At 40.1% G+C, this 57,671-nt stretch carries 51 protein-coding genes, 1 rRNA gene, 3 pseudogenes and 2 riboswitches (1 of these 57 running past the window's edge); of the genes and pseudogenes, 9 read left to right on the top strand and 46 right to left on the bottom strand.

Annotated features, from left to right (window positions below):
- The 8 genes from JOD03_RS09840 to JOD03_RS09875 all read right to left on the bottom strand — a co-directional run.
- Nucleotides 1-83, bottom strand: a 16S ribosomal RNA gene (locus tag JOD03_RS09840); the annotation flags it as partial.
- Between the two features lie 409 nt (nucleotides 84-492).
- A complete protein-coding gene (locus JOD03_RS09845) occupies nucleotides 493-1,824 on the bottom strand; it encodes an NCS2 family permease (RefSeq protein ID WP_204590663.1) in 1,332 nt (443 codons plus the stop codon).
- A 99-nt stretch (nucleotides 1,825-1,923) separates the two neighbouring features.
- Nucleotides 1,924-2,025: riboswitch (purine riboswitch) on the bottom strand.
- A gap of 77 nt (nucleotides 2,026-2,102) precedes the next feature.
- Complete coding sequence (guaA, locus tag JOD03_RS09850) at nucleotides 2,103-3,656, bottom strand: glutamine-hydrolyzing GMP synthase (protein WP_204590664.1); 1,554 nt, start codon at nucleotides 3,654-3,656, stop codon at nucleotides 2,103-2,105.
- Between the two features lie 142 nt (nucleotides 3,657-3,798).
- Nucleotides 3,799-3,900: riboswitch (purine riboswitch) on the bottom strand.
- Nucleotides 3,901-3,932: 32 nt separating this feature from the next.
- Entirely contained in the window at nucleotides 3,933-6,101 is a 2,169-nt protein-coding gene (locus JOD03_RS09855) for a transglutaminase domain-containing protein (RefSeq protein WP_204590665.1), read from the bottom strand.
- Nucleotides 6,098-7,279 (bottom strand): DUF58 domain-containing protein, encoded by a 1,182-nt coding sequence (locus tag JOD03_RS09860; RefSeq protein WP_204590666.1) that lies wholly within the window; start codon nucleotides 7,277-7,279, stop codon nucleotides 6,098-6,100. Before JOD03_RS09860 ends, JOD03_RS09855 begins: the two co-directional genes overlap by 4 nt.
- Entirely contained in the window at nucleotides 7,276-8,226 is a 951-nt protein-coding gene (locus JOD03_RS09865; protein WP_204590667.1) for an AAA family ATPase, read from the bottom strand. The genes JOD03_RS09860 and JOD03_RS09865 overlap by 4 nt, the downstream gene beginning before the upstream one ends.
- A gap of 122 nt (nucleotides 8,227-8,348) precedes the next feature.
- Nucleotides 8,349-9,173: an ammonia-dependent NAD(+) synthetase gene (nadE, locus tag JOD03_RS09870; RefSeq protein ID WP_204590668.1), complete on the bottom strand. Its 825-nt coding sequence runs from the start codon at nucleotides 9,171-9,173 to the stop codon at nucleotides 8,349-8,351.
- Nucleotides 9,170-10,651 carry a nicotinate phosphoribosyltransferase gene (locus tag JOD03_RS09875; protein ID WP_204590670.1) on the bottom strand — a complete coding sequence of 494 codons (1,482 nt, stop codon included), beginning with the start codon at nucleotides 10,649-10,651 and terminating at the stop codon, nucleotides 9,170-9,172. Before JOD03_RS09875 ends, nadE begins: the two co-directional genes overlap by 4 nt.
- A 317-nt stretch (nucleotides 10,652-10,968) precedes the next feature.
- Between JOD03_RS09875 and JOD03_RS09885 the strand changes: the two are divergent.
- A pseudogene (locus tag JOD03_RS09885) lies at nucleotides 10,969-11,603 on the top strand (gamma-glutamyl-gamma-aminobutyrate hydrolase family protein).
- Entirely contained in the window at nucleotides 11,590-12,492 is a 903-nt protein-coding gene (locus JOD03_RS09890) for a dipeptidase (RefSeq protein ID WP_204590676.1), read from the top strand. The pseudogene JOD03_RS09885 and the gene JOD03_RS09890 overlap by 14 nt, the downstream one beginning before the upstream one ends.
- 283 nt (nucleotides 12,493-12,775) lie before the next feature.
- Here the strand turns inward: JOD03_RS09890 and JOD03_RS09895 are convergent, their stop codons facing one another.
- The 17 genes and pseudogenes from JOD03_RS09895 to JOD03_RS09975 form a co-directional block, all read right to left on the bottom strand.
- Nucleotides 12,776-14,059, bottom strand: a complete 1,284-nt coding sequence (locus tag JOD03_RS09895) for an aminotransferase class I/II-fold pyridoxal phosphate-dependent enzyme (protein ID WP_204590678.1) — start codon at nucleotides 14,057-14,059, stop codon at nucleotides 12,776-12,778.
- 39 nt (nucleotides 14,060-14,098) lie between these two features.
- Nucleotides 14,099-14,865 (bottom strand): annotated as a pseudogene (locus tag JOD03_RS09900) (exodeoxyribonuclease III).
- Nucleotides 14,866-15,016: 151 nt separating this feature from the next.
- On the bottom strand, nucleotides 15,017-15,844 hold the full coding sequence (locus tag JOD03_RS09905) for a GNAT family N-acetyltransferase (RefSeq protein ID WP_204590680.1): 828 nt from the start codon (nucleotides 15,842-15,844) through the stop codon (nucleotides 15,017-15,019).
- A 76-nt stretch (nucleotides 15,845-15,920) separates the two neighbouring features.
- Nucleotides 15,921-17,339 (bottom strand): serine hydrolase domain-containing protein, encoded by a 1,419-nt coding sequence (locus tag JOD03_RS09910; protein ID WP_204590681.1) that lies wholly within the window; start codon nucleotides 17,337-17,339, stop codon nucleotides 15,921-15,923.
- Nucleotides 17,340-17,394: 55 nt separating this feature from the next.
- Nucleotides 17,395-18,249, bottom strand: coding sequence for a MurR/RpiR family transcriptional regulator (locus JOD03_RS09915; RefSeq protein ID WP_204590683.1), 855 nt, complete (start codon nucleotides 18,247-18,249; stop codon nucleotides 17,395-17,397).
- 31 nt (nucleotides 18,250-18,280) lie between these two features.
- The gene (locus tag JOD03_RS09920) at nucleotides 18,281-19,264 is read right to left on the bottom strand and encodes an ABC transporter ATP-binding protein (protein ID WP_204590685.1); all 984 of its coding nucleotides are present in this window, start codon (nucleotides 19,262-19,264) and stop codon (nucleotides 18,281-18,283) included.
- Complete coding sequence (locus tag JOD03_RS09925; protein ID WP_204590687.1) at nucleotides 19,261-20,292, bottom strand: ABC transporter ATP-binding protein; 1,032 nt, start codon at nucleotides 20,290-20,292, stop codon at nucleotides 19,261-19,263. Before JOD03_RS09925 ends, JOD03_RS09920 begins: the two co-directional genes overlap by 4 nt.
- Before the next feature lie 14 nt (nucleotides 20,293-20,306).
- A complete protein-coding gene (locus JOD03_RS09930) occupies nucleotides 20,307-21,206 on the bottom strand; it encodes an ABC transporter permease (protein WP_204590689.1) in 900 nt (299 codons plus the stop codon).
- A gap of 16 nt (nucleotides 21,207-21,222) precedes the next feature.
- Nucleotides 21,223-22,143 (bottom strand): ABC transporter permease subunit, encoded by a 921-nt coding sequence (locus tag JOD03_RS09935; RefSeq protein WP_204590691.1) that lies wholly within the window; start codon nucleotides 22,141-22,143, stop codon nucleotides 21,223-21,225.
- A 66-nt stretch (nucleotides 22,144-22,209) separates the two neighbouring features.
- Nucleotides 22,210-23,817 (bottom strand): ABC transporter substrate-binding protein, encoded by a 1,608-nt coding sequence (locus JOD03_RS09940; RefSeq protein ID WP_239584932.1) that lies wholly within the window; start codon nucleotides 23,815-23,817, stop codon nucleotides 22,210-22,212.
- Nucleotides 23,818-23,836: 19 nt separating this feature from the next.
- Nucleotides 23,837-25,306, bottom strand: coding sequence for a M81 family metallopeptidase (locus tag JOD03_RS09945; protein ID WP_204590693.1), 1,470 nt, complete (start codon nucleotides 25,304-25,306; stop codon nucleotides 23,837-23,839).
- A complete protein-coding gene (gene menC / locus JOD03_RS09950) occupies nucleotides 25,303-26,445 on the bottom strand; it encodes an o-succinylbenzoate synthase (RefSeq protein ID WP_204590695.1) in 1,143 nt (380 codons plus the stop codon). Before menC ends, JOD03_RS09945 begins: the two co-directional genes overlap by 4 nt.
- A gap of 494 nt (nucleotides 26,446-26,939) precedes the next feature.
- Entirely contained in the window at nucleotides 26,940-27,833 is an 894-nt protein-coding gene (locus JOD03_RS09955) for a serine hydrolase (protein ID WP_204590697.1), read from the bottom strand.
- A 15-nt stretch (nucleotides 27,834-27,848) separates the two neighbouring features.
- Entirely contained in the window at nucleotides 27,849-29,936 is a 2,088-nt protein-coding gene (locus JOD03_RS09960) for a S9 family peptidase (RefSeq protein ID WP_204590699.1), read from the bottom strand.
- Nucleotides 29,937-29,988: 52 nt separating this feature from the next.
- Nucleotides 29,989-31,160 (bottom strand): annotated as a pseudogene (locus JOD03_RS09965) (amidohydrolase).
- 87 nt (nucleotides 31,161-31,247) lie between these two features.
- Nucleotides 31,248-32,015, bottom strand: a complete 768-nt coding sequence (locus JOD03_RS09970; protein WP_204590701.1) for an exodeoxyribonuclease III — start codon at nucleotides 32,013-32,015, stop codon at nucleotides 31,248-31,250.
- A gap of 71 nt (nucleotides 32,016-32,086) precedes the next feature.
- Complete coding sequence (locus JOD03_RS09975) at nucleotides 32,087-32,944, bottom strand: dimethylarginine dimethylaminohydrolase family protein (RefSeq protein WP_204590703.1); 858 nt, start codon at nucleotides 32,942-32,944, stop codon at nucleotides 32,087-32,089.
- 144 nt (nucleotides 32,945-33,088) lie between these two features.
- On the opposite strand from JOD03_RS09975, the gene JOD03_RS09980 reads away from it, so the two are divergent.
- Nucleotides 33,089-33,820 carry a YqcI/YcgG family protein gene (locus JOD03_RS09980; RefSeq protein WP_204590705.1) on the top strand — a complete coding sequence of 244 codons (732 nt, stop codon included), beginning with the start codon at nucleotides 33,089-33,091 and terminating at the stop codon, nucleotides 33,818-33,820.
- Nucleotides 33,821-34,226: 406 nt separating this feature from the next.
- Here the strand turns inward: JOD03_RS09980 and JOD03_RS09985 are convergent, their stop codons facing one another.
- From JOD03_RS09985 to JOD03_RS10035, 11 genes are all read right to left on the bottom strand, one after another.
- A complete protein-coding gene (locus JOD03_RS09985) occupies nucleotides 34,227-35,360 on the bottom strand; it encodes an ABC transporter ATP-binding protein (protein WP_420837250.1) in 1,134 nt (377 codons plus the stop codon).
- Between the two features lie 76 nt (nucleotides 35,361-35,436).
- Nucleotides 35,437-36,738, bottom strand: coding sequence for an ABC transporter substrate-binding protein (locus JOD03_RS09990; protein WP_204590706.1), 1,302 nt, complete (start codon nucleotides 36,736-36,738; stop codon nucleotides 35,437-35,439).
- Nucleotides 36,739-36,819: 81 nt separating this feature from the next.
- Entirely contained in the window at nucleotides 36,820-37,650 is an 831-nt protein-coding gene (locus tag JOD03_RS09995; protein ID WP_204590708.1) for a carbohydrate ABC transporter permease, read from the bottom strand.
- Between the two features lie 13 nt (nucleotides 37,651-37,663).
- Nucleotides 37,664-38,596 (bottom strand): carbohydrate ABC transporter permease, encoded by a 933-nt coding sequence (locus JOD03_RS10000; RefSeq protein WP_204590710.1) that lies wholly within the window; start codon nucleotides 38,594-38,596, stop codon nucleotides 37,664-37,666.
- The gene (locus JOD03_RS10005; RefSeq protein WP_204590712.1) at nucleotides 38,593-39,903 is read right to left on the bottom strand and encodes an alkaline phosphatase family protein; all 1,311 of its coding nucleotides are present in this window, start codon (nucleotides 39,901-39,903) and stop codon (nucleotides 38,593-38,595) included. The genes JOD03_RS10000 and JOD03_RS10005 overlap by 4 nt, the downstream gene beginning before the upstream one ends.
- Nucleotides 39,900-40,727, bottom strand: coding sequence for an HAD-IIA family hydrolase (locus JOD03_RS10010; RefSeq protein WP_204590714.1), 828 nt, complete (start codon nucleotides 40,725-40,727; stop codon nucleotides 39,900-39,902). The genes JOD03_RS10005 and JOD03_RS10010 overlap by 4 nt, the downstream gene beginning before the upstream one ends.
- Nucleotides 40,728-40,789: 62 nt before the next feature.
- A complete protein-coding gene (locus tag JOD03_RS10015; protein WP_204590716.1) occupies nucleotides 40,790-40,972 on the bottom strand; it encodes a hypothetical protein in 183 nt (60 codons plus the stop codon).
- Nucleotides 40,973-41,007: 35 nt separating this feature from the next.
- Nucleotides 41,008-41,667 carry a glycerol-3-phosphate responsive antiterminator gene (locus JOD03_RS10020; protein WP_275580382.1) on the bottom strand — a complete coding sequence of 220 codons (660 nt, stop codon included), beginning with the start codon at nucleotides 41,665-41,667 and terminating at the stop codon, nucleotides 41,008-41,010.
- Between the two features lie 1,152 nt (nucleotides 41,668-42,819).
- Nucleotides 42,820-43,917, bottom strand: a complete 1,098-nt coding sequence (locus JOD03_RS10025; RefSeq protein WP_204590718.1) for a phospholipase D-like domain-containing protein — start codon at nucleotides 43,915-43,917, stop codon at nucleotides 42,820-42,822.
- Nucleotides 43,918-44,001: 84 nt separating this feature from the next.
- A complete protein-coding gene (locus JOD03_RS10030; RefSeq protein WP_204590719.1) occupies nucleotides 44,002-44,355 on the bottom strand; it encodes a hypothetical protein in 354 nt (117 codons plus the stop codon).
- A 51-nt stretch (nucleotides 44,356-44,406) separates the two neighbouring features.
- Nucleotides 44,407-44,613 carry a helix-turn-helix transcriptional regulator gene (locus tag JOD03_RS10035; protein WP_204590720.1) on the bottom strand — a complete coding sequence of 69 codons (207 nt, stop codon included), beginning with the start codon at nucleotides 44,611-44,613 and terminating at the stop codon, nucleotides 44,407-44,409.
- Between the two features lie 166 nt (nucleotides 44,614-44,779).
- Between JOD03_RS10035 and JOD03_RS10040 the strand changes: the two genes are divergently transcribed.
- The 4 genes from JOD03_RS10040 to JOD03_RS10055 all read left to right on the top strand — a co-directional run bounded on the left by JOD03_RS10040 (nucleotide 44,780) and on the right by JOD03_RS10055 (nucleotide 47,401).
- Nucleotides 44,780-45,124: a helix-turn-helix domain-containing protein gene (locus JOD03_RS10040; RefSeq protein ID WP_204590721.1), complete on the top strand. Its 345-nt coding sequence runs from the start codon at nucleotides 44,780-44,782 to the stop codon at nucleotides 45,122-45,124.
- A 68-nt stretch (nucleotides 45,125-45,192) separates the two neighbouring features.
- Entirely contained in the window at nucleotides 45,193-45,831 is a 639-nt protein-coding gene (locus JOD03_RS10045) for an ImmA/IrrE family metallo-endopeptidase (protein ID WP_204590723.1), read from the top strand.
- A complete protein-coding gene (locus JOD03_RS10050; RefSeq protein ID WP_204590725.1) occupies nucleotides 45,806-46,183 on the top strand; it encodes a hypothetical protein in 378 nt (125 codons plus the stop codon). Before JOD03_RS10045 ends, JOD03_RS10050 begins: the two co-directional genes overlap by 26 nt.
- Nucleotides 46,184-46,201: 18 nt before the next feature.
- Nucleotides 46,202-47,401, top strand: a complete 1,200-nt coding sequence (locus JOD03_RS10055; RefSeq protein WP_204590727.1) for a tyrosine-type recombinase/integrase — start codon at nucleotides 46,202-46,204, stop codon at nucleotides 47,399-47,401.
- Nucleotides 47,402-47,487: 86 nt separating this feature from the next.
- Here JOD03_RS10055 and groL read toward each other — a convergent pair whose 3' ends face one another.
- Both groL and groES read right to left on the bottom strand, forming a co-directional pair.
- Nucleotides 47,488-49,122, bottom strand: coding sequence for a chaperonin GroEL (groL, locus tag JOD03_RS10060; protein WP_204590729.1), 1,635 nt, complete (start codon nucleotides 49,120-49,122; stop codon nucleotides 47,488-47,490).
- Between the two features lie 18 nt (nucleotides 49,123-49,140).
- Nucleotides 49,141-49,425: a co-chaperone GroES gene (gene groES / locus JOD03_RS10065; protein ID WP_204590731.1), complete on the bottom strand. Its 285-nt coding sequence runs from the start codon at nucleotides 49,423-49,425 to the stop codon at nucleotides 49,141-49,143.
- Nucleotides 49,426-49,607: 182 nt separating this feature from the next.
- On the opposite strand from groES, the gene JOD03_RS10070 reads away from it, so the two are divergent.
- The gene (locus JOD03_RS10070; protein ID WP_204590733.1) at nucleotides 49,608-50,348 is read left to right on the top strand and encodes a CPBP family intramembrane glutamic endopeptidase; all 741 of its coding nucleotides are present in this window, start codon (nucleotides 49,608-49,610) and stop codon (nucleotides 50,346-50,348) included.
- Between the two features lie 25 nt (nucleotides 50,349-50,373).
- Here the strand turns inward: JOD03_RS10070 and tatC are convergent, their stop codons facing one another.
- From tatC to JOD03_RS10085, 3 genes are all read right to left on the bottom strand, one after another.
- Complete coding sequence (tatC, locus tag JOD03_RS10075; protein WP_204590735.1) at nucleotides 50,374-51,141, bottom strand: twin-arginine translocase subunit TatC; 768 nt, start codon at nucleotides 51,139-51,141, stop codon at nucleotides 50,374-50,376.
- Nucleotides 51,142-51,162: 21 nt separating this feature from the next.
- On the bottom strand, nucleotides 51,163-51,357 hold the full coding sequence (locus tag JOD03_RS10080) for a twin-arginine translocase TatA/TatE family subunit (protein WP_204590738.1): 195 nt from the start codon (nucleotides 51,355-51,357) through the stop codon (nucleotides 51,163-51,165).
- 93 nt (nucleotides 51,358-51,450) lie between these two features.
- Nucleotides 51,451-52,086, bottom strand: coding sequence for a redox-sensing transcriptional repressor Rex (locus JOD03_RS10085; protein WP_204590740.1), 636 nt, complete (start codon nucleotides 52,084-52,086; stop codon nucleotides 51,451-51,453).
- A gap of 119 nt (nucleotides 52,087-52,205) precedes the next feature.
- On the opposite strand from JOD03_RS10085, the gene JOD03_RS10090 reads away from it, so the two are divergent.
- Nucleotides 52,206-54,137 carry an ABC-F family ATP-binding cassette domain-containing protein gene (locus JOD03_RS10090; protein ID WP_204590742.1) on the top strand — a complete coding sequence of 644 codons (1,932 nt, stop codon included), beginning with the start codon at nucleotides 52,206-52,208 and terminating at the stop codon, nucleotides 54,135-54,137.
- Between the two features lie 336 nt (nucleotides 54,138-54,473).
- On the opposite strand, the gene tsaD is transcribed toward JOD03_RS10090, so the two are convergent.
- The 5 genes in view from tsaD to JOD03_RS10115 are tightly spaced (at most 60 nt apart) and all read right to left on the bottom strand, a layout consistent with a single transcriptional unit that may run on beyond the window.
- Complete coding sequence (gene tsaD, locus JOD03_RS10095; RefSeq protein WP_204590744.1) at nucleotides 54,474-55,490, bottom strand: tRNA (adenosine(37)-N6)-threonylcarbamoyltransferase complex transferase subunit TsaD; 1,017 nt, start codon at nucleotides 55,488-55,490, stop codon at nucleotides 54,474-54,476.
- Complete coding sequence (rimI, locus tag JOD03_RS10100; RefSeq protein WP_204590746.1) at nucleotides 55,487-55,942, bottom strand: ribosomal protein S18-alanine N-acetyltransferase; 456 nt, start codon at nucleotides 55,940-55,942, stop codon at nucleotides 55,487-55,489. Before rimI ends, tsaD begins: the two co-directional genes overlap by 4 nt.
- The gene (gene tsaB, locus JOD03_RS10105) at nucleotides 55,935-56,609 is read right to left on the bottom strand and encodes a tRNA (adenosine(37)-N6)-threonylcarbamoyltransferase complex dimerization subunit type 1 TsaB (protein WP_204590748.1); all 675 of its coding nucleotides are present in this window, start codon (nucleotides 56,607-56,609) and stop codon (nucleotides 55,935-55,937) included. The genes rimI and tsaB overlap by 8 nt, the downstream gene beginning before the upstream one ends.
- Nucleotides 56,590-57,054, bottom strand: a complete 465-nt coding sequence (gene tsaE, locus JOD03_RS10110) for a tRNA (adenosine(37)-N6)-threonylcarbamoyltransferase complex ATPase subunit type 1 TsaE (protein ID WP_239584933.1) — start codon at nucleotides 57,052-57,054, stop codon at nucleotides 56,590-56,592. Before tsaE ends, tsaB begins: the two co-directional genes overlap by 20 nt.
- 60 nt (nucleotides 57,055-57,114) lie before the next feature.
- Nucleotides 57,115-57,671, bottom strand: the 3' portion of a protein-coding gene (locus JOD03_RS10115; RefSeq protein ID WP_204590750.1) for an SGNH/GDSL hydrolase family protein. Its footprint extends 61 nt past the window's final position; 557 of the gene's 618 nt are visible here — the last part of the coding sequence; its start codon lies beyond the right edge, outside the window; the stop codon is at nucleotides 57,115-57,117.

Here is a 57,671-nt window from a genome sequence, read left to right on the forward strand (position 1 = left end):
AGCTCCTCCTTCATCCGCTCGACTTGCATGTATTAGGCACGCCGCCAGCGTTCGTCCTGAGCCAGGATCAAACTCTCCATAAAAGAGAACTTAATAGAAGCTCATTTTGTTGCTGGCATCATAATGATGTCCATTTTTGAACGTCCATCACATCCCGTTAAAGGATGCGACTTGGTTCGTGTTTGCGTCACGCACACCCAACGGGGGTCGGGGCGGTGACGCTCTATCTTGACGTCTTGCATGTTCAGTTTTCAATGTTCATATGTCGTGTTGAGACAACTTTTATATAGTAACAAAACATTCAATGTGTTGTCAACTATTTATTTATTCTCTCTTGGCGACCTTTATATCTTAGCATCCTTTGCAATAGCCAGTCAACTAAAATTCAGTAGAAATATAATAACATTTTATTCTTAAAAATACAAGTGTATTTTTAAGTAATACAAACAAAAAAATCCTCATCAATAAATGATGAGGAATTGGAGTTTCTTCTTATAAGAATATAAAGTAAGCCAAGAAAATGAAAAATAGGCCATACATAATCGGATGAATCTCTTTCGCTCTTCCTGCAACTAACATTGTAATTGGATAGAAGATAAATCCGATTGCGATTCCTGTAGCAATCGAGTATGTCAGTGGCATCATCAAGATTACGAAAAATGCTGGTACTGCGACTTCGAATTTTGACCAGTCGATCTTACCAATTGAACTTACCATCAATACCCCTACAATAATTAAAGCAGGAGCTGTCACACTTGCCGTAATGACACTCAGTAATGGGTAAAAGAATAAAGATAGTAAAAATAATACTCCTGTTACGACGGCTGCAAAACCTGAACGTGCCCCTGCTGCTACACCTGCACTTGATTCTACATAGGAAGTAGTTGTCGATGTTCCAACGATTGCTCCTGCTGTCGTGGCAATCGCATCTGATAATAGAGCTTTACTCGCACGTGGAAGCTTTTCGTCTTTCATAAGACCTGCTTGGTTTGCGACAGAGATTAGAGTTCCTGCTGTGTCAAAGAAATCAACGAATAAGAATGTTAAAACAACGATTAAGAATTGAACTGTCAGTAGTGAAGCTGGATCATTAAAAATTGGTTCAAACGCAACACCGAATGTTGAGCTGACACTTGGCACTTCGCCGATAATTCCTGATGGCATAGGAACTAATGAAAATACCATTCCTACGATTGCTGTAATAGCCAATCCGTAGAATATTCCGCCCTTGATTCCCTTTACCATCATGATGACTGTGATCACAAGTCCAAAGATTGTGAGTAAGACATTCGGGTCTGTGAAATCTCCAAGGCCTAATAACACAGCGTCGTTATTTACAATAATTTGAGCGTTTTGAAGGCCAATAAATGTAATGAAAAGTCCAATCCCTGCTCCCACAGCATATTTTAATTCACTTGGGATCGAGTTGATAATGACTTCACGAATTCCAGTTAAAGATAAGATAATAAAGATAATACCAGAAAATAGAACACCTGTTAAAGCAACTTGCCAAGGGATTTCCATTGTTAAGATAACGGTATAAGCGAAAAATGCATTAAGTCCCATACCTGGTGCCAGTGCAATCGGGTATTTAGCAAGAATCCCCATGACGAGTGATCCGATTGCTGCTGCTAATGCAGTTGCAGTAAAGACTGCCCCTTTATCCATATACATAAAGTCTGGTAGACCTGGTACTGTTTCTAGAGAGAGCGTGATTGGATTGACGATTAAAATATACGCCATTGCTAAGAAAGTAGTGAGTCCACCGATGATTTCTCTTCGGTAGTTGGTGCCTAATTCTTCAAAACGAAAATACTTCTTCATAATTTCCTCCTGATTTCTGTCGCGAATAGCCTTGTCTACAGAAAAAGGGAGTATACGAATTCGCATACTCCCTCAATAAGCAAAACAAACCGACAAAAGTGGGAGTGCTGTGCTCATCGTAGTCAGATCATTTACGGTGATCCGGTAGAGACGTTCGGGCCTTATTCCCAAATATATACGACGACATGATTCAATTTTATAATCTTAGGATAACATTTCAGTTTTTCTCCGTCAACAGAAAAACCGAACATTATTTATATTTATTCCACGAAAGTTCGTTATTCCCACTCAATCGTTGCTGGTGGCTTAGAAGTAATGTCATAGACAACACGGTTGATGTGGTTTACTTCATTGACCAGACGAACAGAGATTTTCTCTAAAATATCCCACGGGATACGTGCCCAGTCAGATGTCATACCGTCAATTGACGTTACGGCACGAATTCCGATTGTGTAATCATATGTGCGTGCATCACCCATTACGCCTACACTGCGGATATCAGGTAGCACTGTGAAGTACTGCCAGATGTCACGGTCAAGACCAGCTTTTGCAATTTCCTCACGAAGGATTGCATCGGATTCACGAACGATTTCTAGTTTTTCTTCTGTCACTTCTCCAAGCACACGAATCGCAAGACCCGGACCTGGGAAAGGCTGACGCCAAACTAAACTTTCAGGAAGACCAAGCTCTGCTCCTAATGCACGTACTTCATCTTTAAAGAGTGTGTTTAATGGCTCGATCAATTCAAACTTCATGTTTTCAGGAAGGCCACCAACATTGTGGTGTGATTTGATTGTTTGAGCAGTAGCCGTACCACTTTCGATAATATCCGTGTAAAGTGTCCCTTGTGCGAGGAAGTCCATGTCTGAAAGCTTCGCTGCTTCGTCGTCAAATACATAAATAAATTCATTTCCGATGATTTTACGTTTCTTTTCAGGATCTGAAACACCTGCAAGTTTTGACATAAAGCGCTCACGAGCATCGATTTTGATGACGTTCATATTGAAGCCGTCAGCGAAAATTTTCATTACCTCATCTGCTTCATTTTTACGAAGAAGATTGTGGTCAACGAACATACATGTCAATTGATCGCCGATTGCTTTATGGATCAGTACCGCAACTACTGATGAGTCAACGCCACCTGATAGTGCGCAAAGTACTTTTTTATCGCCGACTTGCTCACGGATTTTCTCGACTTCAAGCTCGATGAAACTTTCCATCGACCAGTCCCCTTTTGCTCCACAAACTTTGAACACGAAGTTCTCGATTAACTGGTTTCCATAAATCGAATGACGAACTTCTGGGTGGAATTGGACAGCATAAAGATTTTTTTCAACGTTCGCCATCGCTGCCACTTCACATGAAGGACTTGTTGCGATGACTTCGAATCCTGGAGGTGCAACTGTTACATGGTCACCATGGCTCATCCATACAACTTGTGAATCTGGTAAAGAATCAAATAGATGTGTAGGGTTTTGAACAGCGATGTCTGCTTTTCCGTATTCACGTTGCATTGCGCGCTCCACTGTTCCACCGTAATAATGTGCCATCAATTGCATACCATAGCAAATACCTAGGATTGGAATATCAAGTTCGTAGATTGCTGGATCGACGTGGAATGCATTCACGTCATACACAGAGTTCGGACCACCTGAGAAGATGATTCCGACAGCGTTCATCTTTTTGATGTCTTCTGCTGTAATTGTATGGGGATGTAATTCACTGTATACGCCAAATTCACGAATGCGACGCGTGATCAATTGATTGTACTGGCTACCAAAGTCGAGTACGACGATTTTTTCTTGTTCCTGTAATAAAGGAGCAGCTGTCATGTGTTTGTCCACCTCATTGATTAGTATCACAGGTTCTGTCATGAAAAAAACGCATAGATGCCTTGATCTATGCGTCTGGTGTGGTCTACTGAAGTCCATCTAAAATGAACAACTAAAAGGACGAATAACGCCCCTGCATGTGCATGACGAAATCCGTCCTCATAGTCAAGTCATTTCCGGTGACTTGGTAGAGACATCCATACCAGATTAATGGACATATACGAGGCCTGTGTAGTTATTGAATTGTACCTAGTGTACAGCCTTCGTAGGGCAAAATCAACTGCTTAGGCGATTGATTAAATATTCCCAACTTTCCCGCAAGTGCTCCGGTTTTTCTGGTGTCCCTTTTCCGTATAAATGGCGCTCGTAATGGGTAGTCAAATTACGCATGTGCCCTTCGCCAAAATAGTTGTCGATCTGGGCGGCGTAGCGCGTCAGTGTATGCCCTGGTTCTTTCGGTAATCCATACAGCGCCAAATAACGAAGCAGTCGCGTATATAATTTTTCAAATTCTTCTGCTGATTGATCTGAAGCCAAATAGCGGCGCAGCCAGAATTTCGGCAACCATTTCAAACGGAACTTATAAAGTAAGCTTCCGATGACACCGAGTAAACCGAATAAACCGAGCAGTCGCCATTTGTTGGCATCGAGCCATTCAACAGCAGGTTCTAATGAGAAGTTCGATTGCTGTGTCGTCTGTTGATCTGGTGTTTCTTGCTGTTGTTGCTCTTGTTGTTCAATTTCTTGTTGCTCTGCTGCAAGTGAATCGTCTGGACTTAACTCGATGTCAAACTCGATATCCGGTGTATTCGTAAATCCGATAGTCGGCTCAAAATTCATCCAGCCGATTCCAGGTAAATACGCTTCGACCCATGAGTGCGCGTTGTTATTCGTCACTTGAAAGATTTGCTCACCGTTTTCAGCTTGTACAACTTCGCCAGGAGCAAATCCTTTCACCCAGCGCGCTGGAATATCAGCTGCACGAAGCAAGACGACCATAGACGTCGAAAAGTTGTCACAGTACCCGATTTTTGTATCAAACAAGAACTGGTCAACGTAATCTGTGTCCCCTTCCGGAACGGCTACGTTGTTTTGACTGTAGGTGAAGCCATTCGTTCGGAAATACTGTTCGATGGCTTTTGCTTGGTCATAAACACTTTGTTGCTCAGAAGTAATATCAAGCGCTAAGTCTCGCACACGTTGCGGAAGTGTATTCGGAAGCTGCAAGTAACGGTCAAATTCTGAACCAATCGTTTGTAAATCTTCGATGGCAGTTGATCGAAGCTCACTTAACAAATAACTTGGCTCTGCAAAGTCGACACTGTAACTTTGCGGTTCTACAATTGCTTCTTGATCGACTGCATCAAACTTGTTTGTACTGAGGTTGAAACGGACGTCAAAGGGTTCTCCGCTCGTATAGGACGTTGCCCCGTACGTATGGAAAAGAAAAGGGAAATCCGTTTGCATGTCGAATGTCATTTGTTGCACATCGTCTTCTACGCTAGGTGGGAAGTCTAATGCAAATTCTTCCTCTTGTTGATAGTAATCATAGACAAGCTGAGGTTCTGATTGGATCCACCCTTTCGATGTATACGTATCCTTTGTTTCTACACGGTAGTAGCCACGAGAGGTGGAAGTTACTTGGAATACCTCGGTATCATCACTGATGAATGAGCCTCCGAGTTGTTCATCATTTTCATCATAGCCGACTTTATTGATTCCTCCTGCCCCACCTGGACCAGTCCCTGACTGCGGATTGGTTGAGTAGAAATACGGCACGGGGTCTGGCCATAATGGTCCAGCTTTTGGGAGCACGATGGCAAGTGATACAGAAAGAAGAAGAAGCGCTGCTGTAAACGCAATGCCAATGTAGCGAACTTGCTTTTGGTTCTCGTGCAACTTAAATAAGAATAGGAAGGCACTGACTCCTAAACCGATGACAAAGACGCGAACAATCGCTGCAGAACCGTCATACGGAGTAAATGTGTCAAGAATGCCGATGATAATGACTGTTAAAATAAAGAATACAAATATAGTTGCACGCATGCGAATCCAGTAGCCAATCAAATAGACAGTCATCCACAACAAAACAAAAAATAGGATTGTGCGGAACGGATCAGTCATTTGTGTCAAATCCAATGTAATCAGTTGTGTGATATTGAAAATGAGTTCAGTCAAAAAGAAGCGAATACTCTCTCCACTTAAAATCGTGAACTCTGAATAAATAGAAACGATGAACCAATAAATATAAGCAATTTTTACAAATCCACTGATCCACCAAGGGGTTTTCAAAAATAACAAGATGAAGGAAATCGCGACAAAAATGTAGAACACGCGAATAAAACCAATATTCGTCAATTCCGCAATTGGGCCTAACCATTCAATAAGTAACAATAAGGCAGCTAAAAACGTCACGGCCTCCATAATAAATGTGCGCTGCTTCATCGTTTGGCCACCTCCCCGAATGCATCCGGGAATTGAGACGGTGAGACGGTGATGACCGACCAACCTCGTGCTTTCGCATACTCTTCGACTGGCAGTTCAGCTGAAGTCAGCCGCGGAGCATTTTCCCCTTTTACTACAAAGCAAATGCCTTCTCGTAAATTCGGTGTCATGTGTGTAAGTGCTTCAATTCGTGCTTTTTCAAGATAAGCAGTAATACAGATAATGCCCTTGAACGTACCCAGTCGTTTGTCTTCAGAAATCAATCGACGCATCGCTTGAGCTTCGATTGCTTCCGTTGTGGCCAATTCTCGTTTTGCTCTTTCTACATGTCCTTGGTGCTGAACAGTCGTCAGCATCATGCCCTTGGAACCTGGAATGATGAATGCACCGGTGGAATCCGACTTTTCCATTGCATGAACGACAGAGAGTGTGAAGTCGATGGCATCGTCAAAGCTTTGTCCTTCTGTTCGGTCAAGGTACAACAAAGTATCTTGGGCTTGACGATCTTCGAAATCTTTTGTTCGCAGGGTTTGACTTTTCGCAAACGATTTCCAGTCAATCCAGGAAACCCGGTCACCTGGTTGATACTCACGGACTCCTGTTGCAACAGAGTTTTCTTTATGCGCTTGGAAACGCGCTCGTGCTGCACCTTGATCATAATTGGAAGCAATCGGCGTATAGAAAAGGTCTGTCACACGAGGATACACCGTTATCTGGTGCGGACTTGAGACTATCCACGATTTGCGTAACCAGCCGAGAAGGTCGACGAGTTCAAGTTCTACATCGTCAAATATGTATATACCGCGTGGCAATTTCTCAATGGCATACGTGAGCGTAATGGATCGGCGGAAGCCTACAAATACAATACGTTGTTTTGGTTCATAGTCTTTAAACGGTGGATAGTCTCTTACTTTCATATAGTAGAGGGGCCACCAGTCATTTCGTGTTATATGGAGAGTGACTTCAAGTGTTTGACCACGTGTGAGTTCACCTGAAGTCAATTCGCGCTCCACTGTCATTTTTCGGACAGGGTAAAAATAAATAATGAGCGCAAAAATTAGAAATGGGATGATAGCATAGAGTAAAAACCAACTGACAAACCCACCTTGAAACATTGCGTATGCAAAACTTGCAACTCCTATCAGTAAGAGGCCTATCAAGCCTGCATGGTGTTTCATGTCGCAACATTCCGTTCCACAGGCACAGGAGTGCGCTTGATGATTTCTTTCAAAATCGCTTGCGCCTGCATCCCTTCATATCGAGCTTCTGGTTTCAAGATAATACGGTGTGAGAATACGAATGGCGCGAGATATTGAATGTCGTCAGGCATGACAAAGTCTCTGCCTTTCATTAAGGAGTACGCCTGCGCTGCTCTCATTAGTGCTATAGAAGCACGTGGACTCGCACCTAAATAGACATACGGATCGTTTCGCGTACGTGTTGCAAGCTCGACAATATATGTTTTCAAGACGTCCGAGACATGCACCGCCCGCACTTCTTTTTGAATCGCTGTCAGCTCTGCTAGTGAAATCACCGTCTCAAGTTCCTCGATTGGCACATTGTGTTCAAGACTGTTTAATACCTGAACTTCTTCCGTCACAGTCGGGTAGCCCATTTTGAGCTTCATGATGAATCGGTCGAGCTGGGCCTCTGGAAGTGGATACGTCCCTTCATGTTCAATCGGGTTTTGTGTAGCCATAACAAAAAACGGTTTAGGGATCGCAAGTGTCTCTCCGTCTACTGTGACAGAGGATTCTTCCATCCCCTCAAGTAGTGCAGATTGGGTCTTTGGCGATGTCCGGTTAATTTCATCGGCAAGAACAATGTTCCCCATGATCGGGCCAGGTCGAAATTCAAATGCCATTTCTTTCGGGTTATAGATGGAGACGCCTACAACGTCAGATGGGAGTAAATCTGGGGTAAACTGGATGCGGCGGAAATTAGCACCTGTGGATTTTGCTAAAGCACGAACAAGCATCGTCTTCCCAACACCAGGCACATCTTCTAATAGAATGTGGCCTCCTGCTAATAGAGCTGCTACCGATAGTTCTGCGACTTCACGTTTTCCTATTATCACTTTACTGATATTCTCTAATACTTGGTCAATCTTCAATTTGGCGTCCATTGCGCTCGTCCTCTCTATAGGTCCGGTCATTTTTCGAAAATTACGTCAGTTCTCTTTTAGCATACCCAATGACCTACAAGAAAACAAATAAAGAGACTGCAAATGCAGCCTCTTCACTAGGTTTATTTTTTCCACCACGTGTCAAATACAGTGACGGGCATCGTACGTTTATGACGCGAGCGGATAAAGTAGCCTTCAATCTTTTCTTGCGCCTCTAGATCAATCTGTTTTCCTTCAAGGTAGTCGTCGATATGATCATAGGTAACGCCTAATGCCACTTCGTCTGGAATCGCCGGACGGTCTTCTTCTAAATCCGCAGTCGGGATTTTCATATAAAGATGTTCTGGAGCTCCAAGTTCTTTTAACATCGCACGACCTTGGCGTTTGTTCAGACGGAATAAAGGGGTAAGGTCCACACCCCCATCGCCGTATTTTGTGTAGAATCCAGTAACAGCTTCAGCTGCGTGATCTGTACCGAGCACCAGACCATTGAAACTTGCAGCAATCGAATACTGAGCCTTCATTCGTTCACGTGCCTTTTCGTTTCCTTTTGCAAAATCACTCAAGTCAACTCCTGCTTCTAGCAATGCTCGGTCGCTTGCATCCACAGCTTCTTTGATATTAATAGTAATCTTTCGGCTAGGTTGAATGAATGCGAGCGCATCTTGACGATCATGTTCATCAAACTGCACACCATAAGGGAGACTGACTGCAATAAATTCATAGCCCCCCTCTGTTTCTTCATTCAATTCGTCTACAGCCATTTGAGCAAGTTTACCAAGTAACGTAGAATCTTGCCCTCCAGAAATTCCAAGTACTAGTGATTTTAAAAAGCTATGTTTTTTCATGTAGTCTTTCATGAAATCAATCGTCACACGAATCTCTTCGTTCACATCAATTTGCGGCTTTACACCAAGCTCTTGAATAATTTCTTGTTGCATTGTCATTGAACTTTCCCTCCTGTCGCTTTATGCATGTCGACCATTTCTTTCACTTCTTGAATATTGCGCATTTTGTTGTCCCAGCATTTTTGACTCAGGTCGACAGGATATTCTTCTGGGTTCAACGAACGTTTGTATTCATCCCAAAGGAGTGTCAGGTTGGACTTCGCGTAAGCCTGCATCTCAGGTAAAGTTGGGTTGTCATAAATCACACGGCCATCTGCCACTACGTGATGATGCAAATCAATGGCATCAAAGTTGGTAACAAATTTTGATACGAATGTATGAACCGGGTGGAACATTTTCAAGCGATCCTCTTTCGTCGGATCTTCTTCTTTAAGTGTAATGTAGTCCCCTTCTGCTTTTCCGTTTTCACGGTCGATGATGCGGTAAATCCTTTTTTCACCGGGAGTCGTCACTTTTTCAGTCGTAGAAGAAATCTTAATCGTATCTTCCATTTCTCCCGCATCATTTTCGATAGACACGAGTTTATAAACGGCGCCGAGTGCAGGTTGATCATACGCAGTGATCAGCTTTGTCCCGATTCCCCACATGTCGACTTTGGCCCCTTGTGCCTTTAAGTTCAAAATTGTGTATTCATCTAAATCGTTGGAAACCACCACTTTTGCGTCTGGGAAACCTGCTTCATCAAGCATGCGACGTGATTCTTTAGACAAGAACGCAATATCCCCGCTATCGAGTCGAATGCCGACAAAATCTATTTTGTCCCCTAGTTCTTTGGCTACCTGAATCGCTGTCGGTACACCAATATTAAGCGTGTCATACGTATCGACTAAGAACACACACTTTTTATGGCGCTTGGCGTAGGCATGGAATGCTTCGTATTCAGATTTATACGCCTGAACCATAGAATGGGCATGTGTTCCTGAAATCGGAATGCCAAATAACTTTCCTGTGCGCACGTTACTTGTTGCTTCTGCTCCCCCAATATAGGCAGCACGTGCTCCCCAAATAGCTGCATCCATCTCATGCGCTCGGCGTGAACCAAATTCCATGACGATTTCGTCTTTGACCACTTGTTTAATGCGTGATGATTTCGTCGCAATCAACGTCTGGAAATTGACGATGTTCAGGAGCGCCGTCTCAATGAGTTGGGCTTCGATTAGGGGTGCTTCTACACGCACGAGTGGGGCTTGCGGGAAAGCGAGCTCTCCTTCACGCATGGCATAGATGTTGCCGGTAAATCGCAGGTCCTTCAAATACGCTAAGAAATCTGCCTGATAGCCTTGTTCTTCTAAATATGCGAGGTCTGATTCACTGAAACGGAAGTTCTTTATATAGTCGAGAATCCGTTCTAGCCCAGCAAAAATTGCATACCCATTGCCAAACGGGAGCTTCCGGAAGAACAGTTCAAACACGGCTTTGCGCTCGTGCATGTTGTCTGCCCAGTAGGCCTCTGCCATGTTGATCTGATAGAGATCGGTATGTAATGTTAAACTGTCATCTGCATAAGGATGATTCATCTCGTCGCCTTCTTCCATACATAATTAGTTCTTAGTATACCCTTTTCCCCGAAAATGTGACAAAAAATCATTTCTTTTGGAATCGAGATAAAGAGACCTGTTCTCTATCATTATACTTCTTCACAATGATGCTCACTCAAGGTATAATGATACTCAAAATAGTAGCGTAAACTTAAAGTGGATGATCGCCACATAAGGAAAGTTCGTTACAACGGTAATAGAACTAAGCACTTCAGCCCCAATCGAATTACAGACATATGAGGAGCATATAGATTGGTTCAGAAGAAAATGAACGATTCACGCTCGCGTGTGGTTATATGCGGTCGATTGAGGATGCGGGTTGCAGTGCGGTTTATTTAATCGGCTCTCTTGACGAGTCGATTCTTCAGAAGATGGACGGATTTGTGCTTACTAGCGGCGGATACATTGACCCGATTCATTTCGGAGAAGCCCCCTTCCTGGTCTCGGGGAAATTAACGGGTCACGAGATATCCGGGAACTCGCCCTCTTAAGGAAACTGACACAGGTGCGTAAACCTGTACTCGGGATCTGCAAGGATATGCAAATGTTGAACGTCGCGTGTGGTGGAACGATTCACCAAGACCTCTATTCGATTGCAGATGGGTCATTCCTCCAACATAACCCGAAGCGTTCACGCGAAGAAGCCCATCATGTTGTTGACGTTGTTTCTGGAAGCTTCTTAGAAAAACGGACAGGATGCACATCACTCCCCGTAAATTCATTTCACCACCAAGCCGTCCATCGTTTAGGTGATGGCACGCGCGTGAGTGCCACATCGTCTGACGGCGTTGTGGAAACAATCGAGCGCAAGGCTTCTCCTTGGTATAGCGTACAATGGCACCCCGAAACGATGGTGAATTGCCTGCATTCCAGTACATTATTTGCTGCATTTATAAAACACACAAAGGAGCTTAATTATGACACTTATTGATCTACATTGTGACCACTTGTATAAATTACAGAAGAATTTTCAGGGTGAACTAGATACATCGATTGAACGCTTACGGGCTGGCGGGATTACTGCTCAGGCCTTTGCGATCTATGTGGAACCTTCGCTTTCTGCGGAAACCGCCTATACAGCAGCCATGCATCAAGTAGAGCTTTTTCACAAGCATGTATTGTCTCATCCAGACGTGCACTGGGTACGCAACTGGCCAGAGCTTGCTGAACGTCCGGACGGCAAAATCTCTGTCTTCTTAACGCTCGAAGGACTCGAGTGTATCGGCAATGAACTGACGAAACTCGATGCTTTTTTGGACGCAGGTGTGTTATCTGTCGGGCTCACTTGGAATCCTGCAAACTTGGTAGCGGACGGCTGTGGGGAACCCCGTGGTGCTGGACTGACGACGTTCGGTAGACAGGTGGTGGCTCGGTTGAATGAGCGAGGGATTCTCGTCGATCTTGCCCATATTGCGGAAGCAGGGTTCTGGGAGACACTCGAGCTTGCCGAGTTTCCGATTGTCAGCCACGCGAATGCGCGTGCGCTCTGTGACCATCCTCGGAACTTATCGGATACTCAATTGCGAGCCATGATTGAAAAAGGCATACCGTTACATATTGTGTTTTATCCGGGGTTCATTTCAGGTAAAGACCATGCTGAAATCGATGAATTGATTGCTCATTTCGAGCACATTGTGGCTCTCGGTGGGGAAGACATTATTGGATTCGGTTCAGATTTCGACGGGATTAATATCAAAGTGGATGGACTGGAACACGCTGGACAGTTCCCTCACCTATTAGAACGTTTGCGCTCGAGTTTTAGTGACGACCAAGTGGAGAAGTGGATGTATAAGAATTTTTATCGATATGTGATGGGGTGAATGGGGCTTAGTCAGGGCTGGAGTGTGGATGAGCGGGAGTTCACCTTACAGCACGTGCATTTCTCGTGACAAAACAGGGATTTGTCGTGACGAAATAGAACTTTCATCTAGCAGAAAATCGATTTGTCGATCTTTACAAGCTTGTTCCCGGCCGGCTCACCACACGCTAACCTGCCCGCATGCACTAAACCCAAAACCCTAGCTGCCCAAGCCCTTGCTAGCAAGATCTACCCCACTTAAAAAAGCCGACGCGTGGATGCTTCCATACGTCGGCTTTCGTCATTTAGTTGGTTGTTAAGTCTTCGCACGCTTGGTAGATCAAGTCGAATAGCTCTGTCAGGTCTTCCTCGTCCACGCAACTAAATGCGACACGAATATCCGTCTGGTTGTTCGAGATGACACCCACGCCGTACTGGTCGAGTAAGTGTAAACGAAGCTCTTCTGCATCGATTTCATGCAACTTCACACACATAAAGTAGCCAGAGTTGAACGGATAGTACGTCCAGTGCTTATCAAACTTCGCGTCTGATAAAATCTCCTTTGTCTTCACGGCTCGGCCTTTCATGACGTCAAACTTCTGTTGCTTCTCGACTTCAAATTCAGGTGACTGAAGTGACTCTAGTATCATCGTCTGCGAAATGTGAGCCCCACTTGAAATCGTCCCACGAATAATACCTTTCGTTTTCTGCTCAAGAGCAGCCAGCGTCTCTTTGCCTGCAGCATACGTTATGAAGCCTACTCGTAAGCCCCAAACATAGTTCTCTTTCGTCGCTCCGTCAATCTTCACCGGAAGAATGCGGTCATGCACTCCTGCTAGGCGCCCAAATAGGGATTCAGTGATTGAATCTTCATAGAATAGACCAAAGTACGCGTCGTCTAACACGACGACTAAGTTTAATCCATTGTCTGCCGCTTCTTTTAACACGTCGACGATTTCATTCGCTTCGTCTTCGTGCGGTGTGTAACCAGTTGGGTTATTCGGGAAGTTTAACAGCACAATCGCTTTTCCGGATTGTTCTGCGAGCGCCTCGCGAAGTCCGTTTGTATCAAAACGCGTGTTTTCCGCGAACAGCGGGAACGTGACGATCTTTCCACCACGACGAACTCCGAATACGGTGTTGTAGTTGCCCCAGTAGTGGTTCGGTACGACGAGCGCGTCTCCTTCGTTCATAAATAAGTCCGCGAGAATCGATAGTCCGTGCGTCAATGCATTGGTGACAATCGGCTTCCCAATGGATTTGCCGACCATTGACGGGTTGTCTTTGTAGAGTTTTTCAAGCCATGCATCACGCAGTGCAGGCTTCCCTTGAGGGGGTGCATACGGGTAGACATCTTTTGGTGCATAGTCGATGCGTTTCTGGATATGTGAAAAGTGCATCGGTTCGCCATGTTCAGTCGCAATTCCGATCGTCGCATTGAATTTATGCGCTTTCTCAGACGCTTCAGCTCCTTGGCTCAAGATGCCTTTTGGATAGAATAAGTTTTTCCCAAGCGACGACAACATGTCGTGGACAGCCGGGCTCTCGTTTTGGATCTGGGTGTTCAGTTGCTGTGCTAATGGATTCACGAGTCAGAACCTCCTGCGTTTTTCTCTATTGTACGCTATTTACTTTGAAAATTCTTTCCCTAATTCTAAAAAGATTGGACAATGGTCACTGCCCATCGTGTCCGGGTGCATCCCTGCCTCTTTAATTAATGGAGCCAGTTTTTCGGAAACGATGAAGTAATCAATGCGCCACCCGATATTGCGCTCACGCACCTTCGCCATATAACTCCACCACGTATAATGGCTTTCTGCAGTTGGGTGAAGATAGCGGAAAGAATCCACAAATCCATTGTCGAGCAGACGTGTCATCTTCTCACGTTCTTCAAAGGTGAATCCGGAATTGCCGATGCTCGACTTCGCATTGCGGATATCGATTCCTTGGTGCGCGACATTTAGATTTCCTGCATAGATGACCGGCTTCGTCAAATTGAGCAGCGTCAAATAGCTATACATACGGTCTTCCCATTCGAGTCGGTACGGTAAACGTGACAGGTCTCTCTTTGCGTTCGATATGTAGGTGTTCACGAGATAAAAGTTGTCGTACTCAAGTGTAATGATGCGCCCTTCCGCTTCATCCGGATCGTCTTCTAATCCGTAATGAACCGACAGCGGCTCATGCTTCGTAAAATAGCTGTGCCGGAGTAGCCCTTTTTCTCAGCGTCATTCCAGTACTGATGATATCCCGGAAGATCCAGGTCCAGCTGCCCTTGTTGCATCTTCGTTTCTTGAATACAGAAAAAATCAGCGTCTTGCGCGTGGAAGTACTCCATCCATCCTTTTTTTACACATGCGCGGATGCCGTTTACGTTCCATGAGATGAGTTTCATGCTGCCGCCTCCTTTAGTTCGAGACTAGTTTCCCATAAAAAAAAGACTCGCTAGGCAAGTCCGATATTATTTGTTGATACAACTTTCACCTATCATTAATTTCTTTCACAAAGTAAACGAATCTCCCTTAACCACTCATCTATTTGGTGTATCATGTATGTGCCTCACTTGTTTTCTGTCTCTGTAAAATGTAATAATTCATCGCAGCATTGTCTTTGTGACGGATGACATCAACCACCCGATACCCTGATGAAAACGCCTTTACAAAAGCTTTACGCAGTTCATGTCTCCAGAGTTGCGCTATCTTGATGCTTTGCTTTTTGATGAAATGAATGTCTCTTGGAACTGCTACTGCATAATAATCATCCACCAGCTCCTGTAAAGATCCGATCGGTGATAGTAGGTCAGCCACAACTTCACCATCTACCAGGTGGTCAATCACGTCAAGGTCCACTTGCGTCCTTTTCATCAACTCTTTTTCAGCTCCATGGACATCCCATTCAACCAAAAAACGGTCAGCGGGCATTCCCTTATTGATTTCGTCCGTCATTTCACCGTAATACTCCTTGTAATAAGTTCGGACATATCCCCCTAACTTGTGAATATTCAAATATCCATTTCTTGACTCCAAAGGGTCGTATGTCCAAACAATTTTGGTGTAACCATAATCAGCAGCCCAGGATTTTTGCGATATTTTTAGGCTTTCACCAATTCCCATGTTTCTATATTCCGGATGAATGGCCATCATATGTGAAATGAGAAGGTTTTGGCTGTCTTTAAAACCGGCAAATCCATAGCAAAATCCTACTAATTTTTCTTCGTCGAACGCACCGATGACAACTCCGCCATTATGAATGGCTGCAATTAAGTGGGGCAGCATCGTTACACTTTCAATACTCCAAATCCATTCCTGAAATTTTACGATTTCTTTTAAACGTTGAATATCGGTTACTTGTCGATAAACAATATGTGGAGACATGATTGTATCTCCTTTCCATAAAAGTTTTGTCTTAAATAAAACCCTTAGCTATACGGGATAGCTAAGGATGAAGAAATTAATTAGTTTTTGGGAATTGACGATAATGATAAGCGACTCGATCTATTTTCCCTTCGGAATTTCGCACAAAACGAATAATTTCTTTTTGGTCATTGACATCAGCCAAAAATAAATCTTTCCCTATACTTTTTACCGGGAAATTAAAGCCTGGCACTGAAAACTCAAGGCTGTCTTGTTTTAAATCCACTGTGAGTTTCATACCCTCGTTGGATACGTATTCCCCCACGAATTCAGCCAATTCTTCTGGTGTATGTGTATAATCATCGAATTCTACAGGAGATGCATCGAACTCCCTTCCCTCATATACATTCAATGCACGAGCCATGATTGATGAAGCTGGAACTGCTGCTAGGTTTGTAAGGATCATGGCGCTGACCCCTCTTTCCGGAATGACACATAGCTGTGAAGCAATCGCTTTTAAATTGCCTCCATGTTCCACTAATGTACCGCCATAGTAATCCGGTGTAATCATTAATCCATACCCGTAATATCGACCTAGGGAGCACTCTATGTGAGGTTTAATCATTTCTTGGACACTTTCTACAGAAAGAATCTGGTTATCTCCGACTTTTCCATTGTTTCTGAAAATCTCGGCATACTTCAACATGTCTTCGACCGTCGATTTCAAATAGCCTGCAGCTCTCATTGAAGGCGAATCCCACCATACGGGAGCTTCATACACTTCCTCGCAATTTTCGCCTTTTTGAATGGCGTAGAGTGATGTGATATTATCGTAGTCTCCGAATTCTTCTATTAGAAACCCTGAATGATTCATGCCTGCCGGTTCCAAAATATGTTCTTTCACAAAATCTTCATAGGATTGCTCACTAACACGAGCTATAATGGCACCTAATAAAGCATAGCTGTCATTCGAATAACTAAATTCGTTACCGGGATCGCCTAGCAATTCAAATTGCTGCTTCCCAATAAACTCCATCAGCTCTTCAAATGTATCGATTGGTCCTTGTTCTTCTTCTTCTTTCAACTTGAGTCCAGGATAATCGTTTACAGAAGGATCGCTATCAAAGCTTCTTTTATTTGCGTACACCAGAGACGGGAGCGGCGGTAAACCAGCTGAATGAGTCATGAAATGATGGATTGTCATTTGATCTGTTTTATCTGTAAGAGTCTTAAATTCAGGCAAATACTTCACAACTGGATCATGTACATTTAGCTTGCCTAGTTCCTGCAGCTGCATGATTGCAACACAGGTAAAAGATTTTGTGACGGATGCAATGCCATAGATAGTTTCCATTGTTACCGGCTTTTCCTTCTCAATATTACGATAACCAAATCCTTTACCGTAAACCAATTCACCATCCTGAGCAATACCAATAGCTACTCCCGGAATGAGGTACTTGTCAATCAACTCCTGTCCGGCATTTTCAAACGGCTTCATGTCCAATGTTTTAATCATCTCAATATCCCCTTATTTTTTATTCAGATAAAAAAAGCTGTAAAGATCGTGAATATCATTCTCTTTGGTTATAAAACGTAGGATATACATCACTTGTCCGCTGGTATTCTTCAAGTCTCTTTTCGACTTCTTGACTATTTTTAATCATCACACCTGACACCATGGCGTTCAGAATAGAAAAAATAGTTGGCATGCCTTTCAAGCTTGAAGGATTAGGTGTTATCACATTAAGTGTAATGTCAGACATGAGGCCTAAAGGTGATAATTCATCATCAGTAATCGTAACGATTTGTGCACCTTGTTCTTTTGTGGCACTGACAAAAGAGATGGTTTGCTGGGAATAGCGTCTGAAAGAGAGTGCGATAACCAACCAGTCTTCATCAATCAATGTAAGCAAATGGTGTGCGTCGTCGATGTCACCCTTAAATAAGTACGTATCACCTTTAACAATATTCAAGCTGTAGGATAGCCAATTGGCAGCCGCATATGAAGTACGAAGACCAACAATTAACACCTTTTTGGAATCAATGATTTTATCAATCGCCTCATTAAAGTGGTCCTTGTCCATAGAATCAAATGTTTTTCTCATGAATTCAATGTCTTGTTCCACTGACGCCTGAATATCAGGCGATTCATTCTTCATTCCATCGGTCAATGCTTTGAATGGATCATTATCAGGCTGGAGCAGCGAATTTCTGATTTCTTCCTGTAATGCTGCATAACCTGAATACCCCAAGGCATGGCAACATCTGATCACAGTAGTTTCACTTGTATTGGTCAGATTCCCGATTTCCTTTGCCGGATATAGAGCAACAGAGTTGGAATTTGCCACGATGAAATTTGCTACACTTTTCAAGCCTTGTGTGAGTTCACTATAATTTTCTTTAATTTGTTGCTTGAGTTTTTTCATTGAAATCTCCTTTTAAGTGCCCTTAAGTGGATTAATTGTAAGCACTATCATATAAGTGACAGGATACAACATGACCAGGTGAGATTTCAATGTCTTTCGGTTTTATTGTTTTGCAAACTTCCATGCATGCATTGCAGCGCGTATGGAATGTACAGCCAGAGGGTGGAGCTGCAGGGTTTGGAACGTCACCTTTCAATGAAATTTTTTCTTTTTTCATTAAAGGATTCGGAACTGGAACTGCGGACATTAGTGCCTGTGTGTATGGATGTGATGGATTGGAAAATAAATCATCTTTTGAAGCATATTCCACCATTCTTCCTAAATACATGACGCCAATTTTGTCACTAATATGTTTCACTACACTCAAATCGTGGGCAATGAAAATATAAGTTAAGCCCATTTGTTCCTGTAGATCTTGAAATAAGTTCAAGATTTGAGCTTGTATGGAAACATCAAGAGCTGAAACAGGCTCGTCTGCAATAATTAGAGTTGGATTTACAGCAATTGCACGTGCAATTCCTATACGCTGTCTTTGTCCTCCACTGAATTCATGAGGATATCGGTTGGCTAACTGTCGATTCAAACCTACCCTTTCCAATAGCTGAAGGACAATTTCTCTTCGTTCTTTTTTATCCTTCCCAATGCTGTGCGTGGATAATGCTTCCTCTAATATAGAGGCAATCGTTATTCTTGGGTTTAATGAAGCATAAGGATCCTGGAAAACAATCTGCATTTCTTTTCTGAGCTTAAGAAGTTCACCTTTGGAAAGTGACGTTACCTCTTTTCCTTTATATTTGACGGAACCGCTAGTAGGATTGATTAAACGAAGAATACTCCTTCCCGTTGTCGACTTACCGCAGCCGCTTTCCCCGACAATTCCCAACGTTTCTCCTTTTGCTAATTTAAATGAGACTCCGTCTACAGCTTTAACGAATCCAGTATTTCTTTTTAAAATGCCCTTTTGGATAGGGAAATGTGTTTTGAGATCACTGACTTCCAGTAATTCTTCTTTCATGATACTTCCCCTTCCTCTTCAAATAACCAGCATCTGACTTTTTGCTTTTCAATATTAAATAATGGTGGATTTTCCGTTGAACATTTTTCTAAAGCAAATTGGCATCTAAAACGAAAAGGGCAGCCTTCAGTAATTTCCCCTAAATTCGGTACATTCCCTACAATCGGATCTAATCTATCCTTATTTTCCTCCAAATTAGGAATAGAGTTTAGTAGACCTAATGTATAAGGATGTTTTGGTTGTGTAAATAATGTAGTGACTTCTGCCTCTTCTACTATCTGCCCGTAATACATAACCATAACCCTGTCTGCAACTTCAGCAACTACTCCTAAGTCATGAGTGATCAACAATATCGTTGTATCAAATTGATCTTTTAAATCATTCATTAAATCCAATATTTGTGCTTGAATGGTTACGTCCAATGCAGTTGTGGGCTCATCTGCAATAAGCAAGCTTGGATTGCATGCCATGGCCATGGCAATCATGACACGTTGCCTCATCCCACCTGATAACTGATGAGGATAATCATTTATAATCTTATCGGGTCTTGGTATTTCCACTTTTTTCAACATTTCAATCGTTTTTACTTTAATCTCTTCTTTAGAAGCTTTTGTATGTAACCTGATTACTTCACCAATCTGCTTTCCGATTTTGTGGACAGGATTTAGCGAAGTCATTGGCTCCTGAAAGATCATGGAAATTTCTTTTCCCCGAATTTGACGCATCTTCTTTGGTGATAGCCCATTAAGTTCTTTATTGTTCAGTCGTATGCTTCCTAAGACATCGCCTGCATGCTTTGGAATAAGTCCCATGATGGAAAGTGATGTAATGCTCTTCCCGCAACCTGATTCCCCAACAAGTGCTACAGTTTCTCTCTTTTTCAGATTGAAGTTTACATGATTTACTGCTCGAACATGACTTTTCTTTTCCGCTGCAAATTGAATCACCAGGTTTTCAACAACTAGTAAATCATCCTCGTCAACAGCTTCTGGGTTTTTTTCTAATAGCTCAAGTAAATTGGTTGTCATAGTCATTACCTCCTTTACTTTAGTCTTGGATCAAGTGCATCACGAAGACCGTCTCCCAATAGATTAAATCCTAAAACGACCAACATGATTGCAAGGCCAGGGAATAAAGACATCCACCATGCTTGTAACAAGAACGATTTTCCTACATAAGCCATTGCCCCCCATTCAGGCGTGGGTGGTTGAGCACCTAAGCCTAAAAAGCTGAGTGCAGCAGCTGCCAGTATACTTGTGCCAAATTGTAAAGTAGACAATACTATTACTGGAGATAACACATTAGGAAATATATGTTTGACAATAATTTTAAAATCACTGACACCCAATGCTTGAACAGCCTCGATGTACTCTTTTTCACGAATTGATAATACTGCACCACGTACAACACGGACATAGGATGGTATAACCGAAATAGCAACAGCGATCATGGCATTTGTCAGCCCAACACCAAGAACTGCAATAATTGCGATTGCCAATAACAAAGAAGGAAATGCAAGTAAAATATCCATCATTTGCATAATGTAAATATCAATTCTTCGATAATAGCCGGAAATCACGCCGAGGACCACACCGGTAATACCTGCAATAGAGACAGCGACAAGTCCCATCATCAATGATATCCGGCCGCCATGCATTATCCGTGATAATATATCTCTTCCAAATTCATCTGTTCCAAGCAAATGGTCAAGGGATGGAGGCAAAAAACGGTTTTCCATCTTCATTTCATCGATAGGAAAAGGAGCCAAAACAGGTGCCAATAGAGCAGCCCCTATAAAGAAAATCAATATAAATGATCCAGCCATTGCACCTTTGTTTTTCATCAGTCTTCCCCATACGATTTGCCAATATGATTTCGTGTTGTTTTTTTGGAGGTGAATAAGTGAAGGATCTATATTTTTTGAAGTAATTATTCCGCTCATTTACACTTCCTCCTTTCTATTCATATTTAATACGTGGATCTATTACACTATAAAAAATGTCTACGATTAGATTTACTACAATAAACATAAAGGCCATAAATAACACCAATCCCTGGACTGTCGGCATATCCCTTGTTGCAATTGCATCGATTGCCAAACTTCCTATTCCGGGCAATGCAAAGACCGTTTCAGTTACAACCGCTCCTGCTAACAAGTTTCCAAATTGAATTCCAATGAGTGTGATAACAGGTATCAAAGCATTTTGTAATGCATGTCCAAAAATTAACTGAAATACATTGACTCCTTTTGCTTCTGCAGTCCGCATATAGTCCTGTTTAATAACTTCCAGCATACTTGATCTGGTCATACGAGCTATATTTCCTGATGTGCCAAGACCAAGAGTGATTGAAGGAAGAATTAAAGAATATATGCCGTCATATCCCGATATAGGAAAAATAGGTATTAAATATGAAAACAAATAGATTAAAAATAGTGCTATCCAAAATCCTGGCGCAGATATTCCCACGAGGGAGATTAACATGGCCAATTGATCAAAAATGGTATTTTGTTTAACAGCAGCTATAATCCCCAACAATATTCCGACTATGGAGCCGATGATCAAGCTAAACACGGCTAACTGAAAGGTTACCGGAATTCGATTTATTATTTCTTCTATTACACTTAAGCCTGTAATATAAGAAGTGCCTAAATCACCCTGTATGACACCTAATAAGAATACAAAGTATTGGATGAGAAGATTTTTGTCCAATCCTAATTCGCTTTTCAGCTTATTCACCGCTTCTTCGGTCGCAAACTCACCAAGAATATAGGTAACAGGATCACCAGGAATAAGATGTACCATTAAAAATACAATGATGGAAACACCCAATAAAGTTAAGAGCGTAGTAAATAATCGTTTCACAATATATCCTGACACACCAACTAACCTCCTTAAAACCAATAATTAGGGGAGGAAGTTATGCCGTTCCCCTAATATTGAAGCCTATTTCTTAAGCTTTACGTCCGACCATATAATCGTCCCCGTTATTGGATGTATTTTCAATCCTTCCAAGTCACGGTGTGCCAGTACATTTTCCCTAACAAACAATGGTACCCACGGAGCCTCTTCAACAATGATTCTCTGAGCTTCCTCATAAAGTGCCATACGTTCATCTGTATCAACTACAACACGAGCTTTTTCCAATATACTGATTAATTCATCATTTTGATAATGTACGCGAGTTGACAAACCACGACCAAACATTGAATTTAAGATGTCTGCATCATACCAGCCGTATGTCCAGAGAAGCATTTCATGAACACCTTCAGGGGATTGTGCACGTATAGTTGCATCTTCCTGGACTGAAATCCTGATTTCAATACCCACTTCCTTCAATTGATTTTGAAGTACTTGCGCAATTCGCTGCATAGTTGGTTCTTGCGTTACCCACAGCTCGATTGATAAAGGTTTCCCATCTTTTACGACAAATCCATCTCCATTTGTTTCTGAATATCCCGATTCTGCCAGCAAGCTTTTTGCTTCCTCTAAGTCACGTGCATATTTTGCTGCAGCCTCATCCTCAACAATTTGGCTATATCCCGGAATTGTTGGAGGCAGGGGACCATATATAGGTTGTGCAGATCCTTCAAGCGCGAAATCTACGATTGTTGAACGGTCGACAGCTAATGCAATAGCTTGTCTAATATTTTTATCCTGGAAAATTGGTTTTTGATTGTTGAAACCAAGGTATACGTGTCCATTTGCCAATGTTCGCTCTAACGTGACGTTTGGATCTGCTTCCAATTCCTTAATATAATTGGGAGGAACGGACATCATGATTTGTGAATTCCCACGCTTGAATTCAAGAAGTCTTGTATCATCATCTGAAATAAAACGGAAAACGACCTCATCAAAAGTAGCTGCCCCCTTGTTTTCTGAATAGGCAGGGCCTAAATTGAAATTTTCGTAAGGTACATACGTAATGGAGGATCCGCGTTTTATTTCTGAAACTTTTAATATACCAGCTGAACTTGCAACATCTGTTAAGTCTTCGCTATATTCCCCAATTACAGATGGATCAAGAGGTGCTAAATAAGAGACAGTAGCATTGCTAAGAAAAGGCGCAAATGGTTCTGAAAAGTGGAATTCAAATGTCCTATCGTCTATGACTTTAATTTCTTTCAATGGACCGATCATGTAGCTTGTTGGAGATGATTCAATAAAACGCTCAAAGGATATTTTTACAGCGTCTGATGTTACTGGGGTGCCTGTATGGAAAGTGGCGCCTTCCTTAAGCGTGAAAGAAACAACAAGACCATCAGTTGAAACTTCATAAGATTCCGCTAATGCAGGAACAATATTGCCATCAAAATCGAATCGAAGAAGAGGCTCATACAAGTGATTATTCGCATCATCTACCCATGTAGTCCTTTGGACGTCGACCGTATCAGGCTCACGGACAGAGGTAACCACGATTGTGCCCCCTTCAGAAGCTTCTGCCTGGCCGTCGCTTGTTTCAGTTTCTGAAGACTCACTCGGCGAGCAGGCTGATATTACCAGTAATAGTACAAGCAGCATAGACCAAATTTTAAATGGTTTCATTTTCCCCATAATTCTTCCCCCTAATCTATTATTTAATTAATACTTCACTTAGCGGATATACTTCTGTTTTTAAATTTGTATACTTGAAGGATGTAAAGTCTAATGTTGTTAAGCCTGGAGAATCTACAGTGATGATCTTGGAGCTGATAGGTTCGAAACCTGCGCGGAAGTGCTGACTTGACTTTAACGCAACGATTTTATAATCTTGTACGTCAATGCCATGGAGTAAGAAGATCTGTTCATCTAATGTTTGTGCTTTTACTGAGCAGACAATGATATCTACGCCATTGCTCTGCAATCTGACAGAAGGTCCTAAATTAATGACAGAACCTTTCCCCATAGGAGAGGATTGAATAAATACACCATCTGTAATACTTTTTACATAAGCTTTTAATTGTATCGGTTCGCCATGCAAACTATCGGTTTTTCCACCTAATTGGGTCTCAATGGTGGTGCCGATGCCGGACTCGACTGCTTGTTTCACCACTTCTGGGTCAAATATAAAACCGAAGCAGCTTTTTTCAATGCCTTTATTAATCATTGCCTTTAATAAATACGTCCCATCAGCAGGAGTTCCCCCCCCAGGGTTATCCGATGTTTCATTGATGACTACTGGCTTCCCCACATGTGCAAGGGCAAGTTCTATGCCTTCATCCGGAGATGGCTGTTTTTGCAGAAACTTTTCTTTGTTATCCCAAATATATTCACTAATTTTATTCGCAATATCTTCTGCATACTCACTGCTATTGTTGGTTGTGACTAAAACGGATACTCCTACTTGAGAAATGTTCGTGTAGGGGAATCCATGGAAAAAGGTACAATCCACAACTTGGTCGCTCTTTTCCCAATCAAAGCATAGATTATTCACTTCTTTTGCCGGAGGGAGATTCGTTGTGGAAGTGGGAATCATCAATGGAAGATGTCGCAAAAACATGGTCGGTTTTAGATTTCCTTCAATGATTTGCACGGCACAGTCAACTGCTTCCATTCCTATTTCATAGCTATCTGTGTGGGGATACAAATGATTCCCCAAAATGAGCGTTGCATGCTTGACCATCTCGAATGTAACGTTTGCATGTAGATCCAACGTAACGATAATCGGAATATGATTTCCGACAACTTGTCTTACTTTACTAAGAATGGAACCTTCCAGATCTTCTGTAACTTCAGAAACTCCTGCTCCATGAAGCGCAAGAAGAATAGCATCGTATCCATCAGCACTTTTGATGCCTTCGATCAATTCATTCAATAGTGCTTCATAGGCCTCAGAAGTGATGATTCCTGCTGGATAGGCAAAGGTAGCAAAGGTAGGAATCAATCCAATTCCTAATGCTTCTGCCTGACCTATCATGCCGCCTAAATAATTTCTTACATTTCGGTTTTTTGAGAGAAGGTCTTCACCTTTGTTCCAGCCCCATAACTTGAAAGCTTCGACTTCTGTTTTTACATTGGAAAACGTGTTTGTCTCATGTAAGATTTCGCCGATTAATAATTTCAAACTACCTCTTCCTCCCCTAATTGAGATTTTGCCCCGAATGAAACTTCTTTTGTTAAATACTTTCTGATCACTTGTTCATTCAGCTCAAAACCAATGCCGTCGCCTTTAGGGACTTCAATAACCCCTGGTCTAATCGTGGTTACTTCCGGTAAGACAATATCTTCATTCCAGTAACGGTTTGAGGCCGATGTATCACCCGGAATACTGAAATTATGCAAGGATGCAATGGCAATATTATGTGCTCTTCCTACACCTGCTTCTAACATGCCTCCACACCACACGGGAATATTTTTTGATGCACAGTAGTCATGAATTTGTTTTGCTGCTGTTAGCCCCCCTACTCTTCCAACCTTTATATTAATAATTTTGCAGCTGCCCAATTCTATGGCTTTTCTGGCATCTTCGAGTGAGTGGATACTTTCATCCAAACAGATAGAGGTTGAAAGTTGAGCCTGTAATTTCGCATGGTCGATAATATCGTCATGGGCTAGCGGTTGTTCGATCATAATCAATTTGTATCGATCCAACTCTTTCAGTAGATCAATATCCTGTAATGTGTATGCTGAGTTTGCATCTGCCATAAGGGGAACATCGTAGCCGTATTTTTCCCGGATGGCTTTGATTGGCTCTACATCCCAGCCCGGTTTGATTTTGACTTTGATTTTTTTATAGCCTTCATTTAAAAATTGACCTACAACTGTAAGAAGTTGTTCTATGCTGCTTTCAATCCCGATACTGACACCGACATCAATTTCTTTAAAAGATCCCCCAAGTGCGGTGGACAAGGATTGATTGTTTGTTCGGCTGTATAAGTCCCAAACAGCACTTTCCAGCACAGCCTTTGCCATATTATTTCTGCGTATATGTGAAAATAATGATGAAACATCATCTGGGTGTGAAATTTCGTTTTCTAATAATATAGGAATCAAAAATTCCTCCATAATGTTCCAAATAGTGCCATTCGTTTCTTCGTTATAGAAAGGAAATGCCAATGCCACACTTTCTGCAATGCCAACCTTGCCTTCACTATGTAGCCGGACAATCGTTATTACTTTCTTTTCCTGCGTCCCAAAACTTGTAACAAATGGTGATTTTAAAGGCATTAATATTTCTTGCAATTCAACTCTTTCTATTATCAAAACTCCTCCTCCTTGAACAATAAAAAATTTATGAAGTTTAAACTTCAATTATTTTTTGTGATAAAGTTTAAACTTTCATACATTATATGACGATTATCTTTGAATTACAACTTAATTTTTATATTTTTTTGAATATTTTCAAATTTAAATATTTATAAAAAGAATGAACCTTTTCTTTTCTTTGATTAGAATCGAAAAAGGCTGCTAACTCCTAAATGTTCAGAGAGATACAGCCGCAAATATTTAAATATTATTAAGGAGTTCTTTTTGAATTCGTTATAGCCGTTACCATCCGATCTATTACTGGAACGGTACTTGATTTGTAGTCATATTCACCAATGCAGGACGTTCATAGTCAGTATTGTATGGACTGTCAGTATCCATGTTCTTTCAACAGATTGAGCCATTAATCTCCCCTCCCATATAATGGGCCCTAACAAAAGAAAAAACCGTTCACCACATACTATGATGAACGATTGTTAAAGTAAATGGATTTACACTGCTGTAAAGTGATCATAAGCAATTTTAGCTATTTGAGCGATGGTTTTTTCTCCCTCTTCCATGGTCACGTTATTTTTGGAAAAAACAGAGATGGTGTAAGCACCTTTTCCATCCGGCAGGTAAACAATCCCGACATCGTTAACTACATCACGAATAGTTCCCGTTTTGCTTGCAACTTTAGTCCCGTAAGGCAAATGATGTGGAATTCTATTTCTATACTGCTGCTTGTATAGAATTTCTAATATTCCAATACTGGAGGCTTCTGAAAGTAATTCTTTCTTTGCGATCATCTCTAACAGCCGGTTCATTTCAACTGGACTTGATTCATTACTTCTCTTGTTTGGATGAAAGACAAAACTGTCCGTATCAAATGATTCTGGTGTGAAGTCAGTTGTCCGAAGTGTATGGGCTGCTTCAGCTGAATATGTTTTTGCATCCATGCCTAAGCTCGTTGTGATTAAATCCCAACAACTTTGATTGATATAAAGTTCATTCAGCCCGAGTTCTTTCATATAGGTTGAAACACTTTCAATACTGACAAGCTTCAGGATGGCATCAGTAGCAACATTATCACTCAGAATAATCATCAGCGTTGCCAAATCTTTAATTGTTACCTTTATTCCGTGATCAATCTCTTGGAGAATTCCAGATCCTGGTACATAGCTTTCTTCGCTAATTTCAATCCTGTCACTAAGTGAAAGCTTACCTTCTTCCACATCTCGGAACAGTGTCACTAATATCGGGATTTTAAATGTACTGGCCAATTGAAATTGACTACCCCCGTTAATAAAGGCACTTTCACCAGTTTCCAGATTCTTTATGGCAACACCAAATGTTCCTGGAAGATTTTCTAAAGTGGCATCTAATTTTTGCTGTAGATTCAACACGTCATTTCCCCCTTCTTACTCCGGCAGATGGGTATTAATCCAATCGACCATCGCTTCGACCCTTGCTATCCGATTTTCCGGTTCTGCATTTTGTAACATGCCATGGCTGGCGTTCGGGATACGCAAAAACTCTACTTCTTTTCCTTGTCGCTTTATATAAGAGTAAAACTGTTCCGCTTGTTCAATCGGACAACGCAGATCATCTTCTGCATGGACAATGAGAAGTGGGGTTTGAACATTTTCAACGTAGGCAAGCGGTGAAAATTTCCAAAGTGATTCCGGATCTGTTTTTCCAAGAAACTCCTGGGATATAAAACCAGGGGCAATGTCGCTTGTTCCGAAAAATGATACCCAATTCGAAATGCAGCCTTCCGTAATAGCAGCAAAAAAACGGTCTGTATGAGTTACCAGCCAATTTGTCATGAAACCGCCATAGCTAAGTCCATTGACCGCGACTCGTTCACCGTCTAGAAAATCATATCTTGCAACGGCTTCTTTCACACCATTGAGAATATCCTGCATATCCTTACCACCGTAATCGCCTTGTACCGCCTCCGTAAATTCTCTTCCAAATCCGGAACTGCCCCGAGGATTTGTAAATACAACACCGTAGCCTTGGGCACTGATTAACTGCATTTGGTGAAAATAAGTATAGCCATACATGGAATGTGGGCCACCGTGAATCTCGAGGAGGACAGGATATTTCTTACCTGTTTCCACATTAGCTGGCTTCAACATAAATCCTTGAATTTGCCAGCCATCTACCGATTCATATGAAAATGTTTCTGGTTCAACCACATTCAGCTCTGACAAAAGTTCATCGTTACAATCGTCTATGCGTACTTCATTTTTAGGAAATATTGGATTATACACTTCAATGATATCCGTTACATTACGAATGGTGCGAACAACAGATTCTTCTTCCGATATTCGATTAGCAGTTATTTTTCCAGGATGCGAAGGGGAAGAATATGCGGCAACAACCGTCTCATCACCATCATAGGCAAAGTGGAATATCGCACGTTGTCCACCTACAACTGTTGTTTGACTACCATTTTCTGAAACTGAAAAACGCACAACTTCATTTGTTCCCTGGTGTGTAGTAAGAGCATATATAAAACGGTTATCTTTCGACCATTGCGGTTTTACGTAAGATTTGATATATCGCATGTCGGTATAGTTCAAGTCAGCTAAAGTATCCGGATAATCATCACTCAAACTTATCGATTCTCCACCATCGGCAGGAATGATGAGCAATTGTCGATGTACCATATCTCCACCTATGAAACTGATCCACTTTCCATCCGGTGAATACGAAGGACTGGCAACTTTTGATGCATCATACAGTTTTTCTGCTTCTCCTCCCTTTACAGAAATCCTATTTAGTTCGCCTTTATACAATATATTGTCGTTGTCGCTGCTGATAGATGAAAAAAGTAAATATTTACCATCAGGAGAAATGGCAGGTTCTGTAACATCGTAAGCTGAATTTGTCACTTGGCTGAATGTTCCAGAATGCACATCAATGGAGACCAGTTGTAGCTTTAAGTTTTTTTGCAGACCGGCACCATCCAGTTTGTAGTACAATCCACTGTAACGTTTAGGAGCGTTTTTCCAAGCGATATGCTCACTCGGACCCCATTGTTTTGCTTCGTCATCGGAATCCTGTCCTTGAAACACTTCAATTTCTTCGTTCAGCTTAACCGGAACCAACCCATAAATGGTATCCCCATCTGGAGAATACAGGATGGAACTGATACCGCGTTTAAACTGCGAAATTCTTTTTTTCTCACCGGATTCCAATGATAGTACCCAAACCTGTGTCCCAAATTCTTCATTTGAAAGATAGGCTATTTTTTTCCCGTCAGGCGACCAGATAACAGATGTGTTTAGGTTTCCTTCTGAGGTCAAAACCTTGCGAGACTGTCCACCAATGTCCGAAAGCCAAAGATGTGTTTCATAGCCGTTTGTTGATTTTTTTGCTATTGTTTTTTCGTATACTACTTGCTTGCCATCCGGCGAAATGACCGGAGTGCTTGGCCATTGAAATTTATAAAGATCTTCAGATGTTACCGTTCTTAATGTAGACGTCAATGTACTCATCATAAAAGCTCCTTCACCTATGGTTTTTTAAACCTTATATTATAAATTTCACTTACCTTAAAATTTCTACTTTTTCCTGCCCACTAACCTCAGACTCAGTATTCAAGTAGTCTTGGATTGCAGCAATAAAAACTTTACCGGTATTAATCATGGAACGTTCGTCCGCATCAAATTTCGGATGATGATGAGGATAAGTGGCATTGATTTGTTCATTTCCTGCACCAACGAAAAAGAAAGCACCAGGTACTTCTTTCAAGTAATAGGCAAAATCTTCCCCGCCCATAATCGGCTTTACTTGAAACACCATATCTTCCCCAAGAATGTTCTCAGACAGGCTTGTGATTCGAGTAGCCTCTTTTTTATCATTCGTTAAATCAGGATACCCTCGCGTATAGGTTAGTTTTGCCGTTGCACCTGCACCTGCACACGTGGACGACACAATTTTATCAATCTCGTTTTCTATCAGGCTTCTAACTTCTTCATCCAATGTACGGACAGTTCCCGTGATCCGAGCTATATCAGAAATCACATTGAAGTTTTGTCCTGTATTGATTGTTCCGACTGTTACGACAGCTAGGGAAAGCGGGTCAACCTTTCTGCTGACGATTTGCTGCAAATTCATGACCAGCTGGCATCCAACAACTACTAAATCAATAGTCATATGTGGCGATGCACCGTGTCCACCTTTGCCTTGAATTTGAATCTCGAAAGAATCAGCAGCAGCCAACAGACCTCCATCGTTTAAAGATATCGTACCTATTGGTGAGTTTGAGAAAACATGCGCCCCATATATTACATCAACGCCTTTCAAACAGCCATCCTCAATCATGGGCTTAGCACCACCGGGAAGCTTTTCTTCGGCAAACTGATGGATAAAAACGATGTTGCCTGCAATCTTATCCTTTACTTCGCTCAGAACTTTGGCTACACCCAATAGTGCTGCTGTATGCGGGTCATGTCCGCATGCATGCATGACACCAGGAATTCTTGATTTGTACGAGACCTCTTTTTCATCCTATATAGGCAATGCATCAAAATCTGCACGCAATGCAACCGTTTTGCCGGGCTTGCCCCCCTTAGGTATCCAACAACACCTCTTCCGCCTACTCCAGTTTTCACTTCCAAACCCAATTCACTAAGAAATTCCGCTATTTTTTTGGGGGTTTCATCCTCTTCGAATGACAGCTCGGGATACATGTGAAGATTCCTTCTAAAATCGACCATAACCGGGTTATACTCTTCAAGTTTTTCAAATAATTCTTCCAGATTCACGTTAACGGACCTCCTACGTTTTTCTATATTGTACGCTATTTACGTCAAAAATTCTTTGTCTAGTTCTAAAAAGATTGGGCAGTGATCGCTCCCCATTGTCTCCGGGTGCATCCCCGCTTCTTTTATTGCAGGTGCAAGCTTTTCGGAGACGAGGAAATAGTCAATGCGCCATCCGATGTTGCGCTCACGCACTTTCGCCATATAGCTCCACCATGTGTAGTGGCCTTCTGCTATCGGGTGCAGGTAGCGGAATGTATCGACGAATCCATCTTCCAAAAGCTTCGTCATTTTTTCACGTTCTTCATATGTAAATCCAGAGTTCCCGATGTTCGACTTGGAGTTGCGGATATCGATTTCTTGATGCGCGACGTTTAAATCGCCTGTATAGATGACGGGTTTTGTAAGGTTCAAAAGTGTTAAGTATGAATTCATACGGTCCTCCCACTCTAATCGATAGGGAAGGCGCGACAAATCGCGTTTTGCGTTTGGCACGTAGCAATTGACGAGATAGAAATTTGGGTATTCGAGTGTAATGATACGCCCTTCTGCTTCATCAAGATCTTCACCAAGTCCGTAATGAACAGAGAGTGGTTCGTGTTTAGTGAAGATCGCGGTACCCGAGTAGCCTTTCTTCTCGGCATCGTTCCAGTATTGATAGTAGCCGGGTAGGTCGAGATCGAGTTGACCTTGTTGCATCTTAGTCTCTTGAATACAGAAAAAATCAGCGTTTTGTGTGTGGAAGTAGTCGAGCCATCCTTTTTTGACGCAGGCGCGGATGCCGTTGACGTTCCATGAGATGAGTTTCATGTTGCTGCCTCCTTTGTCCGCATTTAGTTTACCATAAAAAAAGACCCGCTAAGCGAGTCGATGTGTCTTGGTTAATTAGTTCTTGTTAGTGGCATCGTACAACAACGGAAGGAACCGCCGGATTTGATAATTTCACTGAAGTCGATTTCGATTACGTCGAAGTGATTCGCACGCAATTTTTCATTCACGGCTGTATTTTGCGGAAGACTGATGATTTTATTATTGCCGATTGCAAGCACGTTTGTCCCCATTGCAAACTGCTCCTCTTTTTTCACTTCCATCAATGTATAGTGTTTCCCTAACATTTTCAATGTATCAGATGAAAGAGCTTCAGGATACACAAGAGCATGCGTCGGAGAGAGAATTGTGAAGACGCAGTCCAAGTGAAGACAAGATGCGTCAAACGGAACGCGGATGATCTCATTTGTCGGCAATTGCTTCTCTAAAAAGTCAATTGCCTCGTGATTCGTGCGGTGGCTGACACCTACAAAGACTTTGCTACCGTCTACTACTACGTCTCCACCTTCAATCGAGCCAGCTATCATCTTCTGATACGGAATGCCGTTTGATCCAACCCATTCACGCAGAATTTTTTCTTCTCCCTGACGAATCGGGCTCGCCATTTCGGAAATGAACACACGAGTTCCGATCGTAAAACCAATATCACGAGTGAAGACCTGTTCGGGGAATTCTTCATGCGCTGGAAGTGTAATGACTTCCACTCCATTGTCTTTAAGCACATCTGTAAAAGCAGCGTGTTGCTGAAGAGCGGTTTCCACATCGATATTATCCTTTGCGTACCGTTTTTGTACAGTATTGATAACTTCTTCAATCTTCATATAGGTTGGTTCACAAACAATGACTTGAGTGAGTGTGTCATATTCTGTTGAGCAGCCGTCCCATTGGTGTTGTTGTTTTTCAAGTCCCATCTTGTCTCCACCTTTTCCGTTCCTATTTTATATGAATACTATTTCCTCTTTTAGTACCGCTAAACTTCTTTTGGAAGTTTTTTGGTTTCTTTTTGAGAAAGTAGGGAATCAGAAGACAAATAGATAGATGAAGGGATTGTTTAGATGATTGCTGCAAAACATACACTATTGACGAAAGAAGATGTCGAGACACGCACGGATTTACCTGAGTGGTTCAAACGGGAATACCAAACATTTGAGAATACTGTCACAGATAAAACGTTTCCTTGTTATTTTGGTCGAACAGGGCATTTACGTGGTGAGTTGCGCTATGCATTTATTGAACAAAAAGACTGGACGAATGCAGCCAGTGCTTTGAAAGACTTCTTAGCATTATTTGAAGACCCAAATCATAAACGTCATGGGTTGTTTTTATTTGTTGAGCCCTTTGAAACGGAGCAGTCATTAGAAGCCTACCGTAAGCAGTTCTGGGATATTCTGCAGTATTTGCATGAAGTAGATGATGAAGAGTGGCCACAGGAAGCTCCAAAAGATCCAGATCATTATTTGTGGGATTTCCGTTATGCAGGACAACCGATCTTTGCATTTGGGAATACACCAGCATACAAACAACGCAAAACACGTGACCTTGGTAATTCGATGGTCATCGGATTCCAGCCACGGTTAATCTTCCAAGGACTCGAGGGAACTGAAAAAGGTGGTATCATGTCACGCGAAAAAGTACGAGAGCGAGTCGAGGCATGGGACAACCTTCCGAAACATCCGGACATCAGTCATTTCGGTGATCCAACACACAACGAATGGAAACAATTCTTCATCGGAGATGACAGCGAGCCGATCTTAGGCAAATGCCCTTTCCAACACAAAGCATTATAAAAAAGAGGCCCCACACGACTTTTTCGTGTGAGGCCTCTTTTCGGTTGAGCGGATGATTACATCATGCCGCCCATCTTTTACTTAAATTCCGCACATTTTCACCAACTTTCATACTTACGATTTTCCAGACAACATTCTAATAGTAAAAAGGGTTTACTTTCGTAAATCTTCATATCCAAATGTAATTTTTGTTATTTTTGTGTGATTTTTAAAAAATCACAAGTTTATGGTGGGTGATCTGCTAGATCGCTCCACCAACCTAAAGAATGGCGCCCTTTAATCGAATAACAGTGCCCGATCTTTTAGCAACCCTTAAAGAAGTTCATCGCAGGAGAACCGATGAAGCTGCCAGCAAATACGTTTTCTGGTTTTTCGTACACTTCTTTTGGTGCATTTTGAACTGAATTTACTCATTATCAGTTAATAATCTATCATATTTAATTGACGTTCCACTTTCTTTTTCAAAAAAGTGGGCTTTATTCATATCAACATACAATGTAATTTTTTGTTCAACTTTAATATTAGGATTACTTTTATTTCGTACCGTAAGAGGTTCGCCATCTACACTAAAATATAAAAACATTTCAGAACCTGTATTTTCAATTGATTCTATTTTGGCTGTATACTTAACAAGACTTTCGTTAGTGTCTACTTGTTTAATATCCGTATATATATCTTCAGGTCTAATACCAAACGTAATTTCTTGATTGATATAATTTTTTAAGTCATTAGTATTATCTTTACTTATAGGTAATTTAATATTATCAGTAGTGAAATAGATGTTTCCTTGTTTTTCTATTACTCTTCCATTAATAAAATTCATTGACGGTGATCCTATAAATCCTGCTACATATTTATTTGCAGGATTATTATAGATTACGTCTGGACTTGCTACTTGTTGAACAACACCCTCATTCATAATGACAATTCTATCACCCATAGTCATAGCTTCAGTTTGATCGTGAGTAACATAAACGATTGTAGCACCTAACCTTTTATGAAGTTTTGTAATTTCTGTCCTCATTTGTACTCGGAGCTTAGAATCCAGATTAGAAAGTGGCTCATCCATTAGAAATACTTTAGGATTTCTTACAATTGCTCTACCTAAAGCTACCCTTTGACGTTGACCACCAGACAAAGCTTTAGGTTTTCTACCAAGAAGATGTTCAATTTCCAAAATTTTCGCTGTTTCTTTCACCATCACATCAATTTTTTCTTTCGGTTCTTTGGCAAGTTTCAAACCAAATGCCAAATTTTTATAAACAGTCATATGAGGGTACAATGCATAATTCTGAAATACCATTGCAATATCTCGATCTTTCGGGTTAACATCATTTACTAATGTTTCATCAATATATAAACTTCCTTCAGTAATATCTTCTAATCCGGCAATCATCCTTAAAGTAGTTGATTTTCCGCAGCCAGATGGACCAACTAGCACAAGAAATTCTTTATCTTTCACTTCAAGATGAAAATCTTTAACAGTTAACTCGCTATTTCCATACCTTTTTTTTACATGATCAAACATTAAACTTGCCAAGTATTTTCCTCCTCTTTTGGTGAATACTGTTGATTAAACAATTAAGTGATTTATGATTACGATTTAACTAATCAGTTTATTTTAATAATGCATTTGCTTCTTCAGCAGCCTCGTTTACAGCTTCTTCTGCTGTCTTCTGATCATTTAATGCTGATTCTACGTTATCTTGTACAATTTTGTAGATTTGTGAACCACCTTTACCAGGGAAATTATGCCAAGGTACCATATCTTCAATTTGTGTGTACGGCACGTACGCAGCTGGTGTCTCTTTATAATATGATCCTAGTAAATTGGAATCTTCTACTGCACTTTTTCTAACTGCCATATAACCCATTTCTTCTGCCACAATTGCTGTTGATTCAGGAGAAGTTGTAAATTTCATGAAATCCCAAGCTGCATCTTGTTCTTCTTCTGTAGTTTCTAAAATAAACATATTGTTACCACCAGCTGGTACTTTTCTTGAGTGTTCTCCATCCGTTGGGAAAGGAATCAATCCAACTTCAAAATCACTTTGTGATTGCATAGAAGCAAATGATGCCGGTGTACTTACATACATTGCTAATTTACCACTAGAAAAAGCTTGAACAGCTTGTTGATCATTAATATTAGGCATTGATTTATCTGTATTCATTAAATCTACCCAATATTGTAAAGCTTGGACACCCTCTTCTTTATTAAATGTTACACTTTTTTGATCATCAGCAATCATTTGTCCACCTAAAGTTTCTACCATTGCTTGGAATAACCAGTTACCAGTAATTCCATAATTAAAATACACGCCGTTCACATCATTTTTAGTTAATTCTTTTGCAACTTTTCGAACATCTTCAAAAGTCTTTAGTGACTCTTCAGCATTAATTCCTGTTTTTTCAAAAATTTCTTTATTATAATAAACTACTGGGTTACTCACAGCAAAAGGCAAACCTTTAATTGTTCCATCATCATCTTTTGCTAAATCTAGCATTTGTGGAAAATAATCACTTGTATCATATTTTTCTTCATCTATATAATCTTGCACTGGCACAATAGGCATATTTTCCAACATATATTCTGTGTATGTGAATCCTGCTTGTGTGATTTCAGGTAATTGATCTGTTGCTGCTAGAGATTGCAATCTTTCTACTACTCCTTCATACGCTCCTTCTACATAAATAGGCTTTACTCTGACTTCATCTTGAGATGCATGATAATTTTCAATAATTTTATCAAGTGCTTCTCCCTGTTTTCCACCATGAATGTGTAAAAATTCAATTTCTATAGGCTCTCCCTTACTACTACCTGTAGATTGAGATGATTTTTCAGCATTAGAATTTGAACAACCAACAAGTAAAGCAGCTAATGACATTGTTACAAATGATCTTTTTAATAGCTTATTCATTATAAATTCCTCCGTTTTATACTATAAATTTATTTGTTTTATCAAGCGACTAACGACAATACTTTTTTTCGATTAAAACTATTAACCTTTCAATCCACTATTAGTAAATCCTTCGACAAATTTCTTTTGTAACACAAGGTAAATTATCAGCACTGGTATCATAGACAATGTTGCAATGGCCATAGTAGGACCCCATTCTACTAGTCCTTCATGTTGGAAACTTGAGAATGCAATTGGTAATGTCATTTTTTCTTCTTGCATTAATACTAGAAGGGGCCAATTATAATCATTCCAATGGGAAACAAATAATAAGACTCCTATCGCTGAAAGAAATGGAATTGAGGCTGGAACATATATATGCCATAAAGTTCTTAAAGGGCCACAACCATCAATTGAAGCTGCTTCCGATAATTCTTTAGGTATTTCCAAGAATCTTTGTCTCATTAAAAATATTGCATATCCACTTGCCAAATTCGGAACAATTACGCCAGTAAATGTGTTAACCCAATCAAAATTATTAATTGTAATAAACTGCGGAATCATAATAGCTTGTTCTGGTATAATCATCGTAGCTAAAACAAAATAGAATAGAATTTCTCTACCACGAAAATTGAAATTCGAAAAAGCATAAGCAGCTAAAAATGCTACTATTATTTGTCCAATGGTTAATATCGTTGCTATAATAGTACTGTTTTTTAACCATGTGAGAAATAAAGTTTCATTAATAGCTCTTATATAATGTTCTAAGGTAAATGATGTTGGAAAAAACCAAATACCTCCTCCTAAAATATCTTTTGGATCCTTTAATGAAGTACTTAACATCCATAAAAATGGTATTAACATTATAAAAATGATACTTATAATCAATATGTGTTTAAAATATAAACGATATTTATTGGATTTAATCTCCATTTTTATAACCTCCTTATTGATAATGTACTTTTTTCTCCATTGTTCTTATCTGGAAAATCGTAATAATTAAAACAATGATAAATAAAATTGCAGATAATGCACTAGCTTTTCCTATATCGAAAAACATGAACGCTTCTTCATATATTTGATAGACAAGCATATTTGTTGAATTGTTAGGACCACCTTGTGTCATGAGGTGAATTGTTGTAAAGACTTGGAACGACTGTATTACACTCACGATAAATACAAAAATATTAATTGGAGATAGCATAGGGATTGTAATAGAAATTGTTTGTCTCCACTTACCTGCCCCATCAATCGATGCGGCTTCATATAGTTGCTTATCTATACCTTTTAGTCCGGCAATATACAAAATCATATTATATCCAACAGCCTTCCAAATACCGATGATGACAATTGCCCATAAAGCTACATTCGGATCATTTAGCCAGTTTAATTGAGGTAGTCCAAAAAGGTTTAAAACATCGTTAATCCAACCTTGCTCCGGGTTCATCAATAACTGCCACACCAAACTTGTTACTGCAATAGATGCAATTACAGGAATAAATAACAACATTCGATATGTTTCTCGCATTTTACCTGAAACACTTTCAACTAGTAATGCAAAACTTAGTCCAATCATCATGGATAAAGGAACTGTCGCTACTACATAAATCAGAGTGTTTAGCAATGATTTCCAGAAAACAGAATCAGACCATATTGAATTATAGTTATCAAAACCAACATATTCCTTGTCAGGACTTATCAAATTCCATTCCATGAAACTTAATACAAAAGAGTAGAAAAATGGAAAAACATAAAATATGCCATAAAGAATTAACGAGGGCAATAGAAAAATATATGGCCATTTATTAAATTTCTTTTTAGTTTTTACCTTTTCTCCTACCAGTGATTCCGTTGGTTGTTTTAATATTTCTGCTCTCATAACTTCACTCCTATTTTTTTAAAGATTGATTCTATTACCTTTCCATCTGCATTAGGTATATTAAGACCCATTGAATATGCAATGGTTGGAGCTACATCTACTAGTGAAATTTCTGGAATTGTTTCCCCCTTTTTTATACTTGGACCATGAGCTATAAACATTGCTTTGAGCTTGTCTTTTTGTGGAAGGAACCCATGCATTCCTTTCATTACACTCTTACCTATAACGGAATTGCAATCAGCTTTAAATCCTACAAAATAGCCCTCTTTTGATTCAAAAATCAAATCTGCTTGAAGATGATGTGAGTCACTCTTAGGTAAACCTAAAGAAGGAAATTCATCACTTTCATAAATTTTGTCAACACCTTCAGTCTGTGCAAGTAATTCCTTTACTTCTTTTAACAATGTCTTATGATTCTCTTTATCTAAAATACTAACAAACCCAGAAGCTCCATTTGATACAGCAATTACTTTGTTATCTTGAGAATTTTCTTCAATATACAATCCATGTTGTTTAAACAACACATTTGGCCTAATTTCATATTCAACTTCAGCAAATCCATGATCTGATATAACATAGATATCTGTGTTGTCGTATATATTTTCTTCTTTTAATTTGTTGATCAAATCTCCAATTCTTTCATCTATATAATTCATTGACCACAAAGCTTCTTGTGAACCAATTCCATGATCGTGTTGTAAACTATCTGCCAAAAGATAATGAATCATCATAAGGTTCGGTTTATGTTTTTCTATTAAATATTTTGCGACTTCAGTTGATAACCAATCTTGCATATGCCCTCTTGCATGATCTTTACTCCACTCAGCATATTTTTCAACCGGTAATCCATAATCTGATAATTCTTTCCATAATCCTTTTGTACAATATTCTTCAAATAATTCTTGTTCATAAAATTCTGGAATATTATAGTCTATATGATCGGCACCTTTTGTTAAAGGCCAACAAATTGAAGCAGTAGTCCAACCATTTTGATGTGCTATATCATATAAAGTAGGAACCTTTATACTTGATTCTTTTGAAAAATCTCTATCTCCAAAAAATTCCTTTACTTTCTTTTCATTTTTATCCACTACCCAGTTACCTAATACCCCATGTTTTATTGGGAAAGTTCCTGTAATAATACTTGTATTCATAGCCCAAGTAACACTTGGATATGCGACTTCCATACCATCAGCTTTAATCCCTTTTTCCATTAATGATTTAAGTACAGGCACCTTTAAATTTGGATTTTCAAAATTGTAATTCGCCATACCATCAATACATATTACTATTACATTTTTTTTCATGATAATTTCTCCTTTTCTTTACTGTAAGTTGTCATTACTATTTCAGCTAATTCTTTCATTGATTTACATGTTAAATCTGGCTGATAACCAAGTTCGCTTGGAAAAGATTGACCGTGAGAAATCCAAAATGTTTTTACACCCGCCGCATGTGCTCCCGCAACATCGGTATAGGGATTGTCCCCTACCATTACACAGTTATTTAGTGTTAACCCTGTTTTCTGAGTAATTTTATTAAATGGAAAGATAAAAGGTTTTCCAACTACTTGTACTTCTTCTATCCCTGATACAGCTTGAATTGCAGCAATTAGGGCACCTGTTTCTGGCACTCTATATCCATCTTCTCCAGGGTGAAATAAATCAAGATTAGTAGCTATTAATTTTGCACCATTCATCACATACTTAGTACATTTATGCAGTGTGTCATAAGTAAATGACGTATCACGACCTACTACAACAAAGTCACATGAATCTTCACGGTCAGAGAGACATATCTTATGTCCTTGTTCTTGTAAAGATTCCTTTAACTGCTCTGTTCCAATAGGTAGAACATGTACAGAACCATAAGTTTCATATAGGTATTCTCCTATTAATTCCGTCGCTACTAAAATCGTAGTTTTTCCAACTGGCAACCCCATATTTATTAATTTTTGACGAACTGTTTTTGCTTGATCAGTTGAGTTATTACTTAGAAAAAATATTTCCTTTTCAGTATCAATCAAATAAGTAAGCAACTCTTTAGAACCTTCGTAAACTTTGTTGCCTGAATAGATGCACCCATCTAAATCAAATATAAATGCTGATATATTATTAACATTCCAATCCATGAGAAGTAATCACGACCTTTATTTGTTGTTTATCATTGCTAATTTAGTTTTAATTTCCAAGGTTAAGATGCACCTACAGCTAGAGCACTTGAACCAGCTTCCAATTCTACTAAGAATCGGCATGAGACCAATCCGCGCCGATTAACCGGGCAATCGTCGGCGCCACGTCGGTCATCTTTCAAGTAATGGTTCAACATACCGTCGATGCTAATTACCATTACATATTGATTATTATTTTTCGACATATTTGAAAACCACCTGGATAATGATGATGTTAGATTTATTTAGATATATTTAAATCCCAAAGGGATTGATCACCGATTGCTGTAGCAGTAGCCCCTGCTTTTAAAGCTTCTTTTACTTCATGCTCCTCTTTAATTAGACCAGCACAGATAATTGGACAAGGAATTTGTTGCTTTAAATCTTTAATAACTCTAGGCATTAATCCTGGCATAATTTCAACTGCATCTGGCTTTACATCTAGAATATTTTTTATTCCTATTTCATAAGCTTGAGTGTCTAGTAAAAATAAATGTTGAACAGTAAGAATCCCCTCTTTTTTTGCTGCAAGAAGTAAATGGGTTTTAGTAGTAACAATTCCATCAGGCTTTACCTGCCTTGATAAATATTTAATGCCTTCTTTATCTTTTGCTAGCCCTTTAACAAGATCAACATGTATAAAGATCTTTTTATCATTGTTTCTAGCAATCTTGACATTTTCTTCTAAAGTTAAGATATCACCCGTCATTAAAAATATGGTATCGATAGGTGTCTGTACTGCATAATTCATGTATTTAACATCCCTTACGGCTGCTATGACGGGATTGTTAATAGAAAATTCACTCAACCTTACATCCCCCTTATTTTTCAGATGGAAACTAGAATATAGATAAAATAAAAAGGAGAAAACACATTTGCGTAGCTTTAACACAATGTACATATATAGAATGTTAATATATATGTATATTGTGAAAATTAGCTATACAAAGGTTTTCTCCAATTCTCCACCTATATGATCAACTAATATTCATTTTATTTTTGTTAATATTCCCTCTTACAAGTTTTATAGTACCAGTAGTTTGTAAATGGAATATTATTGATTTATTAATGTTTTGTAAATTTGGTTCAAGTGCAAAAATATAACTGTATAAACAGTGGGATTTTTTGCAACTTCTTATTAAATTAATTTGCCCGTTTGTTGAACAAATTAAACACCATTCTTCAACTAGCTTGCTCGTTAGTTTTAAGTACAATTTTTCACAAACTCCTTATTAACGCATGATCTATGCATACTGGAGTTAAAAGCGTATATTAGCTCTCTTAAGGATGATATTGAATATGGGAAAGGGTGTACCAAGAAAAAGACCTCGAATTCGCAATAAACGAAATCAGGGTCGATTCGCAAAAGTCCTTTTTATACTAGCAAGTGTTTTTTACTGGTTACAATATAAGGGTTAATTTTTGCAAACACACTCCACATGTGTCGTATTTGGTTTCAGGTTTATATATACATGTATTCTTTCGAACAAAAAGATATAAGTTTATTTCTATCAAAAATTATCTATCTATAAAAATATAAATTTATCTAGCCGAATCGTGGTCAATTTGGTGGTCAGTGGTCACAAAAAATATCGATAGAATCTCTTTTGGTAATCGGATTTAAAGGTCATGTTCATATGAAAATCACATCGTAATTCCTTGTGTGTAAGGATTACGATGTGTTTTTTACATCATGCCGCCCATAGATTGTGAGGTTTTACCTGAAAATATCATACAATCTAACCTTAATCTATCCACTCTCGAGGACGTTTGCTCCTGATAAAATATTCACTCAACTATATGCAAAAATATAAATATCGGCACCCATTCGGCACCTTTTTGGCACCAAGGGTGTTTTTCTTCTATTAAACTAAATGTTAGCGAAAAGCTATTGAGCTGGGGGGCTATTGTTTTTTTTGTATTTAATGAATTATTTGAGTGTTGGTATATAAAAAATTTTAAAAATGTCTTTTTTACACTGTCTACTCGTAGGGGATATTATCACTCACATCTTGAGAGCGGTCCTTTTTTATTACAAATTATACTTTTTATATCATTTTGTATTATCCAAATTTTTATTAACTATATCTGGAATTTCATTTAGTATTTTTTCTATATCTTTTATAAATTCAGCTAAATTTTCAAGAAGCTCATTAACATCATCTTTCGCTAATTCTTCAAGTTCACTTTCTTTCTCAAATGCCACCTGGGAAGCTGATTCTCGAAATTCATCTATATCTTCCACAGCAATGAACATCTCATTATCATTTATATATTCCATTGCATAACTTTGATTATCAAATGTTAATAGATTATAAATATTTGTATCATCGGAATATAGGAGCTTAATTCCTTCAATATTTATTTCATCGATAATATTTTCTATTTTTTCTATATTAACATCCAGTTCATCCAATGATTCTAATACTGTCGGAATAATATCTTCAAACTCTTCAAAATTTGAATTCAATCTTTCCAAACTCTCTTGTAAATAATACCTATTATTTATCAAATCAAAATACTCCCAATGCTTTCCTTGATGGTCTGCAATTGAATAACACGACATACGTACTTCTTCTATTACACTTACTAATTTGTAATAAATAAATTTGAAGTTTATTCTCAGAGAATTGATAGAGTCATGAGAATAATATTGTTCAGATTCATCTTTTATATAGGGGATAACTTCATTTTTTATATATTGTATAAAATCACTATCTTTAGAGATAATACCACATTCAAAACTTTTACTAGATTCATCTGAGAAATTAGATGATCCTATATAAATAATATTATTAGTCATAACTATTTTCGCGTGATTTTCAAAGCAAAAATAAGAGCTTAATAAAGAATTGTATTTTTCTGGATTAAGCTTATTTAAATAGATATTGATCATCTTTCTAGCTCTTCCTTTTGCAAAGTGACTAGTATATTCTTCATATCGATTTGGAATATTAGAAATAATATCAACTTCAGTGGTATCTTTAAGCTTATCTATGTACCTTAGTAATTCCAGACTCCTTGCAGAAATATTATATGTTAGTATACAAACATATTCAGCTCTACCGAAATCATCCAAAACCTCTTGATACGCTAATTCATCCTTTGTCATTACAAATTCAGCTTCTTTTATAGAAAACTTAAATTTCATTTCATTTTACTCCTTACTTATTTATAAAGGAGAACACAACATTATCTCTAAGTTTGTGCTCACCTTATGTTCATAATTGTAAAATTATACTTTTGCCGTACGCTTCTTAAACTCGTTTAACCACGCTTTCAAAAATTCCATGTCTTCCTTTAGCTCATCTGGCTCAGGTAACATAACAGGTGTTTCATATGACTGAGAATGTTCAAAAGTGGAATATTTCGTCATATAATCTTCAAACATTTTACAATCGTCAATACTTATATAAGCTAATTTATGTATTTTCCCCATAGTATTAATTGCTCTTCTAAATCGCTGAACTACATCTCCGAGAAGATCATTTTCAATGAAGCGTTCGAGAAGAATTCTAAAATCACTGCAAATACCTTTGGCCAGATAATTAATTGATTGATCATCGAATACTAAATCTAATTTGAACATTACAATCACCTCCTTATGAGTATTTACATCAAGCGACTTTAGGTTGCTTTTTTACTCAAAAAAAATGGTCCAATTTATTCCAAGAAGTTCACCAAGTTTTTTTGCTACATCTACAGAAGGTCTACGTTCTCCTTTTTCAATCATGCTATAATATTGTCTAGTGATACCTGTTCCTAATAAATCAGCAACTTCTTGATGAGTATAGCCTAACTTAGTTCTCTTCCTAGTTAACAACTTTTGAAGTTCCTGTCTAGTCATTTATTACACCTCCAATCGCAACTTTAAGTTGCTTTATATTTATTATTATACGCAACTTAAAGTTGCTGTCAACCTTTTTACGCAACTTTTTGTTTCAATTATAGAAAGCAACTTTTTGTTGCTATATAATCATTAACATAGATGATTCTGAAATGGGGATAATTATATGTTTTCTGATAGATTAAAAAAACTTAGGTCAAATAAAAAGATGTCTCAGCAAGAGGTGGCAAATTACTTAGGAATTACTCGCCAAGCTTACGGCAAGTACGAAAAAGAAAATGCTCAACCCGATTTTGATTCATTAAAAAAATTATCTTCCTTGTTTGAAGTTTCCATTGACTACTTAATTACAGGAAATGAAAATACCCATTCCCCAGATGAGATGTGGAAAGAATTCCTTGATCCTAAGACTCAAATTTTTTTTAAAGATTTAAAGGATGCGCCCGAAGAGAAAATTGAAGAGTTAATTCGTTTTTGGGAATTTATTAAAGAGAGAGATAAAAATAAATAAAGCCCTAATTATAGGGCTTTTCTTTATAACATAAAACCGAACATATATTCGCAAGGAGAGTGAAACTAATGAAGTATCAAACAACGTTATTAGAAGACTGGATTAAAGAATTTTATCTTAATATCGATATTTATTATCCTGACCAACTAGACTTGTTAAAAATTGCAGACCGCTTAGGTATTTTGGTTCACTTTGAGGAATTTTCTAGTCGTATATATAATGGTGAAATTATAATTGATTGTAGATTATCCCCAGAAGAACAATGGCAAGATTTTGCTCATGAACTTTGTCACTTATTAAGACAGGATGGTAACCAATTATTACTAATGTGTGATCCATTATTAGATTTACAAGAGGCAAAGGCAGACAATTTCTCACTTCACTTCTGTGTACCAACATTTATGTTACTAAAATATAAGATTACTAATTATTTTAATGTTCAAGATGGAATTCCATTTGTTACGAAGAAATTTAAAGTTACACAAGAGTTTGCTAATAAGAGACTTATTCATTTTAGAAATCAGTTGCAATTATCAAAGTCAGATCAAGAAATTAGAGTGTACATGAATTCAATGTATCCAAAATCCAACCCTGAAAATTGGTCTAGTGAAACTAAATCACTTTTGGACAAGCTTAAAAGGCAAATATCAAAAAAAAATCACCAAAAGGAGTTACAGTCTAATGCCAAAACAACGAGTATACTATGATTATTTTGAAGGAAACCAAGTACCATTCTGGTATGTTTTGACTTTCAGACCCTTGGAAATTCCTTGGGATCAGGAAACCTATTATTTTGAAGTTATTGCACCATTTGAATATTTTGAGAGAGATGATTTCGACGACTCAATAATGAGTGCAACAATAAATATAGAGGATTTATTAACTAATAACCTACACGAATGCCAACTAGGTTTAAACCTTAATCAAATAAAGCAACGAATCCTTAAACATGGAGTTGAGCCTTGGCAAGTTAGCCAGTTTATTATTCAACTCCCAGACATTGAAGAGGTTTTGAAATTACTACCTAATGAGAGAAAAGCATCATTTATACTTGTTTAGCTTATAGGAGGGATAAATATGTATTGCAGGGAACTAATAAAAGGTAAAAAATGGGTCTGTGTAGCTGACGGGCCCCGGGATCCAGTAACAGGAGAAAGAAAGCAAATATCACGTAGAGCTAAAACAAAAAAAGAAGCAGAAAAACGTGTACTTGATGCATTAAGAAAGCTACAGGAAGATGGAATTGATGAAAAAAGGATCAAAAAAATGCCTTTTGATAAAGTAGCTATAGACTGGATGGAGCAGTATTCATTAACTGGAAAAAAGCGTAGCACCATAAGAATTAGAGAAAAAGAAATTAAAATTTTAAACCGTTATATCGCAAAAGTTAACATAGACAAAATATCACATAAGATGTATCAAAAAATATTAAAAGATTTAACAGATAAAGATTATGCTAGAACTACTATTAGTGGTGTACATACTACAGCTGGCATGATTTTTAAATATGCAATTAAAGAAAAGCTAATTAAAGAAAGTCCGAGTATCGGGGCAGTAGTCCCTCAAAAAAGGCTTACTGTAGAAGAAATTGAGAATAGTAACATTGAGGAAAAATATTTAGAAAGAGGCGAGCTTACAGAGTTTCTTTTAACAGTTAAAGAACATGGTCTCAATCTCGATTTAGAGACATTTTATCTTTTAGCATTCTCTGGGATGAGATCAGGTGAACTATGTGCTTTGAAGTGGTCTGATATTAACTTCAAAACAAAAGAGGTTCGAATCACTAAGACACTTTATAACGAGGACAACAATATGAGGAAATATGAGTTAACCCCTCCAAAGACTAAAGGATCAATTAGAACATTAGATTTAGATGTAGAGATAATAAATATGCTAAAAGCCCACAAGAAGAGACAAGCTAAACTTATTTTGGCTAACAGGCATAAATATGATGATTTTCACGATGAGAATTTTATTTTCTGTAGAGAAAATGGATACCCCTTAATTCAAAAAAATATCGTTGTTCGAATGGAACGGCTTTTAGAAAAAACATCAATTAAAAAATATGCAACACCTCATATTTTCCGCCACACTCATATCAGTATGTATGCTGAGGCGGGTATCGACATTAAAACAATTATGAAGCGCGTTGGACATGATGATATGAAAACTACTTTAAAAATTTATACACATGTTACTGATAAAATGAAAGAGGATGCTTCACAAAAAGTCCATCAGACTTTCGGAAACATCCTCAAAATCGGAAATTCAAAATAAATGTTAGTGAAATGTGATTTTTTAAGACAGATTACCTAATGTAACACGCTTAAACCCTTGATATAACAAGGTTTTCGAGCGTTAATTTACATCATGCCGCCCATTCCACCCATGCCACCCATATCTGGCATACCGCCACCAGCTGGCTCAGGGATGTCAGCAACGACTGCTTCTGTTGTTAAGAACAATGAAGCAACTGAAGCTGCATTTTGTAAAGCTGAACGCGTGACTTTCGTTGGGTCCACAATACCTGCATCCATCATGTTCACCCATTCACCTGTTGCTGCGTTGAAACCGATACCGATTTCTTCACGCTTCAAGCGGTCTACAACGATAGAACCTTCAAGACCTGCGTTTGTAGCGATTTGACGCACTGGCTCTTCTAGAGCACGTAACACGATGCGCACTCCAGTTGCTACGTCGCCTTCTACTGTATCTAAAGTTTCTGCTACTTTGTTGTAGACGTTAACTAAAGCTGTACCTCCACCGGATACGATTCCTTCTTCAACAGCTGCACGCGTAGCATTCAAAGCATCTTCAATGCGAAGTTTACGCTCTTTTAATTCTGTTTCAGTAGCTGCTCCGACTTTGATTACTGCAACACCGCCAGCAAGTTTCGCTAGACGCTCTTGAAGCTTCTCTTTGTCGAACTCAGAAGTTGTTTCTTCTAATTGTGCACGGATTTGGTTGACGCGACCTGCAATGCGGTCAGAGTCTCCAGCACCTTCAACGATTGTCGTGTTTTCTTTCGTTACAACGACTTTCGCAGCACGACCAAGTTGCGTGATGTTCGCTGATTTCAACTCAAGACCTAGATCTTCTGTAATCACTTCAGCACCTGTTAATGTAGCGATATCTTCAAGCATCGCTTTACGACGGTCACCGAATCCAGGAGCTTTAACTGCTACTGCATTGAATGTTCCACGTAATTTGTTCACAACTAGAGTGGCTAGTGCTTCGCCTTCCACATCTTCAGAGATCAATAGAAGTGGTTTTGATTGTTGTACGACTTGCTCAAGCACTGGTAGGATTTCTTGAATGCTTGCAATCTTTTTATCCGTTACTAAGATATATGGATTTTCAAGGACCGCTTCCATCTTATCAGAATCCGTCACCATGTAAGGAGACGCATATCCGCGGTCAAACTGCATACCTTCTACGACGTCTAGCTCAGTCGTGAATCCTTTTGATTCTTCGATTGTAATGACGCCATCGTTCCCAACGCGCTCCATCGCTTCTGCAATCAATTCACCGACTTCATTGTCGCCAGAAGAAATAGAAGCTACTTGTGCAATCGAATCTTTGCCTTCGATTTCTTTTGAGATTGCTTTTAATTCTGTAATAGCTGCTGCGACTGCTTTATCGATTCCTTTACGGATACCGACTGGGTTAGCGCCAGCTGTTACGTTTTTCAAACCTTCACGAATCATCGCTTGTGCTAGGACTGTTGCAGTTGTCGTACCGTCCCCTGCGATATCATTTGTTTTCGAAGCTACTTCAGCTACAAGCTTAGCACCCATGTTTTCAAACGCATCTTCAAGCTCGATGTCTTTTGCAATTGTCACACCATCATTTGTAATCAGTGGTGAACCGAATTTCTTTTCTAATACGACGTTGCGCCCTTTTGGACCAAGCGTCACTTTTACTGCATCTGCTAATTTATCTACGCCACGAAGCATTGCGCTGCGTGCATCTTCACTAAATTTAATTTCTTTTGCCATAATTGATGTTCCTCCTTGTTATTGGATAACCGCTAAAATATCAGCTTCACGAAGAATAAGTAGTTCTTTACCGTCGTACTTTACTTCTGTTCCTGCGTATTTTGAATACAAGACGCGATCCCCAACCTGCACATCTAATTCAGCACGTGTGCCGTTATCAAGGGTGCGACCCGTACCGACAGCAAGTACTTTACCTTCTTGTGGCTTTTCCTTCGCAGAATCTGGAAGTACAATACCTGAAGCTGTTTTTTCTTCTGCCTCGACTAATTCGATAACAATACGATCACCTAGTGGTTTTAACAAATGAAACGACCTCCCTGATAAATGGTAAATGATTTATTAGCACTCTCACTCACAGAGTGCTAACACAATTCTTATAATAATAAACGACAGGAACGATTGCAAGTCAGAAGGTGAATTTTTGGCTAAATTTTTTTCATGCGTTACAATAGAAGAACCACAGCTCAGAAAGGACTTACCTATACATGTCACATCAAAAAATAGCATTCTCTTTGCTGATTACCTACGTCATCATGCAACTCGCAGGTGCAGTCGGCCCAATCCCGCTCCTCTTTCTCTTTGAAAGCATGGGTGTAGAAGACCCTAGGATGCAAGCAGTCGGCTGGTGGATCTTTTCTAGCATGCTCGCAGCAGTAATTATCTTCTTCTATTTCATTCGAAAAGATAAAACATTTCTAAAACCACTTGGCCCGAAACCCGCCTCGAACTTTGGCGTACTTGGCTGGGGTATCGCAGGATTCTTCATGGTGCTGTTTGGACAAGCAGGTGCTGCTTGGATTGAGCAATTGATTGGAATTGAACCAGGTTCTGAAAATACAGCACTGTTCATCGAAATCGCACGCTCGGTGCCTGTCGTCATTTTTGCGATTGCAATTTTCGCACCAATTTTAGAAGAAATCTTGTTCCGTCGTATCTTATTCGGCATGCTGCTTCCAAAGACCAATTTCTTTATTGCAGCACTCATCAGTTCCGTGATGTTCGGGATCATTCACTTTGAACTGAGCCACATTCTACTGTATTCGGTCTCTGGTTTTATATTCGCGTTTATTTACTACAAAACAAAACGCATTGCAGCATCCATCATTGCACACATGCTGTTGAACGGATTTGTTGTCCTCGTTCAATTCTTTAGAGAAGACTTAGAACGCTTTGCAGAACGCCAAGGCCAATTGTTCATCCAGTTCTTCATTCAATTCCTGACATAAAAAAAGACCATCCGCGGATGGTCTTTTACTTCGTCTGATGAAGTTGCTGTTCTTCAAGCTTTCGTTTTGCCTCAGCCGCCAAATACTTCCGGTACCCGACACGCGAAATCGCGATACTGATCTCATATAAGATAAACAGTGGGACGGATGTAAAGAGATGCGAGACAAGGTCTGGTGGCGTAATAAATGCCGCGATGACAAATAATACAAAGTACGCCATCTTCCGCGCTTTTACGAGCATCTGTGGATTCACAAGTCCAAGACGCGTCAAAAATAACAACACTATGGGTAGTTGAAAGATTATCCCAAACGGAATCGTAATCTGGAAAATGAAATTAAAGTAATCGTTGATACTGATAATCTGTGTAATTCCAAGTTCTGTTGCAAGTCCCGTCATAAAGGTCATGAGGTAAGGGAACAACAAGAAATACGAGAACGATACCCCGCCAAGAAACAATAGAAAAGCGAACGGGATATAGCTCAGTGTGGCACGTCGCTCCTGCTCTTGCAGTCCTGGGCTTACAAATGCCCACAGTTGGTACGAGATAATCGGAGACGTAAACGTAAAGGCTAGAAACAACACTACTTTCAGGTAAATCAAAAATGGATCAACGACCTGTAAAGCATTTAACGTAATATTTTGAGCGGGTTCCGCATTTTGTAAATAGTTTATCAATGGTTTCGCTAAAAAAAAGCTACCAATCACAGCAATCGTTAGGAAGAAGACCATAACAAACAACCGTTTTCGGAGCTCATCTAAATGTTCCACCACTGTAAATTCATTATTATTCATGAAAGAACATCCTAACTTAACTTACTTCACGTCAGATTTCGGTGGATCTACTTTTTTAACATCATCATCGTCGTCATCTGCTAAGCCTTTTGTAGCCGTCTTAAATTCACGCAAAGTTGAACCCATAGCGCGTCCAAGCTCTGGTAATTTTTTCGGCCCGAACAAAAGAAGTGCAACGATACCAATAACAATTAAGCTAATTGGACCTGCTCCCATTGCGGGCACCTCCTTAAGTAGTATGCCTTCATCTTACATCATTTACTAGCAATTTGCTATTTCTACACAGACCCCAGATGTGACAGTTTAACGTCAACTGTGATTACGAATCATATAAATCAGCGTCTGTAATTCAACAGATAAATCAATCGTCTGTACACGAATCGAAGGACTGACATTCAAACGGACAGGTGTAAAGTTCAGAATTCCCTTAATCCCTGTCGCTTCAAGCCGTTCTGCTGTCTGTTGTGCCGTTCGACTCGGAACTGTTAAAATACATAACTCGATTCCGAATTCATGAATCTTGTCTTCTAATACATCGGGATGAAAAACAGGAATTCCTGACTTCGTCTTTCCTTCAAGTGGCGCGTGTGTATCAAAGGCGACGACAATCCGTGTGTTGTGGTTCTTGTGGAAATTGTAATTTAAAAATGCTGTCCCTAAGTTTCCCACACCAATCAAAGCAACATTTGTGGCCTCATCTTGATCGAGTGTTTGGCGGAAAAACTGCAAGAGATGCTCGACATCATAGCCATAGCCTTTCTTTCCAAGTGCCCCGAAGTGCGAGAAGTCCCGACGGATCGTTGCAGAATCGATATTCATCGCATCGCTCAGTTCTTGAGACGATACGCGGGTCTGTCCGGCTTTATGAAAGTTTTGCAAAAATCGATAATATAAAGGCAGACGCTTTGTCGTTGCCTGAGGTATTTTTTGTTTGTCAGCTGTCACTCTGTTCGCCTCCTGTAAATCAGCTTTATCTTACACCTAGCTGAGTTTCCTGTAAAGCAGGCACATTGCCGAGTGGCGTACTATCCAGTACACTTATAGAAGAGAATAGAGGTGGTCGCATGATCGTACTACAAGTACAAAATATAACAAAATCCTTCGCAGGCGAAGAGGTTTTGATCAATTGTAAATTAGAAGTCAAAGAACGTGAGCGTGTCGCACTAGTCGGCCGCAATGGTGCAGGAAAATCAACGCTTTTGAAAATTATTGCAGGTGAGATGAGTTACGACTCCGGAGAAATCGTCATGCCAAAAAACAAGACATTTGGCTATTTGGAGCAACACTCTGGTCTCGACAGTCCCCTATCCATTTGGGCTGAGATGATGACTGTGTTCGAACCCATCAAAAAACAAGAGGCTACACTGCGCGAACTTGAGCACCAAATGGCCGACCCGGACGTTTACAACAACCCGGAACTTTATGCAAAAGTGACGCAAGACTATGACCGACTACAACAAGACTTTAAAGACGCAGGCGGCTTCCGCTATGAAAGTGACACACGGTCCATTTTACACGGACTTCAGTTCTACCCAGAAGACTATGACAAACCTGTGCAGTCCCTCTCCGGTGGACAACGGACCCGTTTAGCGCTCGCAAAACAACTGCTCATTCAGCCGGACTTGCTGCTTTTAGACGAGCCAACCAACCACTTGGATATTGAAACGCTCGGCTTTTTAGAAAATTATTTGAAGAACTACCCGGGCTCTATTGTCATCGTCTCCCATGACCGCTACTTTTTAGATCAAGTGACGAATCTCGTGTACGAGATCTCACGCCGGAAAATGACCCGTTATGTCGGAAACTATTCTGCGTACCTTGAACAAAAGGCGCTGGATTACGAAAAAGATGTGAAGACCTTTGAACGCCAACAAGAAGAAAAAGCGAAACTTGAAGATTTCATCAGTCGTAACTTGGCACGTGCTTCTACAACGAAGATGGCTCAGTCACGACGTAAAGTATTGGAAAAGACCGATTGGATGGACTCTCCTGCTGGCGATGAAAAGTCTGCATCTTTTGGCTTCTCCATCGAACGTGAAAGTGGCAATGATGTACTTCGTATCGACAATCTTGCTATTGGCTACGAATCTAAACAAGTCGCATCTGGCATTACGTTTCCTATCTATAAGAAAGACCGCATCGCGCTGATTGGTCCGAACGGAATCGGCAAATCGACGTTGCTGAAGACAGTGATGAAAAAAGTACCTGCTTTTGAAGGTACGGTTCATTACGGAACCAATGTACAATTTGGCTACTACGATCAAGATCAGGCAGATTTAAAATCATCCAAGTCTGTCTTGCAAGAGCTTTGGGACGAGTGGCCGATGTTAAATGAAAAAGACGTGCGGAACGCTCTTGGTCGCTTCTTGTTTTCAGGTGACGATGTGCTGAAACCTGTCACTTCTTTATCTGGAGGAGAAAAAGGACGACTTGCTCTAGCAAAATTAATGCTGGTAAAAGCGAATACACTTGTGTTGGATGAGCCGACGAACCACTTGGATCTTGATAGCAAAGAAGTCCTCGAGAATGCCCTGCTCGATTTTCCGGGAACACTATTGTTTGTTTCCCATGACCGGTACTTTATCAACCGTATTGCCACAAAAGTTGTGGAGCTCTCACCTACAGGCAGTCATGTCTATTTAGGTGATTACGATTATTATCTAGAAAAGAAAGAAGAAGAGCTCGAACTTAAACAGCTAGCTCAGATAGAAGCAAACCAATCTATTCCTACTCCCGTTGTCACGACAACACAGATTGATAAGTCTGCGAAAAAACGCGAACGTCAAATCACGCGTCGTGTAACAGAGCTCGAAGATCAATTAGCCGTTCTCGAACAAAAGAAAGCAGTGATTGAAGAGGAGCTATGCAAACCGGAAGTATTCGGTGACCACGAACAAGTAGCATCGCTCAATGCAGAACTTGAAGTCATACAAGACGAGCATGACACGCTGTCAATGGAGTGGCTTGAGTTGCAAGAAGAGCTTGAAACGTTGTAACAGGACCAGCATTCGTGCTGGTTCTTTTTTATTCGACAAGAAGCATCTACATATTGGTCAAGAGGCAATTTAAAAAAGTTTTTTTCCACAGATTTGCACACATTGAAAATGGCTTTAAATAAACTATCAACAGACTTATACACATTATCCACAGGTGTTTTTTATGGTTTTGCAGTTTCATACACAAAATACACCCACTATATATTGTGTTATCCATAGTTATGCACAAGTTACCCACAAATTGTGCATAAGTACAGACGTTCCCTCTTGACGAATGATGTCACATTTGATAAAAGACTGTAATCTTTGTAATAAAAAAGACCGTAGAGAATTTCTCTACAGTCCATTCCAGCTCGAAAGTGGCATGCCAGGTCGTCCATTCATTGCATAATCGCTTCGAGCACCTGCTATAAATTTAGAATATCCCGCTGCTGCTATCATTGCTGCATTATCCGTGCACAACGGAAGGCTAGGTACATAAAACGGCACATCCGCTTCTGCGAAAGTTGTTTCCAACGCCGTACGTAGCCCTTTGTTTGCAGCAACCCCTCCTGCTGCAATCACTTGTTTCACGCCATACTTTTTCGCTGCTCGGCGCGTCTTCTCAACCACAACATCTACTACACTTTGCTGAAAGCCAGCAGCGACATGTGATGGGTTGATCTCTTGGCCTTTTTGTTGCAAATTATGTTGATAGTTGATGACGGCAGACTTCAAACCACTAAAACTGAAATCATACGAACCTTCTTCCAACCAGACGCGGGGGAAATCGACTGCTCCGTCACTCTCAGACGCAAGACGGTCGATATGAGGCCCACCTGGATATGGAAGCGATAGTACGCGGGCTACTTTATCATACGCTTCGCCTGCTGCATCATCACGTGTCTCTCCGATTTTTTCAAAGTGACCATCTTCTTGCATGACGATCAGTTCTGTATGCCCTCCAGAGATGACCAGTGCGAGCATTGGAAACTCCATTGGATTCTCTAGTGCGTTCGCATAAATATGTCCAGCAATGTGATGAACGCCAATGAGTGGTAGCTGATGTGCAAATGCAAAGGCTTTTGCAGCTTGGATACCGATGAGAAGCGCACCCACAAGTCCGGGACCTTCTGTCACAGCGACGGCGTCTAACTCTTTTGGCTCAATGGCTGCTTGCGTCAGAGCTTCTTCTATGACAAGTGTGATTTGCTCTACGTGATGGCGAGACGCCACTTCAGGTACGACCCCTCCGAAACGCTTATGGCTCTCAATTTGGGAAGCAACCACATTTGAGACGATCACTGTTCCATCTTTTACAATAGAAGCTGCTGTCTCATCACAACTTGTTTCAATTCCTAATATATATGTCATGTAAATTCCACCCACATTACGAGCGCATCTTCATGCGTATCCGTATAATAATTTTTTCGTATACCGCCTTCTTGGAAACCTAGCTTCCGGTAGAGGTTTTGCGCCGTATCATTCGAGACCCGCACTTCGAGTGTCATAACGCGTCCACCGTTTTCGCGCGTGACGCGAATCGCTTCTCGCATCAAGGCTTCTCCAAAACCGTTTCCTCTAGCACAAGTCGTCACCGCTACATTCGTGATATGACATTCATCTGTCACAAGCCACATTCCACAAAATGCAATCACTTCAGACGCCTGATTTTCTCCGACAATATAATAAGCAAAACGATTTGCGAGCATTTCATTGACGAACGCTTCTCGTGACCAAGGCGTCGGGAATGCTTCTTTTTCTAGTTCCCAAACGGCATCCACATCGTCCAGTGTCATCCGTCGAAACGTAATGAACTCAGTCATTGGCTTTCATCCAATTCACTTCAGCTTCTGTTAACCGCAAATAGTCCGGTGTGAGCTCGTGGATGGAAGTAGCTGGTTCTAGTTTTTGTGCAAGACTGATCAATTCAGACGCACGTGGTAGCTGCTCTCCAACACCTGCAAAATACGACACCAAACCGCAAGCCAAAATTGCTTCTTCAAACAACTTGGCATCTTGTCCGCACCACAAAACAGGCCGTTCCTGTTGGTGTAAAAATTCAAGTAGGTCTGCAAATGAGCGGTGCGCTTCTGTAAGTACCGTTTGTTTGTCATAGACACCAGCAAAAACGTGTTGGCGTCGCGCATCCATCACACTAACAGTCAATCCGTCAAACCACTTCCCAGGCGTTGCAAGGACCGCGAGACTCGACACTGGATAGACAGGAATGTTGAGTGACCAACCTAGTGTCTTCGCTAAGGTCATTCCGATACGAATGCCCGTATAAGATCCAGGTCCTTTCGCTACAGCAATCGCTGACAGCTGGTCCGGTGTGATGCCTGCTTCTTTCATAATACGTTCGATAGTCGGCATTGCAGCTACCGAATGGGTCGTTTTAAAACTATCCGTATGTTCAATCAAAAGTTGCCCGTCTTCAACGAGTGCCACACTCAGTGGTGTATTCGATGTATCAATTCCCAGCCAGATCATGTGCCATCTCCTTAATCAATTGGTTCATTCGGGGAGTTGTACCCGTCATTTCACAGACGCGTTCGCCTGTGGATGCAAATCGAATGGTCATATCGATTCGTTCATCCGGCAAAGCGTACTCGATATACTGTGCCCACTCCACAACAGCGACTGCGTCTTGGCGGAAGTAATCTTCCCACCCAAGGTCTTCTTCACTGTCTGCCAAACGGTATACGTCCATATGATAAAAAGGGACTCTCCCCTCGTACTCTTTAATGATTGTGAACGTTGGACTGTTGACGGTCCCTTCCACACCGAGCGCTTTTGCAAAGTATTTTGTCCATGTCGTCTTCCCAGCACCTAGGTCTCCTTCAAGCGTGATGACCTCGCCTCCTGACATGCGGTCTGCAAGTACTTGGGCATGGCGCTCTGTTTGTTGTAACGTTGTAAAGTTAAATTGTTGCATTGTCATTCTCCGTTCTAGTCACTGCTCTCCATTATAATATGAAGCGCTGTTTGATGCCACCTATGCAAACCAGCTTCTGACGCGTTCAAAAAGTGAGAGTTTTCGTTCTGGAAGCGTTTGAAGACGCTCTCTGATGACTGGCACAAGAGTCTGCTCCACAACTTTATAACCCGCTTCTCCGTAGTGCAGTCCGTCATCATCTTGTCCTTTTAAAGCTGTTTTCATATCAGTTTGTTTGATGAATGCATCGTATAAGTCTGCAAACCCTGTATTGAACTCCGCTACCACTTCTTTTAAAGCTTCTCCATACGCTTCAATGACCTGATTTGAGCGCTGCGTCTGCTTCTCCTCATCGACAGGTGGCGGAGTCACTAAGATACAACGGTCTGCACCAATCGCTTTGACCATTTGTTCCAGATTCGCTTTATACATCTCACGCGGAACGTGTTTATGAGCAGATGAATCGTTCGAACCAAATTGGATGACAACAAGGTCTGGCTGTTCGGCTATCACATCTTTTTGTAGCCGCTTCATCGCATCATTGGTTGTGTCTCCGCTAACACCTTTATTACGAATCTGGTGTTCAGGAAAATGTGGCTCTAGGTGCGCATTGATCA

The organism is Chryseomicrobium aureum (genome assembly GCF_016909155.1).
Classification (GTDB): Bacteria; Bacillota; Bacilli; order Bacillales_A; family Planococcaceae; genus Chryseomicrobium; species Chryseomicrobium aureum.

Excerpts from the sequence above, each read along its gene's own strand:
- JOD03_RS09845 (WP_204590663.1), bottom strand. The coding sequence starts at position 1,824 with ATGAAGAAGTATTTTCGTTTTGAAGAATTAGGCACCAACTACCGAAGA.
- guaA (WP_204590664.1), bottom strand. The coding sequence starts at position 3,656 with ATGACAGCTGCTCCTTTATTACAGGAACAAGAAAAAATCGTCGTACTC.
- JOD03_RS09855 (WP_204590665.1), bottom strand. The coding sequence starts at position 6,101 with ATGAAGCAGCGCACATTTATTATGGAGGCCGTGACGTTTTTAGCTGCC.
- JOD03_RS09860 (WP_204590666.1), bottom strand. The coding sequence starts at position 7,279 with ATGAAACACCATGCAGGCTTGATAGGCCTCTTACTGATAGGAGTTGCA.
- JOD03_RS09865 (WP_204590667.1), bottom strand. The coding sequence starts at position 8,226 with ATGGACGCCAAATTGAAGATTGACCAAGTATTAGAGAATATCAGTAAA.
- nadE (WP_204590668.1), bottom strand. The coding sequence starts at position 9,173 with ATGACAATGCAACAAGAAATTATTCAAGAGCTTGGTGTAAAGCCGCAA.
- JOD03_RS09875 (WP_204590670.1), bottom strand. The coding sequence starts at position 10,651 with ATGAATCATCCTTATGCAGATGACAGTTTAACATTACATACCGATCTC.
- JOD03_RS09890 (WP_204590676.1), top strand. The coding sequence starts at position 11,590 with ATGACACTTATTGATCTACATTGTGACCACTTGTATAAATTACAGAAG.
- JOD03_RS09905 (WP_204590680.1), bottom strand. The coding sequence starts at position 15,844 with ATGTCTCCACATATTGTTTATCGACAAGTAACCGATATTCAACGTTTA.
- JOD03_RS09910 (WP_204590681.1), bottom strand. The coding sequence starts at position 17,339 with ATGATTAAAACATTGGACATGAAGCCGTTTGAAAATGCCGGACAGGAG.
- JOD03_RS09915 (WP_204590683.1), bottom strand. The coding sequence starts at position 18,249 with ATGAAAAAACTCAAGCAACAAATTAAAGAAAATTATAGTGAACTCACA.
- JOD03_RS09920 (WP_204590685.1), bottom strand. The coding sequence starts at position 19,264 with ATGAAAGAAGAATTACTGGAAGTCAGTGATCTCAAAACACATTTCCCT.
- JOD03_RS09925 (WP_204590687.1), bottom strand. The coding sequence starts at position 20,292 with ATGACAACCAATTTACTTGAGCTATTAGAAAAAAACCCAGAAGCTGTT.
- JOD03_RS09930 (WP_204590689.1), bottom strand. The coding sequence starts at position 21,206 with ATGAGCGGAATAATTACTTCAAAAAATATAGATCCTTCACTTATTCAC.
- JOD03_RS09940 (WP_239584932.1), bottom strand. The coding sequence starts at position 23,817 with ATGGGGAAAATGAAACCATTTAAAATTTGGTCTATGCTGCTTGTACTA.
- JOD03_RS09960 (WP_204590699.1), bottom strand. The coding sequence starts at position 29,936 with ATGAGTACATTGACGTCTACATTAAGAACGGTAACATCTGAAGATCTT.
- JOD03_RS09970 (WP_204590701.1), bottom strand. The coding sequence starts at position 32,015 with ATGAAACTCATCTCATGGAACGTCAACGGCATCCGCGCCTGCGTCAAA.
- JOD03_RS09975 (WP_204590703.1), bottom strand. The coding sequence starts at position 32,944 with ATGGGACTTGAAAAACAACAACACCAATGGGACGGCTGCTCAACAGAA.
- JOD03_RS09980 (WP_204590705.1), top strand. The coding sequence starts at position 33,089 with ATGATTGCTGCAAAACATACACTATTGACGAAAGAAGATGTCGAGACA.
- JOD03_RS09990 (WP_204590706.1), bottom strand. The coding sequence starts at position 36,738 with ATGAATAAGCTATTAAAAAGATCATTTGTAACAATGTCATTAGCTGCT.
- JOD03_RS09995 (WP_204590708.1), bottom strand. The coding sequence starts at position 37,650 with ATGGAGATTAAATCCAATAAATATCGTTTATATTTTAAACACATATTG.
- JOD03_RS10000 (WP_204590710.1), bottom strand. The coding sequence starts at position 38,596 with ATGAGAGCAGAAATATTAAAACAACCAACGGAATCACTGGTAGGAGAA.
- JOD03_RS10005 (WP_204590712.1), bottom strand. The coding sequence starts at position 39,903 with ATGAAAAAAAATGTAATAGTAATATGTATTGATGGTATGGCGAATTAC.
- JOD03_RS10010 (WP_204590714.1), bottom strand. The coding sequence starts at position 40,727 with ATGGATTGGAATGTTAATAATATATCAGCATTTATATTTGATTTAGAT.
- JOD03_RS10015 (WP_204590716.1), bottom strand. The coding sequence starts at position 40,972 with ATGTCGAAAAATAATAATCAATATGTAATGGTAATTAGCATCGACGGT.
- JOD03_RS10020 (WP_275580382.1), bottom strand. The coding sequence starts at position 41,667 with ATGTACATTGTGTTAAAGCTACGCAAATGTGTTTTCTCCTTTTTATTT.
- JOD03_RS10025 (WP_204590718.1), bottom strand. The coding sequence starts at position 43,917 with ATGAAATTTAAGTTTTCTATAAAAGAAGCTGAATTTGTAATGACAAAG.
- JOD03_RS10030 (WP_204590719.1), bottom strand. The coding sequence starts at position 44,355 with ATGTTCAAATTAGATTTAGTATTCGATGATCAATCAATTAATTATCTG.
- JOD03_RS10035 (WP_204590720.1), bottom strand. The coding sequence starts at position 44,613 with ATGACTAGACAGGAACTTCAAAAGTTGTTAACTAGGAAGAGAACTAAG.
- JOD03_RS10040 (WP_204590721.1), top strand. The coding sequence starts at position 44,780 with ATGTTTTCTGATAGATTAAAAAAACTTAGGTCAAATAAAAAGATGTCT.
- JOD03_RS10045 (WP_204590723.1), top strand. The coding sequence starts at position 45,193 with ATGAAGTATCAAACAACGTTATTAGAAGACTGGATTAAAGAATTTTAT.
- JOD03_RS10050 (WP_204590725.1), top strand. The coding sequence starts at position 45,806 with ATGCCAAAACAACGAGTATACTATGATTATTTTGAAGGAAACCAAGTA.
- JOD03_RS10055 (WP_204590727.1), top strand. The coding sequence starts at position 46,202 with ATGTATTGCAGGGAACTAATAAAAGGTAAAAAATGGGTCTGTGTAGCT.
- groL (WP_204590729.1), bottom strand. The coding sequence starts at position 49,122 with ATGGCAAAAGAAATTAAATTTAGTGAAGATGCACGCAGCGCAATGCTT.
- JOD03_RS10070 (WP_204590733.1), top strand. The coding sequence starts at position 49,608 with ATGTCACATCAAAAAATAGCATTCTCTTTGCTGATTACCTACGTCATC.
- tatC (WP_204590735.1), bottom strand. The coding sequence starts at position 51,141 with ATGAATAATAATGAATTTACAGTGGTGGAACATTTAGATGAGCTCCGA.
- JOD03_RS10080 (WP_204590738.1), bottom strand. The coding sequence starts at position 51,357 with ATGGGAGCAGGTCCAATTAGCTTAATTGTTATTGGTATCGTTGCACTT.
- JOD03_RS10090 (WP_204590742.1), top strand. The coding sequence starts at position 52,206 with ATGATCGTACTACAAGTACAAAATATAACAAAATCCTTCGCAGGCGAA.
- tsaD (WP_204590744.1), bottom strand. The coding sequence starts at position 55,490 with ATGACATATATATTAGGAATTGAAACAAGTTGTGATGAGACAGCAGCT.
- rimI (WP_204590746.1), bottom strand. The coding sequence starts at position 55,942 with ATGACTGAGTTCATTACGTTTCGACGGATGACACTGGACGATGTGGAT.
- tsaB (WP_204590748.1), bottom strand. The coding sequence starts at position 56,609 with ATGATCTGGCTGGGAATTGATACATCGAATACACCACTGAGTGTGGCA.
- tsaE (WP_239584933.1), bottom strand. The coding sequence starts at position 57,054 with ATGCAACAATTTAACTTTACAACGTTACAACAAACAGAGCGCCATGCC.